Source organism: Streptomyces sp. TLI_053 (genome assembly GCF_900105395.1).
Classification (GTDB): domain Bacteria; phylum Actinomycetota; class Actinomycetes; order Streptomycetales; family Streptomycetaceae; genus Kitasatospora.
Genome location: NZ_LT629775.1, coordinates 2,976,260 through 3,033,441, shown reverse-complemented (window position 1 = coordinate 3,033,441; position 57,182 = coordinate 2,976,260). Strand labels below are relative to the sequence as shown.

General features: G+C 72.3%; 47 protein-coding genes and 3 rRNA genes (2 of these 50 running past the window's edge). 33 read left to right on the top strand and 17 right to left on the bottom strand.

The annotated features are described in order from the left end of the window. Positions 1 to 8: the end of a GTP 3',8-cyclase MoaA gene (moaA, locus tag BLU95_RS11800; RefSeq protein WP_231978527.1), read on the top strand. It extends 982 nt beyond the left edge of the window; 8 of the gene's 990 nt are visible here — the last part of the coding sequence; the start codon falls outside the window, past its left edge; it ends in the stop codon at positions 6 to 8. A 67-nt stretch (positions 9 to 75) separates the two neighbouring features. Here moaA and BLU95_RS11795 read toward each other — a convergent pair whose 3' ends face one another. From BLU95_RS11795 to BLU95_RS11770, 6 genes are all read right to left on the bottom strand, one after another. Further along, positions 76 to 309, bottom strand: coding sequence for a hypothetical protein (locus tag BLU95_RS11795; protein ID WP_093859982.1), 234 nt, complete (start codon positions 307 to 309; stop codon positions 76 to 78). A gap of 316 nt (positions 310 to 625) precedes the next feature. Next, on the bottom strand, positions 626 to 1,015 hold the full coding sequence (locus BLU95_RS11790) for a DUF3099 domain-containing protein (protein ID WP_093859981.1): 390 nt from the start codon (positions 1,013 to 1,015) through the stop codon (positions 626 to 628). Positions 1,016 to 1,117: 102 nt separating this feature from the next. After that, positions 1,118 to 1,666 (bottom strand): RNA 2'-phosphotransferase, encoded by a 549-nt coding sequence (locus BLU95_RS11785; protein ID WP_093859980.1) that lies wholly within the window; start codon positions 1,664 to 1,666, stop codon positions 1,118 to 1,120. Between the two features lie 30 nt (positions 1,667 to 1,696). Further along, entirely contained in the window at positions 1,697 to 3,100 is a 1,404-nt protein-coding gene (locus BLU95_RS11780) for a metallopeptidase TldD-related protein (RefSeq protein ID WP_093859979.1), read from the bottom strand. Next, positions 3,100 to 4,674, bottom strand: coding sequence for a TldD/PmbA family protein (locus BLU95_RS11775; RefSeq protein ID WP_093864810.1), 1,575 nt, complete (start codon positions 4,672 to 4,674; stop codon positions 3,100 to 3,102). The genes BLU95_RS11780 and BLU95_RS11775 overlap by 1 nt, the downstream gene beginning before the upstream one ends. A 279-nt stretch (positions 4,675 to 4,953) precedes the next feature. Further along, positions 4,954 to 6,099: an MBL fold metallo-hydrolase gene (locus BLU95_RS11770; RefSeq protein WP_093859978.1), complete on the bottom strand. Its 1,146-nt coding sequence runs from the start codon at positions 6,097 to 6,099 to the stop codon at positions 4,954 to 4,956. Between the two features lie 370 nt (positions 6,100 to 6,469). Here BLU95_RS11770 and fabG point away from each other — a divergent pair, with 370 nt between their 5' ends. Together fabG and fabI are read left to right on the top strand one after the other, a co-directional pair. Further along, a complete protein-coding gene (gene fabG, locus BLU95_RS11765) occupies positions 6,470 to 7,192 on the top strand; it encodes a 3-oxoacyl-[acyl-carrier-protein] reductase (protein WP_093859977.1) in 723 nt (240 codons plus the stop codon). 3 nt (positions 7,193 to 7,195) lie between these two features. Next, positions 7,196 to 7,963: an enoyl-ACP reductase FabI gene (fabI, locus tag BLU95_RS11760; protein ID WP_093859976.1), complete on the top strand. Its 768-nt coding sequence runs from the start codon at positions 7,196 to 7,198 to the stop codon at positions 7,961 to 7,963. 77 nt (positions 7,964 to 8,040) lie between these two features. On the opposite strand, the gene BLU95_RS11755 is transcribed toward fabI, so the two are convergent. From BLU95_RS11755 to BLU95_RS11740, 4 genes are all read right to left on the bottom strand, one after another. Then, positions 8,041 to 9,105, bottom strand: coding sequence for a hypothetical protein (locus BLU95_RS11755; protein WP_159424864.1), 1,065 nt, complete (start codon positions 9,103 to 9,105; stop codon positions 8,041 to 8,043). Then, entirely contained in the window at positions 9,102 to 11,270 is a 2,169-nt protein-coding gene (locus tag BLU95_RS11750) for a DUF6571 family protein (protein WP_093859974.1), read from the bottom strand. The genes BLU95_RS11755 and BLU95_RS11750 overlap by 4 nt, the downstream gene beginning before the upstream one ends. After that, a complete protein-coding gene (locus BLU95_RS11745; protein ID WP_051743051.1) occupies positions 11,267 to 11,635 on the bottom strand; it encodes a WXG100 family type VII secretion target in 369 nt (122 codons plus the stop codon). The genes BLU95_RS11750 and BLU95_RS11745 overlap by 4 nt, the downstream gene beginning before the upstream one ends. 155 nt (positions 11,636 to 11,790) lie before the next feature. Then, positions 11,791 to 12,462: a FadR/GntR family transcriptional regulator gene (locus BLU95_RS11740; protein ID WP_093859973.1), complete on the bottom strand. Its 672-nt coding sequence runs from the start codon at positions 12,460 to 12,462 to the stop codon at positions 11,791 to 11,793. Positions 12,463 to 12,547: 85 nt separating this feature from the next. Here BLU95_RS11740 and BLU95_RS11735 point away from each other — a divergent pair, with 85 nt between their 5' ends. The 3 genes from BLU95_RS11735 (at position 12,548) to BLU95_RS11730 (ending at position 14,689) form a co-directional block, all read left to right on the top strand. Further along, a complete protein-coding gene (locus BLU95_RS11735; RefSeq protein ID WP_173862038.1) occupies positions 12,548 to 13,879 on the top strand; it encodes a CynX/NimT family MFS transporter in 1,332 nt (443 codons plus the stop codon). A 47-nt stretch (positions 13,880 to 13,926) separates the two neighbouring features. Continuing rightward, positions 13,927 to 14,049, top strand: a complete 123-nt coding sequence (locus BLU95_RS45065) for an SGM_5486 family transporter-associated protein (RefSeq protein WP_266274030.1) — start codon at positions 13,927 to 13,929, stop codon at positions 14,047 to 14,049. Between the two features lie 112 nt (positions 14,050 to 14,161). Further along, positions 14,162 to 14,689: a SixA phosphatase family protein gene (locus BLU95_RS11730; protein ID WP_093859972.1), complete on the top strand. Its 528-nt coding sequence runs from the start codon at positions 14,162 to 14,164 to the stop codon at positions 14,687 to 14,689. 169 nt (positions 14,690 to 14,858) lie between these two features. On the opposite strand, the gene serB is transcribed toward BLU95_RS11730, so the two are convergent. Beyond that, a complete protein-coding gene (serB, locus tag BLU95_RS11725; RefSeq protein ID WP_093859971.1) occupies positions 14,859 to 16,133 on the bottom strand; it encodes a phosphoserine phosphatase SerB in 1,275 nt (424 codons plus the stop codon). Positions 16,134 to 16,407: 274 nt separating this feature from the next. Between serB and BLU95_RS11720 the strand changes: the two genes are divergently transcribed. The 3 genes from BLU95_RS11720 (at position 16,408) to BLU95_RS11710 (ending at position 21,086) form a co-directional block, all read left to right on the top strand. Continuing rightward, complete coding sequence (locus BLU95_RS11720; RefSeq protein WP_231978526.1) at positions 16,408 to 18,954, top strand: FHA domain-containing protein; 2,547 nt, start codon at positions 16,408 to 16,410, stop codon at positions 18,952 to 18,954. Between the two features lie 346 nt (positions 18,955 to 19,300). Continuing rightward, a complete protein-coding gene (locus BLU95_RS11715) occupies positions 19,301 to 20,443 on the top strand; it encodes a GAF domain-containing sensor histidine kinase (RefSeq protein ID WP_231978740.1) in 1,143 nt (380 codons plus the stop codon). Next, positions 20,436 to 21,086, top strand: a complete 651-nt coding sequence (locus BLU95_RS11710; protein WP_173862035.1) for a response regulator — start codon at positions 20,436 to 20,438, stop codon at positions 21,084 to 21,086. Before BLU95_RS11715 ends, BLU95_RS11710 begins: the two co-directional genes overlap by 8 nt. Before the next feature lie 44 nt (positions 21,087 to 21,130). Here the strand turns inward: BLU95_RS11710 and BLU95_RS11705 are convergent, their stop codons facing one another. Then, complete coding sequence (locus BLU95_RS11705; RefSeq protein WP_093859969.1) at positions 21,131 to 21,931, bottom strand: Rv1486c family protein; 801 nt, start codon at positions 21,929 to 21,931, stop codon at positions 21,131 to 21,133. Positions 21,932 to 22,078: 147 nt separating this feature from the next. Here BLU95_RS11705 and BLU95_RS11700 point away from each other — a divergent pair, with 147 nt between their 5' ends. From BLU95_RS11700 to BLU95_RS11670, 7 genes are all read left to right on the top strand, one after another. Next, the gene (locus BLU95_RS11700) at positions 22,079 to 22,870 is read left to right on the top strand and encodes an ABC transporter ATP-binding protein (RefSeq protein WP_093859968.1); all 792 of its coding nucleotides are present in this window, start codon (positions 22,079 to 22,081) and stop codon (positions 22,868 to 22,870) included. 216 nt (positions 22,871 to 23,086) lie between these two features. Beyond that, entirely contained in the window at positions 23,087 to 23,509 is a 423-nt protein-coding gene (locus BLU95_RS11695) for an NfeD family protein (RefSeq protein ID WP_030398242.1), read from the top strand. Between the two features lie 10 nt (positions 23,510 to 23,519). Beyond that, positions 23,520 to 24,572, top strand: a complete 1,053-nt coding sequence (locus BLU95_RS11690) for an SPFH domain-containing protein (RefSeq protein WP_093859967.1) — start codon at positions 23,520 to 23,522, stop codon at positions 24,570 to 24,572. 186 nt (positions 24,573 to 24,758) lie between these two features. Continuing rightward, positions 24,759 to 25,517, top strand: coding sequence for a sulfite exporter TauE/SafE family protein (locus BLU95_RS11685; protein WP_093859966.1), 759 nt, complete (start codon positions 24,759 to 24,761; stop codon positions 25,515 to 25,517). Positions 25,518 to 25,534: 17 nt separating this feature from the next. Next, positions 25,535 to 25,711: a DUF1272 domain-containing protein gene (locus BLU95_RS11680; RefSeq protein ID WP_030398239.1), complete on the top strand. Its 177-nt coding sequence runs from the start codon at positions 25,535 to 25,537 to the stop codon at positions 25,709 to 25,711. 37 nt (positions 25,712 to 25,748) lie between these two features. Next, positions 25,749 to 26,051 carry a 4a-hydroxytetrahydrobiopterin dehydratase gene (locus tag BLU95_RS11675; protein ID WP_093859965.1) on the top strand — a complete coding sequence of 101 codons (303 nt, stop codon included), beginning with the start codon at positions 25,749 to 25,751 and terminating at the stop codon, positions 26,049 to 26,051. 127 nt (positions 26,052 to 26,178) lie between these two features. Then, on the top strand, positions 26,179 to 28,095 hold the full coding sequence (locus BLU95_RS11670; protein WP_093859964.1) for an outer membrane protein assembly factor BamB family protein: 1,917 nt from the start codon (positions 26,179 to 26,181) through the stop codon (positions 28,093 to 28,095). A gap of 122 nt (positions 28,096 to 28,217) precedes the next feature. On the opposite strand, the gene BLU95_RS11665 is transcribed toward BLU95_RS11670, so the two are convergent. Continuing rightward, positions 28,218 to 28,754, bottom strand: coding sequence for an HNH endonuclease (locus BLU95_RS11665; RefSeq protein WP_045940078.1), 537 nt, complete (start codon positions 28,752 to 28,754; stop codon positions 28,218 to 28,220). A 344-nt stretch (positions 28,755 to 29,098) separates the two neighbouring features. Here BLU95_RS11665 and tyrS point away from each other — a divergent pair, with 344 nt between their 5' ends. The 5 genes from tyrS (at position 29,099) to BLU95_RS11635 (ending at position 38,739) form a co-directional block, all read left to right on the top strand. Further along, positions 29,099 to 30,361 (top strand): tyrosine--tRNA ligase, encoded by a 1,263-nt coding sequence (gene tyrS / locus BLU95_RS11660; RefSeq protein WP_093864806.1) that lies wholly within the window; start codon positions 29,099 to 29,101, stop codon positions 30,359 to 30,361. Between the two features lie 529 nt (positions 30,362 to 30,890). Continuing rightward, positions 30,891 to 32,414, top strand: a 16S ribosomal RNA gene (locus BLU95_RS11655). A 278-nt stretch (positions 32,415 to 32,692) separates the two neighbouring features. Next, positions 32,693 to 35,814: ribosomal RNA gene (locus tag BLU95_RS11650) — 23S ribosomal RNA — on the top strand. Positions 35,815 to 35,949: 135 nt separating this feature from the next. Beyond that, positions 35,950 to 36,066: ribosomal RNA gene (rrf, locus tag BLU95_RS11645) — 5S ribosomal RNA — on the top strand. Together the 16S, 23S and 5S rRNA genes form the textbook arrangement of a ribosomal RNA operon. Before the next feature lie 1,800 nt (positions 36,067 to 37,866). After that, entirely contained in the window at positions 37,867 to 38,739 is an 873-nt protein-coding gene (locus BLU95_RS11635) for a tetratricopeptide repeat protein (protein ID WP_197698802.1), read from the top strand. A gap of 120 nt (positions 38,740 to 38,859) precedes the next feature. Here BLU95_RS11635 and BLU95_RS11630 read toward each other — a convergent pair whose 3' ends face one another. Continuing rightward, the gene (locus tag BLU95_RS11630) at positions 38,860 to 40,230 is read right to left on the bottom strand and encodes a DUF1015 family protein (RefSeq protein ID WP_093859962.1); all 1,371 of its coding nucleotides are present in this window, start codon (positions 40,228 to 40,230) and stop codon (positions 38,860 to 38,862) included. A 93-nt stretch (positions 40,231 to 40,323) separates the two neighbouring features. Between BLU95_RS11630 and BLU95_RS11625 the strand changes: the two genes are divergently transcribed. Together BLU95_RS11625 and BLU95_RS11620 are read left to right on the top strand one after the other, a co-directional pair. Then, a complete protein-coding gene (locus BLU95_RS11625; RefSeq protein WP_231978525.1) occupies positions 40,324 to 40,944 on the top strand; it encodes a tetratricopeptide repeat protein in 621 nt (206 codons plus the stop codon). A 92-nt stretch (positions 40,945 to 41,036) separates the two neighbouring features. Next, a complete protein-coding gene (locus tag BLU95_RS11620) occupies positions 41,037 to 42,080 on the top strand; it encodes an HAD-IIA family hydrolase (RefSeq protein ID WP_093859961.1) in 1,044 nt (347 codons plus the stop codon). Positions 42,081 to 42,191: 111 nt separating this feature from the next. Here BLU95_RS11620 and BLU95_RS11615 read toward each other — a convergent pair whose 3' ends face one another. Then, complete coding sequence (locus BLU95_RS11615; protein ID WP_093859960.1) at positions 42,192 to 42,539, bottom strand: SCP2 sterol-binding domain-containing protein; 348 nt, start codon at positions 42,537 to 42,539, stop codon at positions 42,192 to 42,194. Positions 42,540 to 42,724: 185 nt separating this feature from the next. On the opposite strand from BLU95_RS11615, the gene BLU95_RS42235 reads away from it, so the two are divergent. The 4 genes from BLU95_RS42235 (at position 42,725) to BLU95_RS11595 (ending at position 45,604) form a co-directional block, all read left to right on the top strand. After that, positions 42,725 to 43,537, top strand: coding sequence for a hypothetical protein (locus tag BLU95_RS42235; RefSeq protein WP_159424862.1), 813 nt, complete (start codon positions 42,725 to 42,727; stop codon positions 43,535 to 43,537). Next, positions 43,530 to 43,757 carry a hypothetical protein gene (locus BLU95_RS11605; RefSeq protein WP_093859958.1) on the top strand — a complete coding sequence of 76 codons (228 nt, stop codon included), beginning with the start codon at positions 43,530 to 43,532 and terminating at the stop codon, positions 43,755 to 43,757. Before BLU95_RS42235 ends, BLU95_RS11605 begins: the two co-directional genes overlap by 8 nt. A gap of 45 nt (positions 43,758 to 43,802) precedes the next feature. Further along, the gene (locus BLU95_RS11600; RefSeq protein ID WP_093859957.1) at positions 43,803 to 44,609 is read left to right on the top strand and encodes a TlyA family RNA methyltransferase; all 807 of its coding nucleotides are present in this window, start codon (positions 43,803 to 43,805) and stop codon (positions 44,607 to 44,609) included. 92 nt (positions 44,610 to 44,701) lie between these two features. Beyond that, positions 44,702 to 45,604, top strand: a complete 903-nt coding sequence (locus tag BLU95_RS11595) for an NAD kinase (RefSeq protein ID WP_093859956.1) — start codon at positions 44,702 to 44,704, stop codon at positions 45,602 to 45,604. 57 nt (positions 45,605 to 45,661) lie between these two features. Here the strand turns inward: BLU95_RS11595 and yczR are convergent, their stop codons facing one another. Further along, positions 45,662 to 47,185 carry a MocR-like transcription factor YczR gene (gene yczR / locus BLU95_RS11590; RefSeq protein ID WP_093859955.1) on the bottom strand — a complete coding sequence of 508 codons (1,524 nt, stop codon included), beginning with the start codon at positions 47,183 to 47,185 and terminating at the stop codon, positions 45,662 to 45,664. Positions 47,186 to 47,476: 291 nt separating this feature from the next. Here yczR and yczE point away from each other — a divergent pair, with 291 nt between their 5' ends. From yczE to BLU95_RS11575, 3 genes are all read left to right on the top strand, one after another. Further along, on the top strand, positions 47,477 to 48,139 hold the full coding sequence (yczE, locus tag BLU95_RS11585; RefSeq protein WP_231978739.1) for a membrane protein YczE: 663 nt from the start codon (positions 47,477 to 47,479) through the stop codon (positions 48,137 to 48,139). A gap of 206 nt (positions 48,140 to 48,345) precedes the next feature. Further along, a complete protein-coding gene (gene recN / locus BLU95_RS11580; RefSeq protein ID WP_093864803.1) occupies positions 48,346 to 50,079 on the top strand; it encodes a DNA repair protein RecN in 1,734 nt (577 codons plus the stop codon). Positions 50,080 to 50,245: 166 nt separating this feature from the next. Further along, complete coding sequence (locus BLU95_RS11575) at positions 50,246 to 51,427, top strand: glycosyltransferase family 4 protein (protein WP_173862033.1); 1,182 nt, start codon at positions 50,246 to 50,248, stop codon at positions 51,425 to 51,427. Between the two features lie 19 nt (positions 51,428 to 51,446). Here BLU95_RS11575 and BLU95_RS11570 read toward each other — a convergent pair whose 3' ends face one another. Beyond that, complete coding sequence (locus BLU95_RS11570; RefSeq protein ID WP_093859953.1) at positions 51,447 to 53,462, bottom strand: glycoside hydrolase family 15 protein; 2,016 nt, start codon at positions 53,460 to 53,462, stop codon at positions 51,447 to 51,449. 776 nt (positions 53,463 to 54,238) lie between these two features. Between BLU95_RS11570 and pyrG the strand changes: the two genes are divergently transcribed. The 3 genes from pyrG to BLU95_RS11555 form a co-directional block, all read left to right on the top strand. After that, the gene (gene pyrG / locus BLU95_RS11565; RefSeq protein ID WP_234371494.1) at positions 54,239 to 55,924 is read left to right on the top strand and encodes a CTP synthase; all 1,686 of its coding nucleotides are present in this window, start codon (positions 54,239 to 54,241) and stop codon (positions 55,922 to 55,924) included. A gap of 96 nt (positions 55,925 to 56,020) precedes the next feature. Further along, positions 56,021 to 56,665 (top strand): NUDIX domain-containing protein, encoded by a 645-nt coding sequence (locus tag BLU95_RS11560; protein WP_093859952.1) that lies wholly within the window; start codon positions 56,021 to 56,023, stop codon positions 56,663 to 56,665. 384 nt (positions 56,666 to 57,049) lie between these two features. Continuing rightward, a protein-coding gene (locus BLU95_RS11555) for a tetratricopeptide repeat protein (protein ID WP_159424861.1) crosses the window boundary here: on the top strand, positions 57,050 to 57,182 show its beginning. 1,904 nt of this gene lie beyond the right edge of the window; 133 of the gene's 2,037 nt are visible here — the first part of the coding sequence; its start codon is at positions 57,050 to 57,052; the stop codon falls past the right edge of the window.

Genomic DNA, 57,182 nt, shown 5'->3' with positions numbered 1-57,182 from the left:
GCGGCTGAAGCCCGTTCCGAAGGGCCGGGTCAAGCTCTGGCGCGGGGTCCCCGGAGGCTCGGCCCGCGTCGGGGCTCAGCCCGCGTCGGGGGTCCACCCGGCGAAGGGGAGGACCTCCTTGAGGAAACCGCGGACGCCCAGGAACTGGGAGAGGTGCTCGCGGTGCTCGTCGCAGGCGAGCCAGGTCTTGCGGCGGTCCGGGGTGTGCAGCTTGGGGTTGTTCCAGACCAGGACCCAGACGGCGTCCGCGCGGCAGCCCTTGGCGGAGCAGATCGGGCTCTGCGGCTGAGGGGCGTCGGGGAGCAGCATCGGAGTCGTCCTCGGGGCGGTCGGCGGCGGATCGGCACGTGATCGGCGGGGGATGGTCACCGCCAGTCTGTCACGCTCCGGAGCCGTTCCTCCCGGGAGGAGGGCGGGGGAGCCGGACCGGGAGAACACATGGCGACGCCGGGCAGCCACGGGGGGAGCCGCCCGGCGTCGGTCCGTCGCTCCGACGGGGGATGCGGAGCGCGTACGCAGTATGTCACGGTAGGGACCGGGTATGGGGAGGTCTTGCATGATTAATCTGAGGTTCTTTTGAGCTTTCCGCTCAGGCAAACGAGGGAAAGCCGGGCAAAGCGGGCGCTCAGCTCTGATTCTGTGAAGGATCGGTGGGCACACGGCCCGCCCCGTCGGCACCGTGAGTCACATTCGCCCCTCGTCCACCGGTGCCCCCGGGGCCCAGCATCAGCGGCGTCTCCGGCGGTACGTCGAAGGTGGACGGCAGGCCCGGCGCGCGCTCCCGGCCGGCGTTGGCGAGCAGCACCGCGAAGTACGGCAGCAGCACCCCGCCCGCCAGTGCCGCGAGCGCCAGCCACCGCTGCACGTCCCACAGCACCACGGCGAGCAGGACGCAGACCGTCCGCAGCAGCATCGACGCCACGTAGCGGCGCTGGCGGCCCCGGACGTCCTCGGTGAGGCTGCTGCGGGCCCCCGTGATCCGGTGGACCTGTCCGGCCCCGGTGCTCTTGCCCATGTCCCTACCGCCCTCGTCCACGCACCCGCGCGCCTCGCCGCACGGCCACCTCACGGTACGCCCGGAGGGGCCGGGCGACGAGACCGGGTCGGCGGACACGCCTCAAAGAGGCCGGGAGAGGTACTCCGGCGGCACCGCGTCCGTCAGCCAGACCCCGTTGTCGCTCACCCGGAACTCGTGGCCCGCGGCGGCCATCGCGGCCGCGTCCACCACCAGCACCACCGGGCGGCCGTGCCGGGAGCCCACCCGGGTCGCGGTCGCGGAGTCCGCGGACAGGTGGACGTCCTGCCGGGCCATCGGACGCAGGCCCTCCCGGAGGATCACCCCCAGGCTCCGGGTCGCCGTGCCGTGGAACAGCACCGGCGGGGGTACGGCGGCGGCCAGACCGAGGTCGACCGCCACCGTGTGCCCCTGGCTGGCCCGGATCGAGAGGCCGTCCGGCGAGTAGGCGAAGCGGCGCTTGTTGTTCGTCGCCACCACGTGGTCCAGCTCCGCCCTGCTCAGCCGGGTGCCCCCGGCCGCCAGCGCGGCGAGCAGGACGTCCACCCGCACCCAGCCGGCCGGGTCCAGGGTGATCCCGGCCCGCTCCGGCTCGTGCCGCAGGATCCGCGACAGCATCTTGCTCGTCCTGACCGTGCGCTTCTCGTCCATCACCGTCGTCCCCCCTTCCAGGCCGCCCGGCTACGAGGCCTGGCTGACCGAACTCATGTTGAATCCCGTGACCCGGACCGGCGGCATCGCCGTCCGGGTGAACCAGTCGCTCCACTCGCGCGGCAGGCAGCGCTCGGTCCGGCCCACCTCGGTGATCCGGCCGAGCAGGTCCACCGGCGACTCGTTGAAGCGGAAGTTGTTGACCGCCCCGACCACCTCGCCGTTCTCCACCAGGTAGACGCCGTCCCGGGTCAGCCCGGTCAGCAGCAGCGTCGCCGGGTCCACCTCGCGGATATACCAGAGGCAGGTGAGCAGCAGGCCGCGCTCGGTGCGGGCGATCATCTCCTCCAGGGTCGGCGCGGACTCCTGGCCGGCCGCCTCCAGGACGAGGTTGTCGACCGCGGGGCGCGCCGGCAGGCCGCCCAGCACGGCCGAGCGGCGGCTGGTGACCAGCGAGGCCAGCTCGCCGTCCCGGATCCAGTCGGTGGCGCTCAGCGGCAGGCCGTTGTCGAACACCGAGGTCTCGTCCTCGCTGGCGTGCGCCAGCACGAACGGCGGGCACTCCAGGCCCGGTTCGGCCGGGTCGGAGCGCAGGGTCAGCGGCAGTGCGGTCAGCTTGTCGCCGATCCGGGTGCCGCCGCCGGGCCGGGAGAACACCGTCCGGCCCTCGACGGCGTCCCGGCCGCCGGAGGACCAGTACAGGTGGACCATGAGGTCGGCGACGGCCGACGGCGGCAGCAGCGTCTCGTACCGGCCGGCCGGCAGGTCGATCCGCCGGGCGCCCCAGCCGAGCCGCCGGGTCGCCTCGGAGTGCAGGGCCGCGACGTCCACGTCGGAGAAGTCCCGGGTGGCGGCGCCGACCCAGGCCGAGCCGGACAGGTCGGCGGTCTTGGCGTTCAGCTCGACCATGCCGGTCGGCTGGTCGTGCCGCAGCCGCAGACCGGTGGAGGTGCCCAGGTAGCTGGTGACCGTCTCGTGCCGGGCGAAGCCGTACAGCAGCTCGCCCCGTTCGGCCGCGGCGGCGAAGGCCCGGCCGAGGGCGGGCGCGAACCGGGCGAACACCTCGATCGAGGTCTCCGCCGGCGGAGCGGTGAAGTCCGGCGAGGGCGTCTGCTCGGCGGCGGTGACCAGCGGCCGGGCGTCCTCGGCGGGCCCGGCCGCGCGGGCGGCCTCCTCGGCGGCCAGGACCAGCGCGGCCACCTCCTCCGGGACGACGGCCTCGCGGGAGACCGCGCCGGAGGCGGTGCCCTCGGCGCCGTCCACGGTGGCGATCACGGTGAGCCGCCGGCCCCGGGTGACGCCGTTGGTGGTGAGGGCGTTGCCGGCCCAGCGCAGGTTGGCGGTCGACTCCTCGTCGGCGATCACCACGCAGCCGTCGGCGCGGGAGAGGCCGAGCGCGAGCTCGACGAGTTCGTGGGGCTGCGTCGCGGCCATCAGTGACCCGCCTCCTGCTGGGTGTTGAGCACATTGACGTTGCGGAACAGCGCCGACGGGCAGCCGTGGCTGACCGCGGCGACCTGGCCGGGCTGCGCCTTGCCGCAGTTGAAGGCGCCGCCCAGGACGTAGGTCTGCGGGCCGCCGACCGCCGTCATCGAGCCCCAGAAGTCGGTGGTGGTCGCCTGGTAGGCGAAGTCCTTCACCTGGCCCGCGAGTTCGCCGTTGCGGATGGCGTAGGCGCGCTGCCCGGTGAACTGGAAGTTGTACCTCTGCATGTCGATCGACCACGAACGGTCGCCGACGATGTACAGGCCGTTCTCGACGTCCGCGAACAGGCCCTCGGTGGACGGGCCGTCGGCGGCCGGCTGCAGCGAGACGTTCGCCATCCGCTGCACCGGGACGTGCGCGGGGGAGTCGGCGAACGCGCAGCCGTTGGACCGGCCGAGGCCCTTGAGCCCGGCCATCGCCCGGTCGAGCTGGTAGCCGACCAGCACCCCGTCCTTCACCAGGTCCCAGGACTGCGCGGCCACCCCCTCGTCGTCGTAGCCGATGGTGGACAGGCCGTGCTCGGCGGTGCGGTCACCGGTGACGTGCATCAGCTCGGAGCCGTAGCGCAGCGAGCCGAGCTTGTCGTAGGTGGCGAAGGAGGTGCCGGCGTAGGCGGCCTCGTAGCCGAGCGCGCGGTCCAGCTCGGTGGCGTGGCCGATCGACTCGTGGATGGTCAGCCACAGGTTGGACGGGTCGATCACCAGGTCGTAGCGGCCCGCCTCGACGCTCGGCGCCCGCATCTTCTCGGCCAGCAGGACGGGCAGTTCGGAGAGTTCGGCGTCCCAGTCCCAGGCGGTGCCGGTGCCCGTGCCGGTGAGGTACTCGAAGCCGCGGCCCACCGGCGGGGCGAGGGTGCGCATCGACTCGAAGGCGCCGGTGCGACCGTCCACCGAGGTGGCCTCCAGCTCCGGGTGCAGCCGGATCCGCTGCTGGGTGGTGACGGTGCCGGCGGTGTCCGCGTAGAACTTGTTCTCCTGCACGGTCAGCAGGGTCGCCTGGACGTGGGAGACGCCCTCGGCGGCCAGCAGCCGGGAGCTCCACCCGGCGAGCAGCGCCGTCTTCTCGGCGTCCGGCACCTCGAAGGGGTTCACGTCGTACGCGGACACCCAGGTGACGTCACGGTGCACCGGCTCCGCGGCCAGTTCGACCCGCTCCTCCGACCCCGCGGCCCGGCTGATCCCGCCGGAGAGCCGGGCCACCGCGACGGCCTGCTCGGCCACCCGGGCCGCCGCGTCCGGGGTGAGGTCCACCCCGGCGGCGAACCCCCAGGCGCCGTCCAGCAGCACCCGGACGGCGAAGCCGAGCTGGACGCTGTCAGAGGTGCCGGCCGGGCGGGCGTCGCGCAGCCGCCAGGAGGCGCTGCGCACCCGCTCCAGGCGGAAGTCGGCGTGGTCGGCGCCGAGTTCACGCGCCCGGGTGAGAGCGGCGTCGGCCAGCGCGCGCAGCGGCAGGCCGAGGAAGAGCGGGTCGACGGTACGCCGGGCGGCGCCGCCGGGGGCCGGGGGCGTGCTGGTCGGGGGCAGCGGAGGCAATCGGGCTCCCTGGTCGGGGGGACGGTGGTGCAGGACCCCCGGGTGAACGGGGGTACCCGCACGGCATCATGACCCGTCGCAGGGGTTTCGGCCAGCGCATTCCTTCCGGCGCGGCTCCCTCGGCGCGGCCCCCGCCCGGAATCGCCCTGACCCGCCCTGACCTGCTCGGCTCCCTCGGCGCGGCCCCCGCCCTGACCCGCCCTGACCTGCCCGGCTCCCTCGGCGCGGCCCCCGCCCTGACCCGCCCTGACCCGCCCTGATCCGCCCGGCTCAGGCGACGCCCTCCCACCAGCCGTCCGGCTCCGGCGGGTTGTCGACGTCGACCCGCTCGCCCGGACGCGGCACCGCCAGCGGCACGCCCTGGTCCTTGGCCGCCACCAGCAGGCGCTCGATCGGCTCGGCCCACGGGTGCAGGCCCAGGTTGAAGGTGCACCAGTGCACCGGGACCAGCAGCCCGGCGTCCAGCTCGCGGTGGGCGAGCACGGCGTCCTCCGGCGTCATGTGGATGTCGGCCCACGCCGGGTCGTACGCGCCGACCTGCACCAGTGCGGCGTCGAACGGGCCGTGCTGGGCGCCGATCCGCGCGTAGCCCTCGAAGTAGCCGGAGTCGCCGGTGTAGTAGACCCGGCGGTTGGGGCCGGCGATCACCCAGGAGCCCCACAGCGTGGTGTTGCGGGTCAGGCCCCGGCCGGAGAAGTGGTGGGCGGAGGTCAGGGTGACCGTGAGCTCGCCCAGCGTGCAGGTCTCGTTCCAGTCCAGCTCGATGATCCGGTGCTCGGGCACGCCCCAGCGGCGCAGGTGGGCGCCGATGCCGAGCGGCACCGCGAACGGCGCGGACTGGCTGCGCACCAGCCGCCGGACGGTCGCCATGTCCAGGTGGTCGTAGTGGTCGTGCGAGATCAGCACCGCGTCCACCTGCGGCAGCTCCTCCAGCTCCACCGGCACCGGGTGCAGCCGGCGCGGGCCGACCTGCGCGGAGGGGGAGCACCGCTCGCTCCAGATCGGGTCGAGCAGCACCCGCGTGCCCTCGATCTCGACCAGCGCCGAAGCGTGCCCGTACCAGGTGACCGCCACGCCCTCGGCGGCCGGCCCGGCGCCCTCGGCCGGGCGGACGGTGGGCACCGGGTGGCTGGGGGTGCGGCCGTCGCGCTGGAACAGCGCCCGGCGCACCGTCTCCACGTCGATGCCCGCCTGCGCGGCCGGCCGGGCCAGCTCGGAGGGCGCGTTGTGGAAGACGCCGTCCCGGTACTGGGGGGAGTTGCGCAGCCGCTCCTCCCGCTCGCCGTCCGGCCGCCGGCCGAACGCCGCCGGCAGGTCGCGCAGCGCCCAGGCGACCGCCCCCGCGCCGACCGCCAGTGCGGCCAGGGCCGCCAGTCGTCCGCGCCGGTGGGTCGTCCCGGCCTGTGCCTCGCTCATTCCGCGCTCCGCATCGTCGTCGCCGGGGCCCGTGTCCGGCCGTGGGCCCGGGTCGGCCCCGGTGCGGCGGCCCCGGCTCGTGCCGCACCAGGGGGCACAACGGGCGTGCCCCGCTGCCGGGTTCCCGGACGTGCGGCTCAGTGGACACGACAATACGGCCCCGCCACGTGGGGCGATGGCGGGAAATCCGCCCCGGGCCGGATTGTCGGATACCGACAGTTCCGCCGGTGCTGCGCTGTGGGAGCCCGATTCGTCGCCGCGCCGGGCCGACCGATAGCGTCGCACCGCGTACATCGTTTCGACGTGCGCGGACATCACGGAGTGGTACGCGGACACACGGCGTGCGCACACAACGGAGAGAGGTGGATCGTTGAGCCGCTCGGTTCTCGTCACCGGAGGCAACCGGGGCATCGGCCTCGCGATCGCCCTGGCCTTCGCCGAGGCGGGCGACAGGGTCGCCATCACCAGCCGCTCGGGTGAGGTCCCCGAGGTGCTGGCCAAGTACGACGTGCTCGCGGTTCGCTGCGACATCACCGACAGCGCCCAGGTGGACGCCGCGCTGACCGAGATCGAGGCCGCGCACGGCGGTGCGGTCGAGGTGCTGGTCGCCAACGCCGGCATCACCAACGACACCCTGCTGCTGCGGATGTCCGAGGAGGCCTTCACCTCCGTCCTGGACACCAACCTCACCGGCACCTTCCGCGTGGTGAAGCGCGCGTCCAAGCTGATGATGCGCGCCCGCAAGGGCCGGATCGTGCTGATCTCCTCGGTCGTCGGCCTCTCCGGCTCCCCGGGCCAGGCCAACTACGCCGCGTCCAAGGCCGGCCTGGTCGGCTTCGCCCGTTCGCTGGCGCGCGAGCTGGGCCCGCGCAACATCACCGTCAACGTGGTCGCCCCCGGCTTCGTGGACACCGACATGACCGCGGTGCTCACCGACGAGCGCCGCGCGGAGATCGTCGCCGGCGTGCCGCTCGGCCGTTACGCGGCGCCCGCCGAGGTCGCTTCCACCGTGCGGTTCCTCGGTTCGGACGAGGCCGCGTACATCACCGGAGCCGTCATTCCCGTGGACGGCGGATTGGGCATGGGTCACTGAGTCATGAGCGGAATTCTTGAGGGCAAGCGCATCCTGATCACGGGTGTGCTGATGGAGTCCTCCATCGCCTTCCACACCGCCAAGCTGGCCCAGGAGCAGGGCGCCGAGGTCATCCTCACCGCCTTCCCGCGGCCGAGCCTGACCGAGCGCATCGCCAAGAAGCTGCCGAACCCGGTCAAGGTGCTGGAGCTGGACGTGTCCAGCGAGGAGCAGCTGGCCGGCATCGCCGACCAGGTGCGCGAGCACCTGCCGACCCTGGACGGCATCGTCCACTCGATCGGCTTCGCCCCGCAGGACGCCCTGGGCGGCAACTTCCTGAACACGCCGTGGGAGTCCGTGGCCACCGCCATGCACGTCTCGGCGTACTCGCTGAAGTCGCTCACCACGGCGCTGCTGCCGCTGATGCAGGACGGCGGCGCGGTCGTCGGCCTCACCTTCGACGCCCAGTACGCCTGGCCGCAGTACGACTGGATGGGCCCGGCGAAGGCCGCCCTGGAGTCGACCAACCGCTACCTGGCGCGTTACCTGGGCGAGCGGAACATCCGCTGCAACCTGGTCTCGGCCGGTCCGATCGGCTCGATGGCCGCCAAGTCCATCCCGGGCTTCCCGGACCTCGCCGCCACCTGGGACAACCGCTCCCCGCTGAAGTGGGACCTGAGCGACCCGGAGCCGGCCGGCCGCGGCGTCGTCGCCCTGCTGTCGGACTGGTTCCCGAAGACCACCGGCGAGATCGTCCACGTCGACGGCGGCCTGCACGCCATCGGCGCCTGACGCCTCCGGTACGCACGAACGCCGCTGCCCGGCACCCCTCTCGTAGGAGGGCTGCCGGGCAGCGGCGTTTTTCGGTGCTACTTCGGGGCGACCGGCTCGCAGCCGTACTTGGCGGCCATGGCGTTGGCCCAGGCCCGGAAGGCCGAGGTTTCGAGGGCCGAGACCCCACGGTCCTCGGCCGCCGATCGAAAGGCTTCGAGGGTGAGGCTGCCGGTACCGCATGGTGCGACCACAAGGTTGTCCTTGCCGCTTCCCCGCCAGCCGGTCGGCAACGGACCCAGGGGGCTGTTGCCGACACTGAGCAGGGCGAACTTCGGGTAGCGCGTGTCGAGGGTGGCGGTGAACCGGTAGACCGGGGTCGACCGGTTGTCGTCGTGGATCCAGCAGGACTGGACGGGATCCGAGGGGCTGCTGATGTCCTGGCGAAGACCGGCCTGGAGTTTTCCGGTGGCACTGGCCCCGGGAACGCCGCAGAGCTGCCCGTCGACGACGACCTGTCCGATCTGCCCACCGGTGGTCAGACGGAGGTCGGGCGCCTCGGTGGATCCGCAGCCGGAGCGCCGGGCGACGGCGGTCGCGAAGCCGGAGGCCAACCGGGCCAGATCCGCCCGAGCGGCGGGCGAAGCGGCCGCGTCGGCACGGGCGGACCGGTAGGGATCGGGCTGGTTGTCGCGCGTGACGTCCACCGCGACCGCGTCGGCGTCCCGGTCCGGGTAGGTCTCGGCATCCTTGGAAGCGAGCCTGCAGCCCGGTGCCATCAGCAACCAGCCGCGGGCGTTGCCGAACGCGCCCACCGGCCCCCGGTCGGGCTGGGACATCGCCGGATCGGCCCGAAGAGCAGGTTCGAACAGCGCGGCCTTCCTGGTGCGCAGGTGGATCTCGGCGACGTACTTGCCGCCGCGCTTCAGACTGATCGCGCAGTACGCGTCCGGGTCGTTGCGGTCGCTCGACGCGCGGCTGCTGGCGACCACGATTTTGCCCGTGCCGAGGACCCGTTCGGCGTCCTCGGCAGCGACGGAGTCCTCGCAGAGCCGGTCCGGGAGGAACAGGTTGGGGAACTGCCAGGAGACGAGGCCGCCCGCGCCGAGGACGAGGAGCACGACTCCGCAGAGGACCGCCAGGGTGCGTCGGGATAGCCTCACTGTTGACCGTTCCGTCCCAGGGCGATCGACGCATTCCTGTGGCCGTTGGTGTGACCGGTCCCCAGAGACTGGGAGATCACCTCGGTCTGGTCCTCGTTGAGGTGGTTCCGACGGCCCCACTCGCCGGCCATCACCTGGCTCTGGGTCAGCGCCGCGAAGTGCTCGTCGGAGTTCTTGGTATTGCCTGCGTCCTGAGCTTCCTTCTTCACGTCGTCCACCCAGCCGCTGATGCCCGCGTCGATGAAGGCACCGGCGACGTCCCCGACTTCGGGGATGAAGCCCGTCACGGTGCCGTTCACCGAGGAGGCGAACTCGCCGGTCTTGTCGGCCCACTCCATCCGGTCGTCCTTCTCGTCCAGGATGATGTCCGAGCGGATTGCGTCGTAGGCGCCGAGGACGGTGCCGATGTTCTGAGCCCGCCCCTCGCGGAGCTCGGGGCCGAGTTGCGGATCGCCCGGGATGGCGGCGAGGACCTCGGCGGCCTTGGCCCGTTCGGCGTTGTAGAGCATGGCGTAGGCCTCCGGTTCGTCGGAGGCTCCGCGCATGACCCGGATGAGATGGTCGGCGGTGCCGCCGAGATGCCCCTCTCCGTTCGCCTCCCAGGCGCCGCTGTGGTCCGCGTTGGTGTGGTGCTGACTGAGGATCAGGTGCGTGTCGTCCACGTAGTCCGACAACGCGTTGGCCAGCGGCATCTTCAGGTCGTCGTGGATCTCGCTGCCCTTGCCGTCCCCGTCCAGCGCGTCGATCGCCCCCTGCATCACCCGGGCCTGGGCCGGGGTGTGGGGGCCGCCGGTGTGGGTGCCGTCGCCGGGGACGTCGCCGGTGGCGGCGGCCTCCAGGGCGGCGGCGAGGCCCGCCTGGTGGGTGTCCTTGTCGGTGATCGGCGCGCCGTACAGGGTGTTGGTGTACGTGGTGGGCCACTCGCGGTCGCGCAGCAGGTACTTGAGGCGGTCCTCGGCGCCGGGCGACTTCGGGTCCAGGAACATGGTGGCGGCGTCCGGGTTCTGGCCCATCAGCTTGAGCACGCCGTCCACGGGGTCGTACACCAGGTCCGGCCGCGGGCCGTTGAACTGGTGGGCGGACCAGCGGTTCTTGTCCTTGCGCTCGGCGTCGACGATGTCGGTGCCGAGGTCGTTCAGGAACTCCTTGCCGTACCCGGCGTTGCCGTGCTGGAGCAGCGTGGTGAGGGTCTGGTAGCCGTAGATCGGTTCGCTCTTGCCACCGAAGTGGCGGGCGTTGACGTTCTTGACGCCGGCTTCCTGGAGGCCCCTGCGGAAGTCCTGGTAGAACTTCGTGTTCGGGTCCCTGGTGGCGCCGGCGATGGTGTTGGCGAGGTTGGTCTGCAGCTCGCCGTACTCGCCCTTGAGCTTGCCGCCGCGGTCGTTGAGCCGGACCTCGAGCTCGTCGGCGAGCAGCAGGGTGCCCTCGGGGCCGAGCGCGTTCAGCAGGGTCTGGCCGTAGACGGGGCTGCCGGAGTTCGCCTTCATCAGGTTGTTGAGCTCGGCGAGCTCCTCGGGGCTGAGGGTCTTGCCGTCCTTGAGCCGGGCGGCGAGTTCGGCGGCGCGCCGGCCGTCGGCCTCGTCGCCGCCGCCGACCGCCTGGCCGTTGAACTGGTCCAGCGGGTCGCCGACCTTGGCGGCGCGGCGCAGCTGGAGGGCGGCCCGCTGGTCGGCGGCGGTCGCCTCCTCCAGGAAGACGGTGATCTTCCTGGACCACTGGCCGGCGGCCTCGTGCCGGGACTGCTGGTAGTCCGGGTCGTGGTGGTAGTAGTCGCGCTCCTCCTTGGAGAGGGCGCCGACGTCGAACAGGACGTTCCCGGTGCCGGTCACCTTCATGCCGTCGGCCTGGGCGTCGGTGACGGTCTGCTTGAGCTTCTTCTGCGCCGACTCGAAGTCGCCCTGGGCGTCCTTGATGATCGAGGCGACGGCCTTGGCCTCGGTCTGCGCGTCGACGCTCTGCTGCCGGGTCGTGCTGATGTGCAGGTTGGCCGCGGAGGCGGTGGAGCCGAACCACAGGTTCTGGCCGCCGGTGACCGGGAGCACCTCGGTCTCCAGCCGCTGCTGGACGCCCTGGTACTTGCGGGCCATCTCGGTCCAGTCGGCGACGGCCCTGGCCATCGCGGACGGGTCCGCCTTCATGACGTCCTCGAAACCGAGCAGGCTCATCCGCCCGCACCGTTCCCGGCGAACGGCGTGCCGTTCCCGCCGAACGACGAGGCGATGCCGTGCTCGACGTTCAGGTAGTTGGTGTGGGTCTGCCGCATCATGCCGGCTTCCTGGTTCAGCCGGCCGTTGAGCTGCGACACCTGCTCGTGCCACTCCTTGACCGCGCCGCGCAGGGCGGCGGCGGTGTCCCAGCCGCTCAGCTTGCCGGCGGCGGCCTCGGTCGACTCGTCGGCGGTCTTCCCGGCCGCGGTGCTGTCGGTCGCGATGCCGTCGAGCGCGGTGGCCGCCTTGTCCAGCGCGCCGGTCGACACCTTGGTGGGCCCCCCGCCCGGTCCCTGGCCCAGCTTCAGGTCCGGATCCGCCATCACTTCTCCCCGTTGTGGTCCACATCCGGCCGGAGACCGGCCGTTCGCGAATTTTCACGGGACGTTAGCACGCCAAAAGCGGGCTCCCGCAAGGCGCGTGCCCGCGCCGGAGCGCCCGCGGGCGCTCCGGCGCGGGCACGCGGACCGGCCTCCGGTCAGCCCTCCTGGTCGCAGGCGCCGATGGCGCGCCCGGCTTCGTGCGAGGCGCGCTGGGCGTCGCGGGCGCGGATGGCGTCGATGATGTCGTCGTGGCCGAGGTAGCGCTCGGGGACGATCTCGGGGCCGACGTCGTGGCGCAGCAGGGCCCGGGTGACCTCGCCGAGGTCGGCGTAGAGGGCGGAGAGCACGTCGTTGTGGGCGGCGGCGACCACGGTCTGGTGGAAGGCGGCGTCGGCCTGGACGAAGTCCTCGGCGTTGCCGGAGTGCCAGGCGTCCTCGCGGCGGGCGAGGGCGGAGTCCATGAGGTCGAGGTCGCGGTCGGTGCGGCGGGCGGCGGCGAGGCCGGCGGCGGCGGTCTCCAGGGTGGTGCGCAGCTCGGCGACCTGGGCCCGGTCGGCGTCGGCGAAGCGGCGGTGCATCACTCCGGCGAGTTCGCTGGCGGCGAGGACGTAGGTGCCGGAGCCCTGGCGGATGTCGAGCAGTCCGTTGTGGGCGAGGGCGCGGACGGCCTCGCGGACCGTGTTCCTGGCCACACCGAGCTGTTCGACCAGGGCCGCCTCGGTGGGGATGCGCGAGCCGACGGGCCACTCCCCGGAGGTGATCTGCGCACGCAGCTGGGCGATCACCTGGTCGGACAGCGGGGTGCGCCTCGGCGAGGACAGCGCCACGGGGGACTCCTTGGGTCGGGTGGGTCGGGCCATCATGCCAATTCGAGGATGCGCTAATTCATCCCATCATTCTATGATGGCCCGCATGTCGTCCGCAGCAGACACCGCAGCTCCCCTCACCGCCTCCTCCCGGGTCGACCCCCGGGGCGCCGAACGGGCGCAGACCGACCGGCCGCAGACCGAGCGGCCCGGCCCGCCCAGAAGTCGCCACCTCGGCTGGCTGTTCGCCCTCGCGATCGCCGCCGCCGCGTTCAACCTCCGCCCGGTGGTCACCAGCCTCGGGCCGCTGCTGGACCAGGTCCGCGCCGACCTCGGGATGAGCCCGACCGTCGCCGGTCTGCTCACCGCCGTCCCCTCGCTCTGCTTCGCCCTGTTCGGCTTCGCGGCGCCCGGGCTGGCCCGGCGGCTCGGCCCGGTCGCGGTGGTCACCGCGGGCATGGGCGCGATCACCGCGGGCGTGCTGGCCCGCTCCTTCGCCGGCGGCACGGCGGTCTTCCTGCTGCTCACCGCGCTCGCGCTGGCCGGTGTGGCGGTCTCCAACGTGCTGATCCCGGTGGTGATCAAGCGCTACTTCCCGGAGCGGGTCGGGCCGATGATCGGTCTCTACTCGATGGCGCTCTCGGCCGGTACCGCGCTGGCCGCCGCCGTCACCGTCCCGCTGACCAAGGGGCTCGGCGGCGACTGGCGGCTCGGCCTCGGGGTCTGGGCCGGGCTCGGCGCGGTCGCCCTGCTGCTCTGGATCCCGGTACTGCTGGGCCGGCGGCGGGAGGCCGCCGGGCCGGCGGCCGGTGCGGCGGACACCGTGCGGCTGCCGATCACCCGCAGCCGCACCGCCTGGGCGCTGGCGATCTTCTTCGGCTTCCAGGCCACCGGCGCGTACGTGGTGATGGGCTGGCTGCCGACGATCTTCCAGGACGCCGGGGTCTCCTCGGGCACCTCGGGCGTGCTGCTGGCGCTGACCATGGTGATCGGCGTGCCGGTGTCCTTCGTCCTGCCCAACCTGGCCGCCCGGCGCGGTGACCAGCGGCTCTTCGTGGTGGTCCTGGCGGCCTTCGGCATCGCCGGCTACACCGGGCTGGCGCTGGCCCCGGCCGGTGCGCCGTGGCTGTGGGCGGTCCTGGTGGGCCTGTCCAACTGCGCCTTCCCGCTGGTGCTGACCATGATCGGCCTGCGGGCCAGGACGGCGGGCGGGGTGGCCCAGCTGTCGGCCTTCGCCCAGGGCGTCGGCTACCTGATCTCGATCCCCGGCCCGATCCTGATCGGCCGGCTCTACCAGGCCACCGGCGAGTGGTACCTGCCGCTCGGCTTCCTGGCGGTGCTGCTGGTGCCGCAGATGCTGTTCGGCCTGCGGGCGGCCCGGGCCCGGCACATCGAGGACGAGGCGGTGGCCACCGCCTCCGGGGCCGTCGCGGCCTGACGGGTCCCGGTGGGGGACGGGCGTGTCCGGGGTGGGAGAATCCGGGCATGCCCGTTCTCGAACCGAACCCCACCGACGGCCACAAGAAGCTCGGCCAGCTCGCCGCGATCATCGGCGGCATCGTCGTCCTGCTGGTCATCGTCGCGATCGTCGCCCGGAACATCGGCTGACCCCGGGGGGACGCCCGGGTGAACCCCGCATGATGGCACTCCCCGACGCCGGCGGTGGCGCCATCGGGCAGCACCGCGCCCGCGGGCGGCTTTTCTGCCAAGCTTGCTGGGTATGAGCGCCGACACGCCCCGCAGGATCATCGTTCTCCGCCATGCCAAGGCCGACTGGCCGGACGGCGTCGACGACCACGAGCGGCCGCTGGCCGACCGGGGCCGCCACCAGGCCCCGGAGTCCGGCCGCTGGCTCGCCGATTCCGGTATCAACCCCGACTACGTGCTCTGCTCCACCGCCCTGCGCACCCGGGAGACCTGGAAGCTCGCCGCGCACGAGCTGCCGAAGCGGGTGCGGCGGACCGTCTACGAGGAGCGGATCTACGAGGCCAGCCCCGGCGAGATCATCACCGTCCTCCAGGAGACCCCGGAGGAGTACGCCGACCTGGTCCTGGTGGGCCACAACCCGGGGGTGCTGGGCCTGACCCAGGTATTGGCCGGTGACGAGGGCGACCGGGACGCGCTGGAGCGGCTGCGGCTGGGCGGCTTCCCGACCGCGGCCGTCGCGGTGCTCAGCTTCTCCGGCTCGTGGAAGAACGTCGAGCCGGGTGTCGCGCAGCTGGTCTCGTACTTCACGCCGCAGGACTGAGCGGCGGCGGACCCGGAGCGACGACGAAGCCGGGCCCGAGCGACGACGAGGCCGGGCCCGAGCGACGACGAAGCGGGACCCGACCGACGACGAGGGGCGCGCGGACCATGTCCGCGCGCCCCTCGATGCGTCCGGTCGGCGTTGCGCGCGCCGTGCGCGGCGGGCGCGGTCAGTCCCGCGCGCCGGCCTCCGGGTGGTCCAGGACGTCCACCACGTCGGCCGCCTCGACCTCCTCGCGGGTGATCCCGAGCAGGTACAGCACGGTGTCCAGGAACGGCACGTTCACCGCGGTGTCCGCCGCCTCCCGCACCACCGGCTTGGCGTTGAACGCCACGCCCAGCCCGGCCGCGTTCAGCATGTCCAGGTCGTTGGCGCCGTCGCCGATCGCCACCGTCTGCTCCAGCGGCACCTTGGCCTGCTCGGCGAACCGCTCCAGCCAGCGCGCCTTGCCCGCCCGGTCGACGATCTCGCCGACCACCCGGCCGGTGAACTTCCCGTCCACCACCTCCAGGGTGTTCGCCGCCGCGAAGTCCAGGCCCAGGTGCTCCACCAGGTGGTCGGTGACCTGGGTGAAGCCGCCGGACACCACCGCGACCTGGAAGCCCAGCCGCTGCAGGGTGCGGATCAGGGTGCGGGCGCCCGGCGTGAACCGGACCTCCGCGCGCACCTTCTCGGTGACCGACGCGTCCAGCCCGGCCAGCAGCGCCACCCGGGCGCGCAGCGACTCCGCGAAGTCCAGCTCGCCGCGCATCGCCGCGGCCGTCACCTCGGCGACCTCCTGCTCGCAGCCCGCGTGGGCCGCGAACAGCTCGATCACCTCGTCCTGGATCAGCGTCGAATCGACGTCCATGACGATCAGCCGCTTGGCCCGCCGCTCCAGCCCGGCCGCCACCACCGCGACGTCCACCCGCTGGTTGGCCGCCTCCTGGGCCAGCTCGGCCCGCAGCCGGTCGGTGGCCACACCCGAGACGGCCAGCTCGACGGCGGTCACCGGGTACTTCGCGAGCCGGAAGACCCGGTCGATGTTGCCGTCCGCGGCCGTGATCCGCGCGGTGAGCGCGGCGACGGCGGAGGCGGTCAGCGGGTGGCCCAGCACCGTGACGTGGGAACGGCCCTCGCGGCGCGGCCGGTTGTCGCCGATGCCGGAGATGATCTCGGCCTGGAGCTTCTGCTCCTCGGCCCAGCGGTGCACCACGGCCCGCAGGTCGCCCTCGGCGCCCCGTACGGCGGGGGCGGAGACCAGGGCGCACAGCGTTATCCGGCCACGGGTGACCACCTGCTCGATGTCGACGACCTCGACGCCGAACCCGGCCAGGGTGGCGAAGAGCCCGGCGGTGATGCCGGGGCGGTCCTTGCCGAACACCTTGACGAGCAGGGTGCGCCCGTCCTCGGTCCGGGGCTGCGGGGCGGGGAACGGCTCGGCGGCCAAGGGCGATGCGTTCATGGTGCGTCCCACGCTACCCGGAGCCGGAGGCCGCGACGGCACCCGTCCGGTTCGTGGACGAGCCCGCCGCCGTCCGGACGACGAGCCCGCCGTCGGGCCGCGGAGGGTCGTACAAGGGCGGTCCGTGAATCGTTGCCGCCTGGTCACAGTCCGCGGGGGCGGCTTTCACCCCCGGCCGACGGGCTGGAATGATTCCCCCGTCAGATTCAGGATCATTTCGCCCCACCTGGCCGGGGCGCACCATCGGGGGACCGAGAGAGCGGGGCAGGCGAGAGTGCCGCAACTCGTCATCGAGATCAACGGACAGCAGCGGGTCATGGAACCCGGGCGGTCCTACACCATCGGTCGCAATCCGCAGTCGGACTTCCAGTTCGACGACGCGCGGGTGTCCTGGCAGCACGCCACCATCTCCTTCAACGGGGCGGGTTGGCAGCTGGACGACCACGGCAGCACCAACGGCACCTACACGGGTGGTGCCCGCACCATGCAGGCCCAGCTGTTCCCGGGGGCCGTGGTCAACCTCGGCAACGCCGAGAACGGCCCCAGGCTCGCGTTCTCCGCGCCGGCCGCCCAGCAGGCCGCCCAGCCGGCCTGGCACGAGGCCGCCACCAGCCGGAGCGCCGCCCCGCAGCAGCAGTGGCAGCCCCCGGCGGCGCAGCAGCCCTACCCGCCGCAGCAGCAGTGGCAGCAGCCGGAGCCGCCGGCCCAGCAGCAGCCGTTCCCGCAGCAGCAGGGCTTCCCGGGGCAGCACGCCCCGCAGGGGTTCCCGCAGCAGGCGCCCGCCGCGCACGACGGCGGCCCGCAGCCGACGGTCATCCGCAACCTGACCGCCGGCATGAACACCATGCGGATCGGTCGCGCGCTGGACAACGACATCGTCGTGTCCGACCTCCAGGTCTCCCGCCACCACGCCGAGCTGCGCCAGCTGCCCGACGGCCGGTACGAGATCGTCGACCTCGGCAGCCACAACGGCATCTTCCTCAACGGCCAGCGGGTCGAGCGCCAGCTGATCGGCCCGCAGGACCGGCTGACGGTCGGCCACTCCAGCTTCGTGCTGGTCGGCGACCAGCTGCAGGAGTTCGTCGACACCGGCGCCGTCTCCTTCTCCGCCCGCCACCTGACCGTCGAGGTCGACTTCAAGGGCGGCAAGAAGGTCCTGCTCAACGACGTCAGCTTCGGCGTCCCGGAGAAGTCCCTGGTCGCCGTCATCGGCCCGTCCGGCTCCGGCAAGTCGACCCTGCTGCGCGCCCTCACCGGCTACCGCCCGGCCGACCGCGGCGACGTCCTCTACGACGGCCGCAACCTCTACAAGCAGTTCGCCGAACTGCGCTCGCGCATCGGTCTGGTGCCGCAGTCGGAGATCCTGCACAAGGAACTGACCGTCCGCACCGGCCTCAAGTACGCGGCCCGGCTGCGCTTCCCCGGCGACACCGAGCCGCGCGAGCGCGAGGCGCGGATCGACGAGGTGCTCTACGAGCTGCGGCTCGACAAGCGCGCGGACAACCGGATCACCGCGCTCTCCGGCGGCCAGCAGAAGCGTGTCTCGGTCGCCCTGGAGCTGCTCACCAAGCCCTCGCTGATCTTCCTGGACGAGCCCACCTCGGGCCTCGACCCGGGCATGGACCGCGAGGTCATGCAGATGCTGCGCGGCCTCGCCGACGACGGCCGCACGATCCTGGTCGTCACCCACTCGGTGGCCGAACTCGCGCTCTGCGACCGGCTGCTGGTGATGGCGCCGGGCGGTTCGGTGGCCTACTTCGGCCCGCCGGACGAGGCGCTGCACTTCTTCGGGTACGAGACCTGGGCCGATGTCTTCCAGGCCTTCGAGAACTACCCGGACCACGACTGGGCCGGCCGCTACCGCAGCTCGGTGCACCACCAGCAGTACTCGGCGGACGTGGAGTCCGGCGCGGTGCAGTCCGCCCAGATCGTCCAGGAGGCGGTCCGCCCGCCGAAGCCGCAGAGCTGGGGCTCGCAGCTGTGGACGCTGATCCGCCGCTACGCCTCGGTGCTCGCCTCCGACCGGGGGTTCCTCGCGCTGTCGGTGCTGCTGCCGGCGGTGCTCGGCGCGGTCAGTGTGCTGATCCCCAACGAACCGGGGCTGGCGCCGAACCCCAAGTCGCAGCTCGGCCTGAACAGCGGCGCCGCGACGATCATGCTGATCCTGGCGATCGGCGCCTGTTTCTCCGGCGCGGCGAACTCGGTCCGCGAGCTGATCAAGGAACGGGCGATCTACGAACGGGAACGGGCCACCGGCCTGTCCCGGTCGGCGTACATGATGTCCAAGATCATCGTGCTGGGCTTCTTCAGCGTGATCCAGGGCGCGATCATCTCCGCCGTCGGCTTCCTGCCGCGCAAGCTGCCCGCGCACGGCCTGGTGATCAAGGACCTGCCGATCCTGGAGATGAGTTTCGGCCTGATCCTGCTGAGCTTCGCCTCGATGATGTTCGGCCTGGCGATCTCGGCGCTGGTGAAGACCGCCGAGAAGACCATGCCGCTGCTGGTGATGTTCGCGATCATCCAGGTCGTCTTCACCGGCTGCCTGTTCCAGATCTTCTCCAAGCCCGGCCTGGAGCAGTTCGCCTGGCTGATGCCGGCCCGCTGGGGCACCGGCATGGTCGCCACCACGCTCGACCTCTCGCACCTGCTCGGCCCCTGGAACAAGGACTTCCAGAACCCCGAGTACGACGCGCTCTGGGGCCACAACTCGGGCCAGTTCTGGCTCGACGCCGGCGTGCTGATCCTGATGTCCGTCGTCATCGGCGTCATCGTCACCCGCCTCCAGCGCCGCCACGAGCCCGAGGTCATGCAGAAGGGCTGACGCCCGGCACCGCCACCAGCACGGGGGCGGCCCGTCCCGACCGGGACGGGCCGCCCCCGCGGCGTTTCCGGCCCGTTCCCGGTCCGTGCGCGGGGCCCGTCCGGCGCTCCGGCACGGCGGGCACGACCTAGGTCGCTGGACCTGCGCCCCACCCGGCCGGGGACCGACGCGCGGGCCCCGTGCACGGCGGTAGGTTGGCGTCATGCCCACCGTGCCAAGCGACCACCGGCACGCCGGACTGCTGCCCGCCGACCGGATCCCGGTCGGCCCGCCGCCGGACGGCACCCTGCCCGCCTGCGAACCCTGCCTGGCCGGCATCGAGGCCGTCAGCCAGGCCCTGCTCGGGATGAGCCGCCACCTGGAGGTCCGCGAGGTCCTGCGCCGGATCACCGCCTCCGCCCGCCGGCTGCTCGGTGCCGAGTACGCCGCCCTCGGGGTCCCCGACGACCACGGCGGCTTCGCCCAGTTCGTCGTCGACGGCGTCACCGACGAGCAGTGGCGCGCGATCGGCCCGCTGCCCCGGCAGCACGGCGTGCTCGCCGCGATGCTCCACGAGACCGGCCCGATCCGGCTCGACGACGTCCGCCGCGCCCCCGCCTTCGGCGGCTGGCCCGAGGCCCACCCCGGACTCGGCGCCTTCCTCGGCATGCCCATCGTCGACGCCGACCACGACGCCGAGAACGACGCCGAGAACGACGACGAGGACGCCGGCGAGGACGAGGACGGACCCGAGGTGCTCGGCGTCATCTACCTCGCGAACAAGAGCGGCGGCGGCGGATTCACCGACCACGACGAGGAACTGCTGCGGATACTGGCCGCGCACGCCGCGCTGGCCCTGACCAACGCCCGCCTCTACGAGCGCAGCCGCGAACTCACCCTGGCCGGCGAGCGCGCCCGGATCGCCCACGACCTGCACGACGCCGTCTCGCAGAAGCTCTTCTCGCTGCGCCTCACCGCCAAGGCCGCCGCCAAGCTCGTCGACCGCGACCCGGCCCGCGCCCGCGCCGAACTCGCCGAGGTCGCCCGGCTCGCCGCCGAGGCCGCCGACGAACTGCGCGCCGTCGTCGTCGAACTGCGCCCCGCCGCACTGGAGGAGGACGGTCTGAGCGCCACCCTGGCCTCCCAGGTGCAGGTCCTCGACCGCGCCCACAACGCCGACATCGCCTTCGCCGCCGACCGCGTCCGCGCCCTCCCGCAGACCCAGGAGGCCGCCCTGCTGCGGGTCGCCCAGGAGGCCCTGCACAACGCGCTGCGCCACTCCGGTGCCGGCCGCGTCACCGTCACCCTGGCCGGAACGCCCGAGCGCGGCGCCGTGCTGCGGGTCAGCGACAACGGCCGGGGCTTCGACCCCGGTGCCGTCCGGCGGGCCGGCCGGCACCTCGGCCTGGCCTCGATGCGCGACCGGGCCGCCGCCGTCGGCGGCCGGCTCACCCTGGACTCGTCCCCCGGAGCGGGCACGGTCGTCGAGATGGAGGTCCCCGGTGCCTGACACCCTGTCCGCGATCCGCGTCCTGCTGGTCGACGACCACCAGGTGGTCCGCCGCGGCCTGCGCACCTTCCTGGAGGTGCAGGACGACATCGAGGTGGTCGGCGAGGCCGCCGACGGCGCCGAAGGCGTCGAGCGGGCCCGCGCGCTCGACCCCGACGTGGTCCTGATGGACCTCAAGATGCCCGGCGTCGACGGCATCGAGGCGCTGCGCACGCTCAAGGAGGAGGGCAGCCGGGCCCGGATCCTCATCGTCACCAGCTTCACCGAGCACCGCACCATGGTCCCCGCGCTGCGGGCCGGCGCCGCCGGGTACGTGTACAAGGACGTCGACCCGGAGGCGCTGGCCGGCGCGATCCGCTCGGTCCACGCCGGCCACGTGCTGCTCCAGCCGGAGCTGGCGGAGGCCCTGCTCGCCGACGACGGCCCGCGCCCCCCGCAGGGCCGCGGCGGCACCCTCACCGAGCGCGAGCGCGAGGTGCTCGGACACATCTCCGACGGCCGCTCCAACCGGGAGATCGCGCGCAGCCTGCACCTGTCCGAGAAGACGGTGAAGACCCACGTCTCCAACATCCTGATGAAGCTGGACCTCGCCGACCGGACCCAGGCCGCGCTCTGGGCCGTCCGGCACGGCGAGACGCGTTAGGGCTCGTCCGACCCCTGGGCCCCGGCCCCTGGACCCCTGGGCCCCTAGGACTCCCGCTCGTCCACCAGCGCGTTGTACGCCGCCACCTGGGCCCGGCGGGCCGTGCGCCACAGCGGCGCCAGCGCCTCCTGCCGGGCCGCCATCTCGGAGGCGCTCACCGCCGCGCCGTGACCGCCGGAGGCGATCGACAGCAGCGCCGCCACCTGCCGGGCCGACTCCAGCACCCGCACCGAGCGCGGCGGGTACCCGGGAGCGAGCAGCTCGGCGTGCCCGCGCCGCCGGTACGCCTCCAGTGCCCGCAGCGCCTCCGGTCCGGCCCCGGCCACGTCCAGCCCGGTCAGCAGCACGGTGGCCCGGCGCAGCCCGTCGGCCAGCTCGAACTCGGCCTCGTGCAGCGAGGGCACGTCGGCCGGCGGCGCGTCGTTCACCTCGGAGCAGCGCCACAGCACGGTCGCCGACCGGTCCCCGGGCGGGCCGAACACCTCCACCTCGGGTACCAGCCCGAGCGGCACCCCGACCGCCAGCACGGCCTCCCCGGCCGCCAGCGCGCGGGCGTTGAACGGCGCCGGGCCGGTCAGGCCCAGCGGGTGCCCGGCCGACGGCAGGGCCAGCCGCAGACCCTTCACCCCGAGCACCCGCAGCCGTCCCAGCGCCCAGGTGAGCCCGTGCCGCTCGTCCGGGCCGTCCCCGGGCAGACCGGTCACCCGGTGGCTCTCGTCGGCCCCCTGGACCGCCGCCGCGGCGTTGTCGGGCGGCACCAGTCCGGCCAGCAGGGCGTTGCCCCAGGCGGCCAGCCGCCCCGAACGGGGCTCTTCGTACGGATTGTCGGCAGGTGTGGCGAGCATCCGGCCAGCCTACGGAATCGGCGGACACCCGGGTGGCGTAGGTTTGCCCATGCGCCTGCGGCGCACCCGTTCCGTGCCCACCGGCCGCCGGGACGGGACGCCGCTCGCACCGACGGCCGTATATCTGTTTTTGGGGAAGGCATAGGCATGAGCGACGTGCTGGAGCTGGTGGACGTTTCCGTGGTCCGGGAGGGGCGCGCGCTGGTCGACCAGGTCTCGTGGTCCATCTCCGAGGGCGAGCGCTGGGTCATCCTCGGCCCGAACGGTGCCGGCAAGACCACCCTGCTGCAGATCGCCTCCTCCTACCTGTTCCCGACCTCCGGCAAGGTCAGCGTCCTCGGCGAGAAGCTCGGCGAGATCGACGTCTTCGAGCTCCGCTCGCGGATCGGTCTGGCCGGCGCGGCCATGTTCGACAAGCTGCCCGCCGAGCAGACCGTGCTGCAGACGGTGCTCACCGCCGCGTACGGCATGACCGTCACCTGGCAGGAGTCCTACGAGGAGTCCGACGAGTCGCGCGCGCTCGCCCTGCTCGACCGTCTCGGCATGGCCGGGATGACGGACCGCCGCTTCGGCACCCTCTCCGAGGGCGAGCGCAAGCGCACCCTGATCGCCCGCGCCCTGATGACCGACCCCGAGCTGCTGCTGCTCGACGAGCCCGCCGCCGGCCTCGACCTCGGCGGACGCGAGGACCTCGTCCGCCGTCTCGGCGCCCTGGCCCAGGACGAGTTCGCGCCGGCCATGGCGATGGTCACCCACCACGTCGAGGAGATCGCCCCCGGCTTCACCCACGTCCTGATGATCCGCCAGGGCAAGGTGCTCACCGCCGGACCGATCGACACCGAGCTCACCGCCCGCAACCTCTCCAGGTGCTTCGGCCTCCCGCTGACCCTGGAGCGCCACGGCGACCGCTGGTCCGCCCAGGGCCTGCCGCTCGGCTGAACCGGCCCGGCCGGCGCCGGTCCGTCGGCGCCGGTCCGCGCAGGTCCGCACCGGCCGGGGCCGTTCCTTCCGCGGTCCGTCCGGGCCCCGGCGGGACGCCGGTGAACTCCGCCGAACCCGGCCGAACCGGAACCGGTCGCACGTGCGACCGGTTTCCGCCCCTCCACCTGCGGGAACTGACCGCGTCATAGGCCCTTCCCTCCCTAGGATGGACACGTGGACAGCTGGATCTGGTGGCTCCTGGTCGCCGTCGGCCTCGGCATACCGTTGGTGATCACCACGATGCCGGAGCTCGCGATGTTCGCCGTCGGCGCGCTCTTCGCGGCCGGCGTCGCCGGTCTGGGCGCCGACGTGGTGTGGCAGGTGCTGACCTTCGTCGCGGTCTCGGTCGCGCAACTGGTCGTCGTCCGCCCGATCGCCTACCGGGCACTGCGGAAGGGCCCGCAGATCAGAATGGGCATCGAGGCGCTCAAGGGCGCCACCGCGGTCGTCGCGGAGAAGGTCGACGGGGAGGGCGGCCGGATCAAGCTCAACGGTGAGATCTGGTCGGCCCGCGCGCTCCACCCCGAGCAGGTGTACCAGCCGGGTGAGCAGGTCGACGTCGTCGAAATCCAGGGCGCGACCGCCCTGGTCGTCTAGGGGAGAGTCAGTGGAACCCGTCCTTATCGTCCTGGTCGTCCTGGTCGTGGTGGCCTTCATCGCGCTGATCAAGACGATTCAGGTCATCCCGCAGGCCAGCGCCGCGATCGTGGAGCGCTTCGGCCGCTACACCCGGACGCTCAACGCCGGCCTGAACATCGTGGTCCCGTTCATCGACCGGGTCCGCAACCGGATCGACCTGCGCGAGCAGGTCGTGCCGTTCCCGCCGCAGCCGGTGATCACCCAGGACAACCTGGTGGTCAACATCGACACGGTGATCTACTACCAGGTCACCGACGCGCGAGCGGCCACCTACGAGGTCGCCAGCTACATCCAGGCGATCGAGCAGCTCACCGTCACCACGCTGCGCAACATCATCGGCTCGATGGACCTCGAATCCACCCTGACCTCGCGCGAGGTCATCAACGCCGGCCTGCGCGGCGTCCTCGACGAGGCCACCGGCAAGTGGGGCATCCGGGTCAACCGGGTCGAGCTGAAGGCCATCGAGCCGCCGACCTCGATCCAGGACTCGATGGAGAAGCAGATGCGCGCCGAGCGGGACAAGCGCGCCGCGATCCTCACCGCCGAGGGCAACCGGCAGTCCCAGATCCTGCGCGCCGAGGGCGAGAAGCAGGCCGAGGTGCTCAAGGCCGAGGGTGAGGCCCAGGCCGCCGTGCTCCGCGCCGACGGTGAGGCCGCCGCCATCCGGACCGTCTTCGAGGCGATCCACGAGGGCGACGCGGACCAGAAGCTGCTGGCCTACCAGTACCTGCAGACCCTGCCCGAGCTGGCCAAGGGCGACTCCAACAAGCTCTGGATCATCCCGAGCGAGGTCGGCGACGCGCTCAAGGGCCTGGGCGGCGCCTTCACCGGTCTGACCGGCGGCGCCAACGGCAGCGCGATGGCCGCCCCCACCGCGGCCCCGGCCGCCCCGCCCGCCGCCACCCAGGTGCCGATCGACCCGGCCGCCGGCCCGCGCCCGCTGGACACCGACACCAAGGGTGCCGCCCGGCCCCGGATCGACCCGCTCCGCGAGTACCGCAAGAACGACCCCGAGCAGTAGGCCGCGCGGCCTGCCCGCCGCCCACAGCGGTCCCCACCGAGGGCCCGCCCCCGTACCGCACGGGGGCGGGCCCTCGGGTCCGTTCGCCCCCGGTGTGTCCTACGTCCCGAATCCTGGGCGAGGGTGGTACCGGCACCCGTCCGTCCGGCATGATCACGGCGGCAGGACCCCAACGGGAGGTGGCTCATGACGGTCTGGGAGGCGATCGCCGTCCTGGTGGCGGGCGTCGGCGCGGGGATGATCAACGTGATCGTCGGCTCCGGCACCCTCATCACGTTCCCGGTACTGCTCGCCGTCGGACTCCCGCCGGTCACCGCCAACGTCTCCAACGCCTTCGGCCTGGTCCCCGGCTCGGCCAGCGGCGTGCTCGGCTACCGGCGCGAGCTGCAGGGCCAGGGCGCCCGGCTCGCCCGCTTCGGCACCGCCTCCCTGCTCGGCGGCGTCCTCGGCGCCTACCTGCTGATCGAACTGCCCAGCGCCGCCTTCGACGCGATCGTCCCGGTGCTGATCCTGCTCGCCCTGGTCCTCGTGGTGCTGCAACCACGGGTGGCCAAGGCCGTCGCCGCCCGCCGCCGCCCCGACGGCGATCCGCACGGCGGTCCGCTGCTGCTCGTCGGCATCTTCCTCACCGGCGTCTACGGCGGCTACTTCGGCGCGGCGCAGGGCGTCCTGCTGCTGGCGCTGATGGGCATGATGCTGCAGGAGGACCTGCAGCGGATCAACGGGGTGAAGAACGCCCTCGCGATGATCGTCAACGGTGTCGCGGCGCTGTTCTTCCTCTTCACCTCGACCGTGAACTGGGCCGCCGCCGGACTGATCGCGGTCGGCTCGCTGGTCGGCGGCATGGCCGGTGCCAAGGTCGGCCGCCGCCTCCCGCCGCAGGCGCTGCGCGCCGTCATCGTCGTCGTCGGCCTGGCGGCCGTCGTCAAGCTGCTCGCCACCTGAACCGTAGGGAGCCCGGCATGGCCCTGGAAATGCGCCCGATCTGCGAGCGCTGCGAGGTGTCGCTGACCCCGGACGGCCCGGCCTCTATATGTTCCTACGAGTGCACGTTCTGCGGGCCGTGCACCGAGGAGATGGCCGGAGCCTGCCCGAACTGCGGCGGCGAGCTGGTCGCCCGTCCCCGACGGACGGGCTGACGACCGACCGGCCGCCGGTGACAGGACAGGAGAGCCGATGAGCCGCGAACGGCTGACCGAGGACGGGATCACCGCCGGGATGGCGGGCCTGCCGCACTGGACGCGCGAGGGCGACAGCATCGTCCGGACCGCCGACGCCCCCGACTTCCCGGCCGGGATCCGGGTCGTGGTGGCCGTGGCGGAGGCCGCGGAGGCGATGGACCACCACCCGGACATCGACATCCGCTGGCGCACCCTGCGCTTCGTGCTCTCCACCCACAGCGCCGGGGGTCTCACCGCCCTCGACCTCGGCCTCGCGGCCCGGATCGACGCCGCCCTGGCCGCCGAGTCCGCGCGGTAGCGCGGATTCACCGGTGGACCGGTGCGGTCGGGGCCCGTCCGACCGCACCGGAACCGTCCGCTCCGCCCCGCTCCGGGGGCGTGAGATGCTGACTGCCGCATCGCAGGCGGTCGGGAGGACGGAACGGATGGCTCAGGATCCCCTCGGCGACGGCCACCCGCAGCAGTGGTACCCGCGGCAGGCGCCCCAGGAGTGGCCCGCCGGCCACCCCGGGCACCCGGAGTTCCCGCCGGGAGACGCCGAGTACCCCGCGTACCCCGACGGGACGGGGCAGGCCCACGCCGGGTACGCGGCGCAGCAGGCGTGGCCGGGGAAGCACGGACAGCAGGGGTACCCGGAGCAGGGGTACGGGCAGCAGGGGTACACCGAGCAGGACTACGCCCACTACGACCCGTACACCCCGCAGGCCGGGTACGGTCACCTCCCGCAGCAGCCCTGGGCGCACGGAGCCGTCGACGGGCCGGACCAGCAGCACCGGCGGTACGCGCCCTACGTCGTCGTCCCGCAGCAGCCGACCGGCGGGGAGCTGTACGCCCCCGCCGGGGCCGAGTTCTCCGACGACGGCTATGTGCGGCTGGAGCCGGAAGCGGAGCCGGAGCCCGCCGCCGAGCCCGCGCCGGAACCCGAGGCCGAGCCGGAACCTTCGGCGCCCTCGTCGCGGCGGGCGGACCGCACCGCGGGCCGGACCGGCATCGCGGACAGGGCCAGGGCCGCGGCGGACGCCGTCGTCGCCGCCGAGCACACCCCCGGCCGCCGGGCCCTGCTGGTGCGCACCGGGGCGGGGGTCGCCGCGCTCGGTGTCCTGGTCGCGGCCGGCCTCGTGGTCGGGCAGGAGGGCGGCGGCTCCGCCCGCAACGCCACCGGCGGCGAGCCGGGTTTCACCGTCGCGCACACCCGCACCTGGGCCGCCGGTGCCGCCGCCCAGCCCGGCGGTGACGACACCCTGGTCGGCAGCTGGCTGCTGGCGGGCGCCGTGGTCCGGGCCGACGCCACCGGCGTCCGTGCCTACGACCTCACGGACGGCCGTCCGACCTGGTCGATGGAGCCGCCCGCCGCCGGCGCCGTGCCCTGCGGCCTCTCGCCGACCGTCAATCTGACCGGCCTCGGCGCCGTGCTCTTCCGGCCCCGGGCCGACCCCAAGAGCCCCTGCTCCCTGGTCGCGGCCGTCGACAGCGGCACCGGCCGGACGGCCTGGACCAAGTCGCTCTCCGACGCCAAGGGCGCCTACGGCGCGAGCGTCGGGGTCACCGACGACAAGGTGATAGCGGTCGGCGACAGCCACGCCGTCGCCTGGGAGGCCACCGGCGGCAACGACCTCTGGCAGTACACCGGGCAGGGGAAGTTCTGCACCCTCTCCGGCGGGGCGTCCGGCGGTACCGTTCTGGTCGCCAGCTCCTGCGCCGACTCCACCCCCGTGGACCAGGCCGTCGCGCTGAACGCCGTCGACGGCAAGGTCACCTGGTCGCGCGCCCTGAACAACCAGCCGAGGACCGCGACGGTGCTCTCGGTCGAGCCACCGGTCGTCCTCACCACCGGCGAGAAGCCCGAGGACGACCGGGTCCTGGCCTGGGGCGCCAACGGCGACCCCGCCACCGAGATCCCGGTCGCGGGCTCGGGGGGCCGGCTCGACGTCGCCCACGGAATGTTCTCGGCCACTCCCGGGGCCTTCTTCCAGGACCGCACCATGATCACCACGGTCGCCCCCGCGAGCGGCGCCGGCGGCTCCGTCGCGGTGGTGGGCTACGACCTCGACAGCGGCAAGCAGCGCTGGCGCACCACCGCCCGGGAGAAGGGCACGGCCCGGGCGGTCGCGGTGGACGGCGGCGCGCTGGTGCTCGCGGTCGACGAGCGCCTCGACCAGCCGGCCCACCTCAGCCGCTTCGCCCTGGCCGACGGACGCCAGACGGTCGGCGGCAACTTCCCGCCCGGCACCGGTTCGCTGCTGGTCTCCGGGCGGGTGCTGATCGGCGGCGGCCGGGTCGTCGCCGTCCCCGAGCACTCGACCAACTTCGGCACCGCGACCGGCTACCGGGCGCAGGAGTAGCCCCCGCCCCCGCCCCTGCGCCGCTCCCGAGCTGTCGCGCCCCTGCCCGGCCGCGCACCGACTTCCCCCCGTCGACGCGCGGCCGAGCTTCCCCCCGGTCCCCCCTTGGTCCGGGTGCCGCCTCAGGCGGCGGACGGCGCCGCCGACGCGACCACCTGGGCCGGCAGCCAGGCCGCCAGCTCACGGACGTCCGCGCCGCGCAGGCCCAGCGCCATCATCAGGGTGGCCTGCGGCGTCGGCACGAACGGCCGGCGCAGCAGCTTCATCCCCGCCTGCTCCGGTGTCCGGTCGGCCTTGCGCTGGTTGTCCTCGGAACAGGCGGCCACCGTGTTCATCCAGGTGTCCGTACCCCCGCGCGACCTGGGCTGCAGGTGGTCCACCGTGGTGGCCCGCCGCCCGCAGTAGGCGCACAGGTGCTGGTCCCGGACGAGCACCCCGCGGCGAGACCACGGAGCCTGTTGTCGGAACGGCACCCGGACGTACCGCTGGAGTCTGATCACCCGCGGCACCGGTACGGTCACCCCCGTCCCGCGCACGGTGCGCAGTGGGTGGGCCTGCTCGACCACGGCCTTGTCCTGGAGCACCAGGACCACGGCACGCTGGAGCGACACCGTCGTCAGCGGCTCGTAGCTTGCGTTCAGAACCAGCGTGCTGCGCACCTCGGCCACCCTTCCGCGGGCGTGCCACGGCGGCACGACCGTCTCCACACACGTCACTGCCGCCGCGCGGCGGTGGGACCACTCTGAAGGGGCACGGGGCCGTCGAACAACGGAATTTCCGGTGTCACCGAGGGGCACGGCCACGACGGCACGCACGGGAACCGGATCCGGCCGGAACCGGGCCTTCCCGGAATCCGAGCCGCCCGGCGCGTCCGTGCCGGTGCGGAGAAAACTCGTTGGCCGGGACCGCGTAGGCTCTACAAAGCTGGAGCCGCCCCGCACCCGGGGCCCGGACGGACCGGGCCGGCACCGGGCGGGCGCCCGATCGAAGGAGAAGCGTGACCGTGACGGACATCGTCGACGAGCTGCAGTGGCGTGGGCTGATCGCCCTGTCCACCGACGAGGACGCACTGCGCAAGGCGTTCGCGGACGGCCCGGTCACGTTCTATTGCGGCTTCGACCCGACGGCGCCCAGCCTGCACCTCGGCAACCTGGTCCAGATCCTCACCATGCGCCGCATCCAGCAGGCGGGGAACCTCCCGCTCGGCCTGGTCGGCGGCGCCACCGGTCTGATCGGTGACCCGAAGCCCACGGCCGAGCGCGTGCTCAACGACCCCGAGACGGTGTCCGCCTGGGTCGAGCGCCTGCGTGGCCAGATCTCGCGGTTCCTCGACTTCGACGGCCCGTACGCGGCGCGCATGGTGAACAACCTGGACTGGACCTCCGGGATGTCCGCGATCAGCCTGCTGCGCGACGTGGGCAAGTACTTCCGCGTCAACAACATGATCGCCAAGGAGGCCGTCGCCCGACGGCTCAACTCCGACGCGGGCATCAGCTACACCGAGTTCAGCTACCAGATCCTCCAGGGCATGGACTACCTGGAGCTGAACCGCCGCTACGGCTGCGCGCTGCAGACCGGCGGCAGCGACCAGTGGGGCAACCTCACGGCCGGCACGGACCTGATCCGCAAGGCCGACGGCAAGTCCGTGCACGCGCTGGCCACGCCGCTGATCGTCAAGGCCGACGGCACCAAGTTCGGCAAGACGGAGTCCGGCACGGTCTGGCTCGACCCCGAGCTGACCACCCCGTACGCCTTCTACCAGTTCTGGCTGAACGCGGACGACCGGGACGTCCCCAACTTCCTGCGGATCTTCAGCTTCCGCTCGAAGGAGGAGGTCGAGGAGCTGGAGCGCGAGACCACCGAGCGCCCGGCCGCCCGCCTCGCCCAGCGCGCGCTGGCCGAGGAGCTGACCACCCTGGTGCACGGCGCCGAGCAGTACGAGCGCGCGGTCGCCGCGTCCAAGGCACTGTTCGGCCAGGGCGACCTCGCCGACCTGGAGGCCCCGACCCTGGCGGCGGCGCTGGCCGAGGTCCCCAAGGCCGAGGTCACCGAGCTCCAGCCGATCGTCGACCTGCTGGTCGCCGTCGGTCTCTCCCCGAGTCGTTCGGCCGCGCGCCGGACGATCAAGGAGGGCGGTGCCTACCTCAACAACGTCAAGGTGACGGACGAGGAGGCGGTGCCGGCCGAGGCCGATCTGCTGCACGGCCGCTGGCTGGTCCTGCGCCGCGGCAAGCGGAACCTGGCCGCCGCCGAGCTGATCAAGTGACCGAAACCCGATGCCGCTGACCTGCGGCTTCGACCATCAGGGGCGGGATCAAGCCGGATCCCGCCCCTGATGTTTGACGGTGTCCTCCAGGTGGACTAGTGTTGAACGAGTCGCTGAAACGGCCATCCCATCGAGTGCGTGTCGCTCGGAGCATGAATTTCGAGTAACTCTCGGAATGCGCTAATGTGGAGGACGTCGCAAGAAAGCGGCCCCGTCCAGTTCGGGAAATCCGATGAATGAAACTCCGGAAAACGGAGCGGAAAACATCTGATAAGCTGGGAACACGAAAGAACGAAGCGCCCGGAGGGCCGGTGTGAAAGCCGCCCGAAGGAAGTGTCCGCTCCTTGAGAACTCAACAGCGTGCCAAAAGTCAACGCCAGATATGTTGACATCCCCGGCCTCGGACTTGTTCCGGGGTTGGAGATTCCTTTTGAAGTAAACACTAGCGAGGACGCAGTGCGCGGGGCCGCCCTATTCCGGTGGTTGCCGTGCCGCTCGACGCGAGTGCTGACCCGATTACGGGTAATCATTCACGGAGAGTTTGATCCTGGCTCAGGACGAACGCTGGCGGCGTGCTTAACACATGCAAGTCGAACGGTGAAGCCCTTCGGGGTGGATCAGTGGCGAACGGGTGAGTAACACGTGGGCAATCTGCCCTGCACTCTGGGACAAGCCCTGGAAACGGGGTCTAATACCGGATATGACCCGGGACCGCATGGTCCTGGGTGTAAAGCTCCGGCGGTGCAGGATGAGCCCGCGGCCTATCAGCTTGTTGGTGGGGTAATGGCCTACCAAGGCGACGACGGGTAGCCGGCCTGAGAGGGCGACCGGCCACACTGGGACTGAGACACGGCCCAGACTCCTACGGGAGGCAGCAGTGGGGAATATTGCACAATGGGCGAAAGCCTGATGCAGCGACGCCGCGTGAGGGACGACGGCCTTCGGGTTGTAAACCTCTTTCAGCAGGGAAGAAGCGCAAGTGACGGTACCTGCAGAAGAAGCACCGGCTAACTACGTGCCAGCAGCCGCGGTAATACGTAGGGTGCGAGCGTTGTCCGGAATTATTGGGCGTAAAGAGCTCGTAGGCGGCCTGTCGCGTCGGATGTGAAAGCCCGGGGCTCAACCCCGGGTCTGCATTCGATACGGGCAGGCTGGAGTGTGGTAGGGGAGATCGGAATTCCTGGTGTAGCGGTGAAATGCGCAGATATCAGGAGGAACACCGGTGGCGAAGGCGGATCTCTGGGCCATTACTGACGCTGAGGAGCGAAAGCGTGGGGAGCGAACAGGATTAGATACCCTGGTAGTCCACGCCGTAAACGTTGGGAACTAGGTGTTGGCGACATTCCACGTCGTCGGTGCCGCAGCTAACGCATTAAGTTCCCCGCCTGGGGAGTACGGCCGCAAGGCTAAAACTCAAAGGAATTGACGGGGGCCCGCACAAGCAGCGGAGCATGTGGCTTAATTCGACGCAACGCGAAGAACCTTACCAAGGCTTGACATATGCCGGAAACGTCCAGAGATGGGCGCCCCCTTGTGGTCGGTATACAGGTGGTGCATGGTTGTCGTCAGCTCGTGTCGTGAGATGTTGGGTTAAGTCCCGCAACGAGCGCAACCCTTGTTCTGTGTTGCCAGCATGCCTTTCGGGGTGATGGGGACTCACAGGAGACTGCCGGGGTCAACTCGGAGGAAGGTGGGGACGACGTCAAATCATCATGCCCCTTATGTCTTGGGCTGCACACGTGCTACAATGGTCGGTACAAAGGGCTGCGATGCCGCGAGGCGGAGCGAATCCCAAAAAGCCGGCCTCAGTTCGGATTGGGGTCTGCAACTCGACCCCATGAAGTTGGAGTTGCTAGTAATCGCAGATCAGCATGCTGCGGTGAATACGTTCCCGGGCCTTGTACACACCGCCCGTCACGTCACGAAAGTCGGTAACACCCGAAGCCGGTGGCCTAACCCGTAAGGGGAGGAGCCGTCGAAGGTGGGACCAGCGATTGGGACGAAGTCGTAACAAGGTAGCCGTACCGGAAGGTGCGGCTGGATCACCTCCTTTCTAAGGAGCAATGTGCCGCTTGCAGGCGAATGTTCTGCACGGTCGCTCATGGGTGGAACGTTGACTATTCGGCACACTGGATCGGCTTCTGCAAGTACTGCTTCGGCGTGGAACGCGGTTGATCGATTCTGGGTGTCGGGCACGTTGTTGGGTCCTGAGGGAACGGCCGGAAGGCTGTTGCTTCAGTGATGCCGGTCCCATGCGAGGCAGCCTGCGGGTTGTCGGGTGTGGGTGTCTGGTCGTTGTTTGAGAACTGCACAGTGGACGCGAGCATCTGTGGCCAAGTTTTTAAGGGCGCACGGTGGATGCCTTGGCACCAGGAACCGATGAAGGACGTGGGAGGCCACGATAGTCCCCGGGGAGCCGTCAACCAGGCTTTGATCCGGGGGTTTCCGAATGGGGAAACCCGGCAGTCGTCATGGGCTGTCACCCATACCTGAACACATAGGGTATGTGGAGGGAACGCGGGGAAGTGAAACATCTCAGTACCCGCAGGAAGAGAAAACAACCGTGATTCCGGGAGTAGTGGCGAGCGAAACCGGATGAGGCTAAACCGTGATGGTGTGAGACCCGGCAGGGGTTGCCATCACGGGGTCGTGGGATTTTTCTTGACCGGTCTGCCGGCCGGTCGGCGAGTCAGAAACCGTATGGATAGTCGAAGGACATGCGAAAGGTCCGGCGTAGAGGGTAAGACCCCCGTAGGCGAAATCTGTACGGCTCGTTTGAGAAACTCCCAAGTAGCACGGGGCCCGAGAAATCCCGTGTGAATCTGGCGGGACCACCCGCTAAGCCTAAATATTCCCTGGTGACCGATAGCGGATAGTACCGTGAGGGAATGGTGAAAAGTACCGCGGGAGCGGAGTGAAATAGTACCTGAAACCGTGTGCCTACAAGCCGTGGGAGCGTCGGACGTGCAGCTTGCTGTGTGTCTTGTGACTGCGTGCCTTTTGAAGAATGAGCCTGCGAGTTTGCGGTGTGTAGCGAGGTTAACCCGTGTGGGGTAGCCGTAGCGAAAGCGAGTCCGAACAGGGCGTCTGAGTTGCATGCCCAAGACCCGAAGCGGAGTGATCTAGCCATGGGCAGGTTGAAGCGGAGGTAAGACTTCGTGGAGGACCGAACCCACCAGGGTTGAAAACCTGGGGGATGACCTGTGGTTAGGGGTGAAAGGCCAATCAAACTCCGTGATAGCTGGTTCTCCCCGAAATGCATTTAGGTGCAGCGTCACGTGTTTCTTGCCGGAGGTAGAGCACTGGATAGGCGATGGGCCTCACCGGGTTACTGACCTTAGCCAAACTCCGAATGCCGGTAAGTGAGAGCGTGGCAGTGAGACTGTGGGGGATAAGCTCCATGGTCGAGAGGGAAACAGCCCAGAACACCGACTAAGGTCCCTAAGCGTGTGCTAAGTGGGAAAGGATGTGGAGTCGCAGAGACAACCAGGAGGTTGGCTTAGAAGCAGCCACCCTTGAAAGAGTGCGTAATAGCTCACTGGTCAAGTGATTCCGCGCCGACAATGTAGCGGGGCTCAAGCACATCACCGAAGTCGTGTCATTGCAGCATATAGGGCCAACGCCTGCTGTGATGGGTAGGGGAGCGTCGTGTGCCGGGTGAAGCGGCGGTGGAAACCAGTCGTGGACGGTATACGAGTGAGAATGCAGGCATGAGTAGCGATACAAGAGTGGGAAACTCTTGCGCCGATTGACCAAGGGTTCCTGGGTCAAGCTGATCTGCCCAGGGTAAGTCGGGACCTAAGGCGAGGCCGACAGGCGTAGTCGATGGACAACGGGTTGATATTCCCGTACCCGCTTTGAAGCGCCAACGCTGAACCAGGTGATGCTAAAGCCGTGAAGCCGGCCCGGAGTCTTCGGACAATGGGACGTGGTGGAGCCGCTGAACCAAGTCTGTACTAGGTGAGCGATGGGGTGACGCAGGAAGGTAGTCCAGCCCGGGCGGTGGTTGTCCCGGGGTAAGGGTGTAGGGCGTTGTGTAGGCAAATCCGCACAACAATAGCCTGAGACCTGATGCCGAGCCGATTGTGGTGAAGTGGATGATCCTATGCTGTCGAGAAAAGCCTCTAGCGAGTTTCATGGCGGCCCGTACCCCAAACCGACTCAGGTGGTCAGGTAGAGAATACCGAGGCGTTCGGGTGAACTATGGTTAAGGAACTCGGCAAAATGCCCCCGTAACTTCGGGAGAAGGGGGGCCATTCCTGGTGACGGCACTTGCTGCCAGAGCTGGGGGTGGCCGCAGAGACCAGCGAGAAGCGACTGTTTACTAAAAACACAGGTCCGTGCGAAGCCGTAAGGCGATGTATACGGACTGACGCCTGCCCGGTGCTGGAACGTTAAGGGGACCGGTTAGCTCTGATTCGTCGGGGCGAAGCTGAGAACTTAAGCGCCAGTAAACGGCGGTGGTAACTATAACCATCCTAAGGTAGCGAAATTCCTTGTCGGGTAAGTTCCGACCTGCACGAATGGCGTAACGACTTCTCGACTGTCTCAACCATAGGCCCGGTGAAATTGCATTACGAGTAAAGATGCTCGTTTCGCGCAGCAGGACGGAAAGACCCCGGGACCTTTACTATAGCTTGATATTGGTGTTCGGTTCGGCTTGTGTAGGATAGGTGGGAGACTTTGAAGCCGTGACGCCAGTCATGGTGGAGTCGTCGTTGAAATACCACTCTGGTCGTGCTGGATGTCTAACCTGGGTCCGTGATCCGGATCAGGGACAGTGTCTGGTGGGTAGTTTAACTGGGGCGGTTGCCTCCTAAAGAGTAACGGAGGCGCCCAAAGGTTCCCTCAGCCTGGTTGGCAATCAGGTGTTGAGTGTAAGTGCACAAGGGAGCTTGACTGTGAGACTGACGGGTCGAGCAGGGACGAAAGTCGGGACTAGTGATCCGGCGGTGGCTTGTGGAAGCGCCGTCGCTCAACGGATAAAAGGTACCCCGGGGATAACAGGCTGATCTTCCCCAAGAGTCCATATCGACGGGATGGTTTGGCACCTCGATGTCGGCTCGTCGCATCCTGGGGCTGGAGTAGGTCCCAAGGGTTGGGCTGTTCGCCCATTAAAGCGGTACGCGAGCTGGGTTTAGAACGTCGTGAGACAGTTCGGTCCCTATCCGCTGTGCGCGTAGGAGTGTTGAGAAGGGCTGTCCCTAGTACGAGAGGACCGGGACGGACGAACCTCTGGTGTGCCAGTTGTCCTGCCAAGGGCATGGCTGGTTGGCTACGTTCGGGAGGGATAACCGCTGAAAGCATCTAAGCGGGAAGCCTGCTTCGAGATGAGCACTCCCACCTCCTTGAGAGGGTAAGGCTCCCAGTAGACGACTGGGTTGATAGGCCGGATATGGAAGCCCTGTGAGGGGTGGAGTTGACCGGTACTAATAGGCCGAGGGCTTGTCCTCAGACGCTCGCGTTCACTGTGTGGTTCCCGGGTAGCGAACAGCTATCGCCGGCGAAGTGCCCATCATTTGGCCTCGCCAAAGGGCAAGAACCACTTATCAACTGAAAAGTGTGTTTCGCTGAATACCCGATAGGGTTTCGGTGGTCATAGCGTGAGGGAAACGCCCGGTTACATTCCGAACCCGGAAGCTAAGCCTCACAGCGCCGATGGTACTGCAGGGGGGACCCTGTGGGAGAGTAGGACGCCGCCGAACAATCATTCAAAGCCGCGGCCCCCAGCGATTCGCTGGGGGCCGCGGCTTTTTTGCGTTGCGCGCATGTGTGTACGACGGCAGACCAGGGACTTCCGCCCGGACGCGGGGTGTCCCTGGATGTCGGACAATGGAGAAGGTGCACGGCCAGGAGGCCGGCGCCGAACCGCGAGAGGGCAGTGGTGCTGCCCGATGCGCGGTGGAGATGAAGAAGCAGAAGGAGTCACCACGATGGCGAACCAGCCCCAGGACCGTCCCGAGCGTCGATCGGACGACGGCCGCGGCTACGAGCCCCGGTCTCGCGGGGGTTGGTCCAACGACCGTGCTCCGCGCCGCGACGACCGCGGCGGCGACCGTGGCGGCCGTCCCGCCGGCGGCGGCTACGGCGGTGGCCGTGACGACCGTGGCGGCGACCGTGGCGGGTTCCGTCGCGACGACCGCGGTGGTGACCGCCCCTACGGCGGCGGCGACCGCGGTGGCTTCCGCCGTGACGACCGTGGCGGGGACCGCCCGACCGGTGGTGGTGGCTTCCGTCGTGACGACCGCGGCGACCGCCCGTCCGGTGGTGGCTTCGGCGGTGGTCGTGACGACCGTGGCGGGGACCGTGGTGGTTTCCGTCGCGACGACCGCGGTGGTGACCGTCCGTACAGCGGTGGCGGCGACCGTGGCGGCTTCCGTCGTGACGACCGTGGTGACCGTCCCTCGGGCGGCGGCGGTTTCCGTCGTGACGACCGTCCGGGCGGCTTCCGTCGTGACGACCGTGGTGACCGTCCCTCGGGCGGTGGCTTCGGCGGTGGTCGTGACGACCGTGGCGGGGACCGTGGTGGTTTCCGTCGTGACGACCGCGGTGGTGACCGTCCGTACAGCGGTGGCGGCGACCGTGGCGGCTTCCGTCGTGACGACCGTGGTGACCGTCCCTCGGGCGGCGGCGGTTTCCGTCGTGACGACCGTCCGGGCGGATTCCGCCGCGACGACCGTGGTGACCGCCCGTCCGGTGGTGGTGGCTTCCGTCGTGACGACCGTGGTGACCGTCCCTCGGGTGGTGGCTTCGGTGGCGGTCGTGACGACCGTGGCGGGGACCGTGGTGGTTTCCGTCGTGACGACCGCGGTGGTGACCGCCCCTACGGCGGCGGCGACCGTGGCGGCTTCCGCCGTGACGACCGCGGCGACCGTCCCTCGGGCGGCGGCTTCGGTGGCGGCCGTGACGATCGCGGTGGCGACCGCGGCGGCTTCCGCCGTGACGACCGTGGTGACCGTCCGACCGGTGGTGGCTTCCGCCGCGACGACCGCCCGGGTGGCTTCGGTGGCGGTCGTGACGACCGTGGCGGGGACCGTGGCGGCTTCCGCCGCGACGACCGCGGTGGTGACCGTCCGTCGGGTGGTGGCTTCCGTCGTGACGACCGCGGCGACCGTCCCGCCGGTGGCGGCTTCCGTCGTGACGACCGTGGTGACCGTCCGTCGGGCGGCGGCGGTTTCCGTCGTGACGACCGTCCGGGTGGGTTCCGCCGCGACGACCGCGGCGACCGCCCGTCCGGTGGTGGCTTCGGCGGTGGTCGTGACGACCGTGGCGGCGACCGTGGTGGTTTCCGTCGTGACGACCGCGGTGGTGACCGCCCCTACGGCGGCGGCGACCGTGGCGGCTTCCGTCGCGACGACCGCGGCGACCGCGGCGACCGTCCCTCGGGCGGCGGCTACGGCCGTGGCCGGGACGACCGCGGCGGCTACCGCGGTGGCCGCGACGAGCGCGGCGGCGGCCGGGACTACCAGGACGACCGCCGGGGCAACTACGAGCCGGTCAAGCGCCTGCCGATCCCCGAGGACGTCACCGGCTTCGAGATCGACGCGGATGTGCGCCAGGAGCTCAAGAGCCTGCCCAAGACGCTCGCGGACGATGTCGCCCGCAACCTGGTGATGGTCGCCCGCCTGCTCGACGACGAGCCGGAGGAGGCCTACCAGTACTCGCGCGTCGCGCTCCGGCTGGCCTCCCGCGTCGCCGCCGTCCGTGAGGCGGCCGGTTTCGCCTCGTACGTGACCCAGCGCTACTCGGAGGCGCTGACCGAGTTCCGCGCCGCCCGCCGGATGACCGGTCGCGCGGACCTGTGGCCGGTGATGGCCGACTGCGAGCGTGGCCTGGGCCGCCCGGAGAAGGCGCTGGCGATGGCCGGCGAGCCCGAGGTGAAGCAGCTGGACAAGGCCGGCCAGGTCGAGATGCGTCTCGTGGCGGCCGGTGCGCGCGGTGACATGGAGCAGTTCGAGGCTGCCGTCGTCACCCTGCAGAGCTCCGAGCTGGCCTCGTCCGCGGTGCACCCGTGGACCGCGCGCCTGCGTTACGCCTACGCCGAGGCGCTGATCGCGGCCGGCCGTGGCGACGAGGCCCGTGACTGGTTCGCCAAGGCCGTCGAGGCCGACACCGACGGCACCACCAACGCCGCCGAGCGTCTCGCCGAGATCGACGGTGTGGAGTTCATCGACGCCCTCGACCCGGAGCTCGCCGAGGAGGAGGCCGAGCAGGCCGCCGAGCCGGCCGCCCGCAAGGGTGGCGAGGCCTCGGACGAGCGGGTCATCTTCGAGGACGAGGAGGACGTCGAGGAGTTCTACGACGAGGACGACCTCGAGATCGACGAGGAGTTCGACGGCGTGGTGCCGGAGCGTCCCGCCGCCCGCGACGACAAGTAGTCGACGGTCGCGACCGCCGGCGCTCGCCGGCGGTCGGGGCGCGTCACGAGTGAGGCCCTGCCGCACCCCGGGAGATCCGGGGTGCGGCAGGGCCTCACTGCGTCGGGCGTCGCTACGGCGTCAGCCCAGTTCCAGGTTTCGCAGCACCAGACCGGTGGCCGGCTTCGGGCCGAAGGAGGTGGACTTGCGCGGCATGGTGACGCCCTGTTCGGCGAGCCGGCGGACCACGCTCTCGCGGACCGGGTGCAGCAGGACGGCCGTGCCGCCGCTGCGGGCGGCTTCGCGCTCGGCGGAGGCCGCGGTGTGCAGGTAGCCGATGTCGTCGGGGCCGTCGGGGACCCGCCAGGTGTGGTCGAGCAGGGTGGCGTGCAGGACGGTGGCGTCCAGGTGGCGCCACTCCTCGGGCTTGTCCTGCGGCACGGTGGCGTCGAGCAGCGCCTCGTCGGGGTCGGTGACGAGGTGGTAGACGCCGTCCCCGCCGGTGAGCAGGAAGCCGCTGCCGCCGTGCCGCTTCTGCTCGGCGAGTGCCTGCAGCGCGGCGTCCAGCGGACCGGGGACCTCCTTGACCTGCCACTGGCCGCCGAGCCGGGCCAGGGCCTCCTCGACCGGCAGCCGGTAGAGCACCCGGTGGATGGCCCGCACCCGGAGCGGATAGCGGGCGGTGTCGACCAGCAGGACCAGGCCGCGGTCCCAGGGGCTGCGGGGCAGGTGCCGGTGCTCGCGCTGGAGGCGCAGGTACATCTCCCAGCGGTGGTGACCGTCGGCGATCAGGGCGCGGCAGGTGGCCAGGTCGCGGCCGATCTCGGCGATCTCGGCCGGGTCGGTGACCGCCCACAGCCGGTGGTGGGTGCCGTCGGTGGTGGTCGTGGTGAGCAGCGGCTCCGTGCGGACGGCGCGCTCGATCACGGCGGACGCCCCGCCGCTGCCCCGGTAGGTGAGCAGCAGCGGTTCGAGGTTGGCCCGGGTGGTGCGCATCAGGCCGACCCGGTCGGCGACCGGTCTGGGCATCACGTCCTCGTGGGGGAGGACCACGCCGGCCTCGCTGCCGCTGACGGCGAGGGCGCCGATGAGTCCGCGCTGGAGGACCTCCGCGCCGCCGTCGGCGGCGGGGACGCGCTGCTCGTACACGTAGAGGGCCGGCTCGGGGTCGGCGGCCAGGACGCCCTCGCGCTGCCACTCGCGCAGCAGCCTGGCGGCGTGCCGGTAGCGGGTGTCGCGGTCGGGGCGGTCGCCGGTGTCCTCGGGTTCGGGGCGCGGCAGGATCAGCCGGACCACGTTGTGCGGGTCGGCGGTCTCCAGGTCGAGCCGTCGGCCGGGGTCGACGACGTCGTACGGCGGTGAGGTGACGGCGGCCAGCGCGCCGACCCGGTCGGGGTCGTAGCGGAGGCCGCGGAAGGGGGACAGGGACAGGCCTGCGGTGGCGACGTGGCCGGGATTGCCGGGGCCGCCCTGCGGAGACTCCACTCCGCTTTCTGCACTGGGTGTGCTCATTCTGGGCATCGTAATCGGGTACGCGTTGTTCAGAGATCGGAACACCCGTGCCGGTCCGGTGGCCGGGTGTCGTGACCGAGGGCGAGGTTCGGGGTGGAGGAGCGCGACGAGCGGGTGGACGACGGCGCTGGTGGGGGTGGGGACCCGGGCGGCGGCGGGACGGCTCCGTCCGGGCAGCAGCAGCGGTCCGGTGAGCCGGAGGGCGACGTCTACGAGTGGTTCCGCCGGGGTGCTCGGCTGCTCGCGCAGGGGAACCCGGCGGCGGCGGAGCAACTGCTGGCCCGGGCGGCCGCGGCCGAGCCGGACTCGCGCAGCATCCGGGAGGCGCTGGCCCGGGCGCAGTTCGACGCGGGGTCGTACGCGGCGGCGCTGGAGAACTTCCGGACCGTGGCGCTGGCCGATCCGTCGGACGACTACGCTCAGTTCGGGTGGGGTGTGGCGGCGGCCCGGCTGGGTGATTTCGAGACCTCCGCCGAGCATCTGGCGCTGGCCGTGGCGATGCGGCCGGAGAACGACCACTACCGGGCCGCACTGCGGCAGACCCGCGCGACGCTGGCGGCCCGGGCCGGGGCGTTCGGTCCGCTGCTGCCGGGGGCGCCGGGTTACCTGGAGCCGCCGGCCGGGGCGGAGGGGCCGGCTCCGGGAAGCACGGCGGGCCCGGGAACCACGGCGGGGCCGGAGCCGACCGGTGATCGGGACCGGCGGGACGGCTGAGCCGGTGCGCCGCCCGCCGGCCGCGGTCCCGGCCACCGCCGGGACTCCCGACGGACGAGTACGACTGACGCGATGAGTGAGGTAGAGCAGGCATGACCGAAACGGCCACCACCGTGCGACGGACCGCCCCGGGCGGCAGCGAGCAGCCGCTGACCGAGGCGTACGACACGGCACTGCTGGACCTCGACGGCGTGGTGTACGCCGGTCCGGACGCGATCGAGTACGCCGTGGAGTCGCTCGACGCGGCCCGCGCCGCCGGGATGCGGCTGGCGTACGTGACCAACAACGCCTCCCGGCCGCCCCGGGTGGTCGCCGGGCACCTGACCGAGCTGGGGGTGCCGGCCGAGGCGGCGGACGTGATCAACTCCGCCCAGGCCGCCGCCCGGGTGCTCGCCGAGAAGCTGCCGGCCGGTGCGAAGGTGCTGGTGGTCGGCGGGCTCGGCCTGGAGGAGGCGCTGGCCGAGCGCGGTCTGGTGGCCGTCCGGACGCTGGCCGAGGAGCCGCTGGCGGTGGTCCAGGGCTTCGACGCCTCGGTGGGGTGGACGCACCTGGCGGAGGCGTCCTACGCGGTGCAGTCCGGGCTGCCGTGGGTGGCGTCCAACACCGATGTGACGGTGCCGACCGCGCGCGGGATCGCGCCCGGCAACGGGATGCTGGTGGCGGCGGTGCGGGCGGCGACCGGGGTGGAGCCGGAGGTGGCGGGCAAGCCGCTGCCGCCGATGCACCGCGAGACGGTGCTGCGGACCGGCGCGAAGCGGCCGCTGGTGGTGGGTGACCGGCTGGACACCGACATCGAGGGCGCGTTCAACGGCGGGGTGGACAGCCTGCTGGTGTTCACCGGGGTGACGACGGCGGCGCAGCTGCTGGCGGCACCGGCCGAGCACCGGCCGACGTACCTGTCGGCGGACCTGCGGGGGCTGCTGACCGCGCACGCGCCGGTCACGGCGGCGGAGGACGGCGGGTTCGGCTGCGGCGGCTTCGTCGCGGTGGCGCGGGACGGCGTGCTGCGGCTGGAGGGTGTCGGGGCGGACCGCTGGGACGGTCTGCGGGCGCTGTGCGCGGCGGCCTGGACGGCGCTGGACGCGGACGGCGAGCCGGTGGACGGCCGGAAGGCGCTGGCCGAGCTGGGGTTCTGAGCCCGGGGCCGGTGCCGACGGCCGCCCGGTGGTCGGTGCCGGCCGGTGGGTGAGCGGTCGGTGGTCGGCACCGGCCGGTCGGGGGCGGCTCGGGGCGGCTCGGGGGCCGGGTCAGAGCAGGGTGCGCAGCCGCAGCAGGTCGCGGAAGCCCGCCTCCAGCTTGACCCGGCCGCCGACCCAGGCCGAGGCGAAGTTGAGCCGGCCGCCGACCAGAGCGAGCAGGTCGTCGCTGCTCATGGTGAGCCGGATGTCCGCCTTGCCGGTCGGGCTGCCGGGGTGCTGCTCGACGTCGTGGATGCTCCCGGAGCGCAGCTGCCCGGTGAAGGTCAGGTCGAGGTCGGTGATCCGGCAGCTGAGCGAGCGGTCGAGGCCGGCCGCCGTGCGGACGTCGCCGGTGGCCTTGGCGAGGTTGTGGCTGAGCTGCTCCAGCGCCTCGCGGCACTCCTCGGCGTTGGCCATGGCGGTGGGTTCCCTCCTCGGACCGGCCGCCCCGCCCCGGCGGGTCGCGGGGTCCGGTGACGGCCGACTGCCGGGCCACGGTACCGCAGGAGGGTTTTGGCGGTAGCGTCGTCGGTGGGATGCCCGGATCCGTCCGGGCCCCGTGGCGACGGAGCGATGCGCGCAGGCGAATGGGAGGCACCCGGATGCTGCCGAGGACGGTACGAGGAGCGGTGGCGGCCGCGGCCGTACTGGTGGAGGAGGTCGGCAAGCGGGTCGTCGGAACGGCGGCCGGTCTGCTGGAGAAGGGCGGCATCGACGTCACGGAGGTGGAGCGCCGTTTCGGCGGGCAGTTCCCTCCGTCGGCGCAGTCGTTGCAGACCCTCGCCGAGGAGGCGGTGACCGCCGGGCGGGCCGGGGTGGACCTGGCCGTCGGGGTGGCGCGCGGTGAGGTCGAGAAGGTCTTCGAGAAGGTCGGGGACCAGGTGACCAAGGTGGGTGTGGTGCTGGCCTACCTGGAGAGCAAGCTGCGCGAGGTCGAGGACGAGGAGGAGGGGGCGCGGCCGGAGCAGGCCGGGCCGCCGCCCGCGCCCCGGGCCGGCGGCCTGTTCGAGGACGGCTGGGAGCAGGAGACGCGGGGTTCGGCGGAGGCCGAGCGGATAGTGGTGGACGAGCCGGTGGAGGTCGACCCGCCGGTGCCGCCGACCGGGGCGGCGGGTGCGGCGGAGGCCGCCGCGAAGAAGGCCGCGGCGAAGGCTCCCGCGAAGAAGGCGGCGGTGCGGAAGCCCGCCGCCGCGAAGCAGGCCGCACCGGCCGCGAAGGACGCGGCGGCCAAGAAGACGGCGGTGAAGAAGACCGCCGTCAAGAAGACCGCCGTCAAGAAGACCTCGACCGCGAAGAGGAGCACGGCCGCGAAGAAGCCGGCCGAGGCCGGGGCGGAGCAGCCGCCCGCCAAGCGCACCGCCACCCGGAAGACCACCGTCCGCCGGACCGCCACCACGAAGAAGCCCGATGCCTGAACCGGAGAGCCGGAGCACCCCCGTCCCCGTCCCCGTCCCCGCCCCCGGCGAACCGCTGCCGCTCGGTGTCGAGCTCACACCGACCGGTCATCCGGCGGTGGACGCCGGGCTGGCCCGGCTGGCGGCGCTGGACGGGGTGCCGACCGACGCACACGTCGCGGTGTACGAAGATGTCCATCAGCGGCTCGCCGACACGCTGGCCGCGCTCGACCGGGACTGACCCGGGCGGGCGGGAACCACCGTAGGAGCTGAAACACCAGTGGCAGTGGCACGACGCCGACTCGACGCGGAGCTGGTCCGCCGCAAGCTGGCCCGGTCGCGGGAGCACGCCTCGGAGCTGATCGCGGCCGGCCGGGTGACCGTCGGCGGGGCCACCGCGACCAAACCGGCCACCCAGGTGGAGACCTCGGCGGCGGTCGTGGTGGCCAAGGACGACAACGATCCCGACTACGTGTCGCGCGGCGGCCACAAGCTCGCCGGGGCGTTCGCGGCGTTCGTGCCGCAGGGCCTGGTCGTCGAGGGCCGCCGGGCGCTGGACGCGGGCGCGTCCACCGGAGGGTTCACCGATGTGCTGCTGCGGGCGGGCGCCGCCCGGGTGCTGGCGGTCGACGTCGGCTACGGGCAGCTGGCCTGGTCGCTGCAGAGCGACGACCGGGTGACCGTGATGGACCGCACCAACGTCCGGGAGCTGACCCCGGAGATGATCGGCGGCACCCCGGTCGACCTGGTGGTGGGGGACCTCTCCTTCATCTCGCTGGGCCTGGTGCTGCCCGCGCTGGCCGGCTGCGCCGCCCCGGACGCCGACCTGGTGCTGATGGTCAAGCCGCAGTTCGAGATCGGCAAGGAGCGCCTCGGCAGCGGCGGTGTGGTGCGCAGCCCGCAGCTGCGCGCCGAGATGGTGCGCCAGGTGGCCGGGCAGGCGTGGGAGCTCGGGCTGGGCGTGCGGGCGGTCACCGCGAGCCCGCTGCCGGGTCCGTCGGGCAATGTCGAGTACTTCCTCTGGATGCGCCGGGACGCACCGCGGCTGGACCCCGCGGAGGCGGACCGGGCCGTCGCCGAGGGCCCCCGATAGGGTGCTCTGCGGACGTCCGGTCAGTCATGCTGGGTGGCGCGGCCGTACCGGGCCGACGACGACCCGGCCGGCGTAGGGAGAGGGCAGCGGGCATGAGTGATGAACGTACGGTCTTCCTGATCGCGCACACGGGCCGCGAGGCGGCGCTGCGCAGTGTCGAGGGACTGGTGCACGGCCTGCTGAAGGCGGGGATCCGGATCAGACTGCTGGCTGCCGAGGCGGTCGACCTGGACCTGCCGGACGGGGTGGAGACGGTGGCCGGGGGACCGGGCGCGGCCGACGGCTGCGAGCTGATCCTGGTCGCCGGCGGGGACGGGACCCTGCTGCGCGGGGCGGAGCTGGCGCGTGAGCACGGGCTGCCGATGCTCGGCATCAACCTGGGCCGGGTCGGTTTCCTGGCCGAGGCGGAGCGGGACGACCTGGCGGTGGTGGTCGAGCGGGTGGTCGACGCCGACTACGAGGTCGAGGAGCGGATGACCCTCGATGTGATCGTCCGGACCAACGGCGACGAGGTGCACCACGACTGGGCGCTGAACGAGGCCTCGATCGAGAAGGCGGCCCGGGAGCGGATGCTCGAGGTGGTGACCGAGGTGGACGGCCGTCCGGTCTCCAACTTCGGTTGCGACGGCGTGGTGTGCGCCACGCCGACCGGCTCGACGGCGTACGCGTTCTCCGGCGGCGGGCCGGTGGTCTGGCCCGAGGTGGAGGCCCTGCTGATGGTGCCGATCAGCGCGCACGCGCTGTTCGCCCGGCCGCTGGTGGCCTCGCCGGACTCGGTGCTGGCGGTGGAGGTGCAGCCGAAGACCCCGCACGGGGTGCTGTGGTGCGACGGCCGGCGTTCGGTCGAACTGCCCGCCGGGGCGCGGGTGGAGGTGCGCCGGGGGCAGACGCCGGTGCGGCTGGCCAGACTGCACCGGGCGCCGTTCACCGACCGGCTGGTGGCCAAGTTCGCGCTTCCGGTGACCGGTTGGCGCGGCCGGGCGGACACCGCCTGAGGTTCGTGCTGCGGCGGCGCCGCCCGGGTGCGGGTGCCGGTCGGCGCCGCCGCACCGTCAGACCGCGAGCGGCTGGTTGTCGTCGGTGCCCCGCCACCCGCCGTCGTCCTCGGCGCGGGCGGCGGTCGCCGCCAGCCGGCGGACCGCGGCCGGCACGGCCGGGGCGGGCACGGTGAGCGGGATCCGGACGTGGTGCTCGAACGCGCCGTCGGAGCCGAACCGGTTGCCGGCCGCGAGCCGGACCCCGGAGCGCTCGCCCGCCCGGGCCAGCGCCGTGCCCGAGACCCCGCCGGTGGCGACCCAGAACGACAGGCCGCCCGGCGGCACGGTGAAGCGCCAGTGCGGCAGCTGTTCGCGCAGGGCGGTGCCGAACGCCTCGGCGGTGTCCCGCAGCCGGGTCAGCTGGTGCGCGCGGACCGCGGGCAGGTCCTCGGCCAGCAGTTCGGCGGCGATCAGCTGGTCCAGCACGGGGGCGCCGACGTCGCTGTAGACCCGGGTGGTGGCCAGCCGGCGGACCAGCGCGGGGGCGGCGCGCACCCAGCCGATCCGCAGACCGCCCCAGAGCAGCTTGCCGGCCGAGCCGACCGTGACCACCTGGGCGGCGCGGTCCAGCGCGGCGGTCGGGCGGGGGAGCGCCGCGCCCTCGGGCAGGCCCCAGCCGAGTTCGGCGGTGGTCTCGTCGACCAGGACCACGGCGCCGGCGGACCGGGCGGCGGCGAGCAGTTCGCGCCGCTGCTCCTCGTCGATCAGCGCGCCGGTGGGGTTGTGGAAGTCGGGGATCACGTAGGCGGCCTTCGGCGCGGCCCCGCCCAGTACCCGCCGCCACTCGGAGAGGTCCCAGCGCGGGCCCTCGCCGCGGTCCGGCCCCGGGCGCGCGTCGAGGAGGGGCACGGGGACCGGCCGGGCCTCGCTGAGCCGCAGCGCCTGGAGGGTGTGGGCGTAGCTGGGGGCCTCGACGGCGACCCGGTCGCCCCGGCCGAGCAGGGCCTGCCGGACCAGGTGCAGGGCGCCCATCGCGCCGATGGTGATCAGGATCTGCTCCGGGGTGGTCGGCAGGCCGCGTTCGGTGAAGCGGCGGGCCACGGCCTCGCGCAGCACCGGGACCCCGGTCGGGTAGTGGCCGTGCCCGGCGGCGTAGGCGGGCAGTTGTTCGACGGCGCGGGCGGCGGCCGCGGAGAGGAAGGGCTGGGGGGCGGGCAGCGCGGCGACGCCGAGGTCCAGGATGTCGCCCTGCTCGTCCGGCGGGACGGGGTGCAGGGCGTCGCTGGGCGGGGCGGAGCCCTCGGGCAGGGCGGTCCAGCTGCCGGCGCCGCGTCGGCTGCGCAGGTACCCCTCGTCCCGCAGGGCCTCGTAGGCGGTGGCGACGGTGGTGCGGCTGAGTCCCAGGGCCAGGGCGAGTTCGCGTTCGGCGGGCAGTCGGGCGCCGACCGGCAGCCGGCCCTCGGAGACCAGTAGCCGGATCCGGGCGGCTAGGGCGCGGTAGGCCGGGCGGCGGGCGGCGCCGGGCGGTTCGGGCAGCCGCGCGGTGGCGAGCAGCCGGGCGAGCGCCGGGGGAGCGACGGTGGTCTGCCAGTCGGCCAAGGTGATCAGTCCACTTACTCGTGATTGGCCCTGTCGTGGGCCGTATTGGCTTGGCCATCATGGCAGGGCGGCCGTCGAGTCCGCCACCGTCGGGCCGGTCCGCCGGCGGTGCAGCACCACCTGTCCGGAGATTCCATGGCCACCACGAGCGCCCTCCCGTCCCCCTCCCCCTCCCCGTCGCCGTCCGAGCGCCCGTCCGAGCGCCCGTCCGGGCCTGCGTCGCCGTCCCCCGCCGCCGGTGCCCCTGGTACCGCCGGTGCGGTCGCCCGTCCCGGCCCGCTGCTGCGGGTGATGGGCGACACCCACGCGCTGGGCCGCCGCCTGCCGCAGCTGGTGGTCGGCCTCGCCCTCTACGGCGGCAGCATGGGCCTGATGCTCCGCTCCGGCCTCGGTCTCGACCCCTGGGACGTGTTCCACCAGGGCCTCCAGGGCAGCTTCGGCCTCTCGGTGGGAGCCTGGGTCACGATCTGCGGCGCCCTGGTGCTGCTGCTGTGGATCCCGCTGCGCCAGCTGCCCGGGGTCGGCACGGTCGCCAATGTGCTGCTGATCGGCGCCGCGATGGACCTCACTCTCCGCTTCGTCGGCACACCCGGGGCGCTCCCGGTCCGGATCACGCTGATGGTCGCCGCGATCGTGCTCAACGGTCTGGCCACCGGGCTCTACATCGGCGCCCGGCTGGGCCCGGGGCCGCGGGACGGGCTGATGACCGGACTGCACCGCCGTACCGGGGGCTCGCTGCGGCTGATCCGTACCGGGATCGAGCTGGTCGTGCTGGCGGTGGGCGTCCTGCTCGGCGGGACGGCCGGGATCGGCACCGTCGCGTACGCGCTGGCGATCGGCCCGCTCGCGCAGTTCTTCCTGCCCTGGTTCACCGTGCCCACCGCCGAGCAGGCCGGGCGGGTCGGCCGGGTCGGCCGGGTCGGCCGTTCCGACAGGGCCGGAGCGGCCGGGTAGTGGCCTTTCCGGGCACCCGGTCGTCCGGATCTCCCCGGGCGGGTCCGTCGGTGGGCCGGGCACGGAGGAACGCCCCGGCACCCGGCGGGGCGGGTCCGGAAACGCCCGGAACGGATGAACTCGGGGGCACGGAGTTGCCGCGCGTCGTTGCCGCTCGTCGCGCGGCGGGTGCGGAACCTCGTAAGGTCGTCTCCGTGTTGGACGAGATGCGGATACGGGATCTCGGGGTCATCGACGACGCGGTCGTCGAACTGGCCCCCGGCTTCACAGCGGTGACCGGGGAGACCGGAGCCGGCAAGACCATGGTGGTGACCAGCCTCGGCCTGCTGCTCGGCGGCCGGGCCGACCCGGGCCTGGTGCGCAACGGCAGCGAGCGCGCGGTCGTCGAGGGGCGCCTGCAACTGCCGCCCGGCTCGCCGGTGGCCGCCCGCGCCGCCGAGGCCGGCGCCGAGCTCGACGACGGCGCGCTGCTGATCAGCCGGACCGTCTCCGCCGAGGGCCGCTCCCGCGCCCACGTCGGCGGCCGGTCCGTCCCGGTCGGCCTGCTCACCGAGCTCGGCGAGGACCTCGTCGCCGTGCACGGCCAGACCGACCAGCAGCGGCTGCTGCGCCCGGCCCGCCAGCGCGGCGCGCTGGACCGGTACGCGGGCGAGTCGGTGGCCGAGCCGCTGGCCCGCTACCGCGAGGTGTACCGCCGGCTGCGCGAGGTCTCCTCGACGCTGGAGGAGCTGACCACCCGGGCCCGTGAGCGGGCCCAGGAGGCCGACCTGCTGCGGTTCGGCCTCGACGAGGTCGCCGCCGCCGAACCGGTGGCCGGCGAGGACGAGGGGCTGTCCGCAGAGGCCGAGCGGCTCGGCCACGCCGACGCGCTCTCCTCCGCCGCGACCCTCGCCCACGCCGCCCTGGCCGGCGACCCGGCCGACCCGGAGGCACTGGACGCCGGCACCCTGCTCGCCCAGTCCCGCCGCGCGCTGGACGCCGTCCGCCACCACGACGAGCGGCTCGCCGCCCTCGCCGACCGGCTCAACGAGGTCGGCTACCTGCTCGCCGACGTGGCCGGCGACCTGGCCGGCTACGCCGACGACCTGGACGCCGACCCGGTCCGCCTGGCCGCCGTCGAGGACCGCCGGGCCGTGCTGTCCCAGCTGCTGCGCAAGTACGGCGGCCCGGAGAACTCGCTGGCCGAGGTGATCGCCTGGGCCGAGGAGGGCTCCGCCCGGCTCGCCGAGCTCGACGGCGACGACGAGCGGATCGACGAGCTCGGCGCCCGGGAGACCGCCCTCCGCGGCGAGCTGGCCGAACTCGCGGCCGAGGTGTCGGCCGCCCGGCAGGCCGCCGCCGGGCGCTTCGCGGCCGCCGTCTCCGCCGAACTCGCCGAACTGGCGATGCCGCACGCCCGGGTCACCTTCGCGATCAGCCAGGTCGACGACCTGTCCGGGATCGAGATCGAGGGCCGGACCGTCGCCTACGGGCCGCACGGCGTGGACGAGGTCGAGGTGCTGCTGGCGCCGCACCCCGGCGCCCAGCCCCGGCCGATCGCCAAGGGCGCCTCGGGCGGCGAGCTGTCCCGGGTGATGCTCGCCGTCGAGGTGGTCTTCGCCGGCGCCGACCCCGTCCCCACCTACCTGTTCGACGAGGTGGACGCGGGCGTCGGCGGCAAGGCGGCGGTCGAGATCGGCCGCCGGCTCGCCAAGCTCGCCGAGAGCGCCCAGGTCGTCGTGGTCACCCACCTGCCGCAGGTGGCGGCCTTCGCCGACCGCCACCTCGTGGTCGAGAAGACCAACGACGGCACCGTGACCCGCAGCGGCGTCAAGGTGCTGAGTGACGAGGAGCGGGTCCGCGAGCTCTCCCGGATGCTGGCCGGCCTGGAGGACTCCGAGCTCGGCCGGGCGCACGCGGAGGAGTTGCTCGCCGCGGCCCGCGCCCCCCGCCACCGCTGAACCCGGGCGGCCCTCGCGGACCGGCCACGACGCGCCCCGCCGGGGGCGCCGACTGTCCAAGAGGGCCGCCGACCTGGCATGGTGGCGGCTGGACACTGGCCCTTCCTGTCCCGAGCGCCGCCGGCGGGCAACCCCCGCCCGGGGCGCGCGTAGCTGATCGAGTCGGATGCGAGACGACGTGGACCATTCCGCCGCCCGGGCAGCCGCGGCCACCCCCGAACCGGGGCAGCTGCACGTGGTGCTCGTCCTGGCCGCCAGTAGCGGCGGCATCGGTGCGCACGTGCGCTCCTTGGCGCAGGGCCTGGTCGCACACGGAGTGACCGTCACGGTGTGCGCCCCCGCCGGCGCGGACGCGCTGTTCGGTTTCTCGCGCACCGGTGCGCGGTTCCACCTGGTCGACATCACCCCCACCGCGGGCGCCCGCAGCGACGCCACCGCGATCGGCGAGCTGCGCCGGGCCTTCACCGGCGCCGACGTGGTGCACGCCCACGGCCTGCGCGCGGGGCTGCTGTCCGACCTGGCGCTGCGCACCGCCGGCCGCTTCCCGGGCCTGCGCCCGGAGACGCCGCTGGTGGTCACCTCGCACCACGCGCTGGACGCCACCGGCATGGAGCGCCGCCTCCAGCGGCTGATGGAGCGCCGGGTGGCCCGCGCCGCCGACCTCGTCCTCGGCGCCTCCTCCGACCTGGTGGCCCGCGCCCGCGAACTCGGCGCCACCGACGCCCGGCTGGGCCCGGTCGCGGCCCCGCCGATGCCCGAGGCGCGGCTGCCCCGGGACGGCGCCAGGGCGGCGCTGCTGGACGGCGGCGCGGACCGCCCGCTGGTCCTCGCGGTGGGCCGGCTCGTCCCGCAGAAGGCCTTCGGACTGCTGCTGGATGCGGCCCGCGACCTGGCCGCGCTGACGCCCGAACCACTGCTGCTGCTGGCCGGGGACGGCCCGGAGGCCGCCGGGCTGCGGGAGCGGGTGGCCGCCGAGAAGCTGCCGGTGCGGCTGCTCGGTTACCGCACCGACGTGTCCGACCTGCTGGCCGCCGCCGACCTGCTGGTGCTCTCCAGCCGCTGGGAGGCCCGCTCGCTGGTGGTGCAGGAGGCGATGCGGGCCGGTGTGCCGGTGGTCGCCACCGCCGTCGGCGGCATCCCCGAGCTGGTCGGTGACGCCGCCGTACTGGTGCCGCCCGGCGACGCGGCGGCGCTCGGCCGGGCGGTGCGGGAGCTGCTGGCCGACCCGGAGCGCCGCCGGCGCCTGGTGGCGGCCGGCCGGCAGCAGGCGGAGACCTGGCCGGACGAGGCCGCCACCGTCGCCCAGGTGCTCAGCACCTACGACGAGCTGGTGCAGCGCGACGCGTGAGCGCGACGGTGGCGGCGGGTCAGACGGTGGCCTGCTCGCCGGCCCGGTCGGCGGCCGGGCCGTCCGGCTGGGCCGACAGGTAGGCGCCGCCGCAGGCGGTGAGCCGCAGCGCGGTGTCGATCAGCGGGACGTGGCTGAAGGCCTGCGGGAAGTTGCCCACCTGGCGCTTGAGCCGCGGGTCCCACTCCTCGGCGAGCAGCCCGAGGTCGTTGCGCAGCGACAGCAGCCGGTCGAACAGCTCCCGCGCCTCCTGCACCCGGCCGATCATGGCGAGGTCGTCGGCCAGCCAGAACGAGCAGGCCAGGAAGGCGCCCTCGTGGCCGGAGAGGCCGTCGACGTTGTTGCCGGACTCGTCGTGGGTCGGGTAGCGGAGCACGAAGCCGTCCTCGGTGGACAGTTCGCGCTGGATCGCCTCGATGGTGCCGATCACCCGCTTGTCGTCCGGCGGCAGGAAGCCGACCTGCGGGATGAGCAGCAGCGAGGCGTCCAGCTCCTTGCCGCCGTAGTACTGGGTGAAGGTGTTGCGGCCGGGGTCGTAGCCCCGCTCGCAGACGTCCCGGTGGATGGTGTCGCGCAGCTCCCGCCAGCGCTCCAGCTGGCCGCCGGCCGGGGCGTCCTCGGGGGTCTGCTCCAGCAGCTTGATGGTGCGGTCCACCGCCACCCAGGCCATCACCTTGGAGTGGACGAAGTGCCGGCGCGGTCCGCGCACCTCCCAGATGCCCTCGTCCGGCTCGGTCCAGTGGTCCTCCAGGTACTCGATCAGCCGCAGCTGGAGGTGGTGCGCGTGGTCGTTGCGGACCAGGCCGGTCATGTGGGCCAGGTGCAGCGCCTCGACGACCTCGCCGTAGACGTCCAGCTGGAGCTGGCCGGCCGCGCCGTTGCCGACCCGCACCGGCTGCGAGCCCTCGTAGCCGGGCAGCCAGTCCAGCGAGGACTCGGTGAGCTCGCGCTCGCCGGCGATGCCGTACATGATCTGGAGGTTCTCCGGGTCCCCCGCGACGGCGCGCAGCAGCCACTCGCGCCAGGCCTTGGCCTCGTCGCGGTAGCCGGTGCGGAGCAGCGAGGAGAGGGTGATCGCGGCGTCCCTGAGCCAGGTGTAGCGGTAGTCCCAGTTGCGCTCGCCGCCGATGTCCTCGGGCAGCGACGTGGTGGGGGCGGCCACGATCCCGCCGGTGGGGGCGTAGGTGAGGCCCTTGAGGGTGATCAGCGAGCGGACCACGGCCTCCCGGTAGGGCCCCTGGTAGGTGCACTGGCCGACCCACTCGTGCCAGAAGTCGGCGGTGGCCTCGAGCAGTGCCTCGGCGTCCGGCGGGGTCGGCTGCTCGAGGTGGGAGGCCTGCCAGGTGAGCGCGAAGGCGATCCGCTCGCCGGCCCGGACGGTGAAGTCGGCGTAGGTGGTGAGGTTGCGCCCGTAGGTGTCGGCCTCGCCGTCCAGCCAGACCGAGTCCGGCCCGGCCACGGCGACGGTGCGGTGGCCGCCGTCGGGCTGCTCCACCCGGTGCACCCAGGGCACGACCCGGCCGTAGCTGAAGCGCATCCGCAGTGCGGAGCGCATCCGCACGGTGCCGGCCACGCCCTCGACGATCCGGATCACCTGCGGCACGGCGTCCTTCCCGGCCAGCGGGCGGGGCGGCATGAAGTCGATGACCCGGACGGTGCCGCCCTGGGCGTCCCACTCCTGTTCCAGGATCAGCGAGTCGCCCCGGTAGCGGCGGCGGTCGGCGGGCACGGCGGGGGCGGCCGCGGTGGGCGGCGGGACCCTCAGGTCGCCGGTGTCGGCGATCCGCGGCCGGGCGGCCGGTGGGACGGCCGGTTCGGCGGCGGGCGCGGTGGCCGGGTGCGGCAGTGCGGTGGCCACCGCCTCGGCGGGGCCGATCCGCCAGAAGCCGTGTTCGTCGGTGCCGAGCAGGCCGGCGAACACCGCCGGTGAGTCGAACCGGGGCAGGCAGAGCCAGTCCACCGCTCCGTCCCTGCTGACGAGGGCGGCGGTCTGCATGTCCCCGATGAGTGCGTAGTCCTCGATACGGCCGGCCACGTGATCTCCAGTTCGCAATGTGGTCACGACGCATCGGCGATCCGAGGGAGAGCCAGCGGGACCGCGGGACCGGGGCCACCCCGGGACGTCCGGCCCTCCGTGGGGTGGTGGCGGGCCTTGCCGGAGCATCCGCGAGGGCTCGGTCGAGCCTCTGGGTGGGTGGGAGGAGCGGCACTACGGGGAGGTCCGGTCGCGCATCGGGGACCGAGAGGTTCCTGACCCTCCCACGCCCTCCGCGTGCTCATGTTGTCGGCGATGCGTCCGAGCAGCTTACGACGGACGAAAGGGGCGAAGCACGCGGGCGCAGCGCGATGTGGCGCCGCATTTCGGCGGAAATACCGCGCATTGCGAGAGCGGCCGTCAGGATGGCTCGGAAGGATCAGCTCCGGATGGCACGAAGTGGGGATCCGGTGATGGCCCGGCCGAGGGCTCCGGGCCGCCTCCGGGTGGCCCGGACGGGCGGGTGGTGCGACGGATGTGACGGTAGCGCCGGATGGTGCGCCGGTGGTGCGCCTGGCGTGCGCCCCGGGAGCGCCCCCGCGGCCGCCCGACCGGAAACCGGGGCCCGGAGGCCCGCCGGCGGCGGGCCGGAACGCGTCCGGGCCGGGTCACTGATACCCTGGTATCCCGTGGACCGGTGGGATCAAACGCCCCGGACCGGCCGAACCGACGACCCTCAGGGCCCCGTGCGCAGCACCGCCCTCCCCCCGTCGCGACGGCGAGCCGCGAGCCTCCCACCACGTCACCTTCGACACGCGACCCACGGGAGCCCCCTCTTGGCACAGCCCCATTCCGGCAAGGCATCGAACGGCCGCGCCGTGACGACCAAGCACCTCTTCGTCACCGGGGGTGTCGCCTCGTCGCTCGGCAAGGGCCTCACCGCCTCCAGCCTCGGTGCCCTGCTCAAGGCCCGCGGCCTGCGCGTGACGATGCAGAAGCTCGACCCGTACCTGAACGTGGACCCGGGCACCATGAACCCGTTCCAGCACGGTGAGGTCTTCGTCACCGACGACGGCGCCGAGACCGACCTCGACATCGGCCACTACGAGCGGTTCCTCGACACCAACCTGCACGGCTCGGCGAACGTCACCACCGGCCAGGTGTACTCGACCGTCATCGCCAAGGAGCGCCGCGGCGAGTACCTGGGCGACACCGTCCAGGTCATCCCGCACATCACCAACGAGATCAAGTCCCGGATCCGCCGGATGGCGACCGAGGACGTGGACGTGGTGATCACCGAGGTCGGCGGCACCGTCGGCGACATCGAGTCGCTGCCGTTCCTGGAGGCCGTCCGCCAGGTCCGCCACGAGGTCGGCCGGGACAACGTGTTCTTCGTGCACGTCTCCCTGCTCCCCTACATCGGCCCCTCGGGCGAGCTGAAGACCAAGCCCACCCAGCACTCCGTCGCCGCGCTGCGCAACATCGGCATCCAGCCCGACGCCATCGTGCTGCGCGCCGACCGCGAGGTCCCGCAGGCCATCAAGCGCAAGATCTCGCTGATGTGCGACGTGGACGAGGAGGCCGTGGTCGCGGCCATCGACGCCAAGTCGATCTACGACATCCCCAAGGTGCTGCACGGCGAGGGCCTGGACGCCTACGTCGTCCGCCGCCTGGACCTGCCGTTCCGCGACGTGGACTGGACCACCTGGGACGACCTGCTGCGCCGCGTCCACGAGCCGCAGCACATCGTCAAGGTCGCCCTGGTCGGCAAGTACATCGACCTGCCGGACGCCTACCTGTCGGTGACCGAGGCGCTGCGCGCCGGCGGTTTCGCCAACAACGCCCGGGTCGAGATCAAGTGGGTCACCTCGGACGACTGCGAGACCCCCGAGGGCGCCCGCGAGCAGCTCGGCGACGTGGACGCGATCTGCATCCCCGGCGGCTTCGGCGACCGCGGCGTCAACGGCAAGGTCGGTGCGATCACCTTCGCCCGCGAGAACAAGGTGCCGCTGCTCGGCCTCTGCCTGGGCCTGCAGTGCGTCGTCATCGAGGCCGCCCGCAACCTGGCCGGCCTGCCCGAGGCCAACTCGACCGAGTTCGACGCCGCCGCCAAGCACCCGGTCGTCTCCACCATGGCCGAGCAGCTGGCCATCGTCGACGGCAAGGGCGACCTGGGCGGCACCATGCGTCTGGGCCTCTACCCGGCCAAGCTCGCCGAGGGCTCGATCGTCCGCGAGGTCTACGCCGGCGAGCAGTACGTCGAGGAGCGCCACCGCCACCGCTACGAGGTCAACAACGCCTACCGCGCGGACCTGGAGAAGACCGGCCTGCAGTTCTCCGGCCTCTCCCCGAAGGGCGACCTGGTCGAGTACGTCGAGTACCCGCGCGAGGTGCACCCCTACCTGGTGGCCACCCAGGCCCACCCGGAGCTGAAGTCCCGGCCGACCCGCCCGCACCCGCTGTTCGCGGGTCTGGTCAAGGCCGCGATCGAGATCAAGACGGCCCCGGCCGACGCCCAGTAGTCCCGGTCCGTTTCCCCGGACGGCGGTCCCGCGATGTCCCGCGGGGCCGCCGTTCGGCGTTAGATTGTGTCGTACTGACGAAAAGGGGAGAGCGTGATGGACGACCGCAGCACCGCCGGAGTCGCCGACGTGGCGGAGGAGTGGGAGATCCGGGGGAGCACCACCCCGTTCCAGGGCCGGGTCACCGGGGTGCGCACCGAGGAGGTCCTGATGCCCGACGGCAGCTGGGCCCGCCGGGACTACCAGACCCACCCCGGATCGGTCTCCGTGCTCGCCCTGGACGACCGGCAGCGGGTGCTGATCCTGCGCCAGTACCGGCACCCCGTCCGCCAGCGCCTCTGGGAGCTGCCCGCCGGACTGCTCGACGTTCCCGGCGAGAACCCGCTGCACGCCGCCCAGCGCGAGCTGTACGAGGAGGCGCACTGCAAGGCCGGCGAGTGGCGGGTGCTGGTCGACTTCTACACCTCGCCCGGCGGCACCGACGAGGCACTGCGGCTCTTCCTCGCCACCGACCTCTCCGAGGCGGAGGGGGAGCGGTACGAGGCGCACGGGGAGGAACTGGAGCTGGAATCCGCCCGGGTGCCGGTCGAGGAGCTGGTGCGGCTGATCCACGCCGGCGAGCTGCACAACCCGACCCTGATCACCGGGACGCTGGCGCTGTACGCGGCCCTGCACGGGCCCGGCGGGCTGGACGCGCTGCGGCCGGCGGACTCGCCGTGGCCCGCGAGGCCGTTTATCTAGGCTCGGCTCACCTCCGGGGCGCTTTGGTCCGGCGCCGACGGTCGTTGCTCCCTCGCTCCTTCGTCGCTCCCTCGCGCCTCCCTTTCGGCACCGGCGCGCCCCTTCGGCTCGCTCGCGGTCCGTGCAGGGCGGGGGTCACGGCGGGTGGGTGGGGGCCGGGGGCTCGACGTTGCCTCATGTCGTGCCGGGCTGGGGCCGGGGAGCCGTTCGGGACCGGTGTGGGTTGCTCGCGGTGGGGCGGAATGCGGCCGGGGGGGTGATTTACCGGTTCGTACGACCGGATGTCACCTCGGTCGGGGCTGACGGCCGAACTACGCTTCGCAGACGGGGCGTCCGTCGCGGGCGGCCGCCGGTCGGTGCTGGGTGACGTCGGGAGTGGCACGGGTGGCGAGGAAGACGGCGACCATGGAGGCCGGGACCGGCGCGCCCGCCGAGCGCGTTCCCGGGCTGGACCGGCTGCCCGCCGGCCCCGCCCTGTTCGTCGGCCGGCGCACCGAGCTGGCCGCGCTGCGGGCCG

Coding starts and splice junctions, on each gene's coding strand:
- BLU95_RS11795 (WP_093859982.1), bottom strand. CDS start 309: ATGCTGCTCCCCGACGCCCCTCAGCCGCAGAGCCCGATCTGCTCCGCC.
- BLU95_RS11790 (WP_093859981.1), bottom strand. CDS start 1,015: ATGGGCAAGAGCACCGGGGCCGGACAGGTCCACCGGATCACGGGGGCC.
- BLU95_RS11785 (WP_093859980.1), bottom strand. CDS start 1,666: ATGGACGAGAAGCGCACGGTCAGGACGAGCAAGATGCTGTCGCGGATC.
- BLU95_RS11780 (WP_093859979.1), bottom strand. CDS start 3,100: ATGGCCGCGACGCAGCCCCACGAACTCGTCGAGCTCGCGCTCGGCCTC.
- BLU95_RS11770 (WP_093859978.1), bottom strand. CDS start 6,099: ATGAGCGAGGCACAGGCCGGGACGACCCACCGGCGCGGACGACTGGCG.
- fabI (WP_093859976.1), top strand. CDS start 7,196: ATGAGCGGAATTCTTGAGGGCAAGCGCATCCTGATCACGGGTGTGCTG.
- BLU95_RS11750 (WP_093859974.1), bottom strand. CDS start 11,270: ATGAGCCTGCTCGGTTTCGAGGACGTCATGAAGGCGGACCCGTCCGCG.
- BLU95_RS11745 (WP_051743051.1), bottom strand. CDS start 11,635: ATGGCGGATCCGGACCTGAAGCTGGGCCAGGGACCGGGCGGGGGGCCC.
- BLU95_RS11735 (WP_173862038.1), top strand. CDS start 12,548: ATGTCGTCCGCAGCAGACACCGCAGCTCCCCTCACCGCCTCCTCCCGG.
- BLU95_RS45065 (WP_266274030.1), top strand. CDS start 13,927: ATGCCCGTTCTCGAACCGAACCCCACCGACGGCCACAAGAAGCTCGGC.
- BLU95_RS11730 (WP_093859972.1), top strand. CDS start 14,162: ATGAGCGCCGACACGCCCCGCAGGATCATCGTTCTCCGCCATGCCAAG.
- serB (WP_093859971.1), bottom strand. CDS start 16,133: ATGAACGCATCGCCCTTGGCCGCCGAGCCGTTCCCCGCCCCGCAGCCC.
- BLU95_RS11715 (WP_231978740.1), top strand. CDS start 19,301: ATGAGCCGCCACCTGGAGGTCCGCGAGGTCCTGCGCCGGATCACCGCC.
- BLU95_RS11705 (WP_093859969.1), bottom strand. CDS start 21,931: ATGCTCGCCACACCTGCCGACAATCCGTACGAAGAGCCCCGTTCGGGG.
- BLU95_RS11700 (WP_093859968.1), top strand. CDS start 22,079: ATGAGCGACGTGCTGGAGCTGGTGGACGTTTCCGTGGTCCGGGAGGGG.
- BLU95_RS11685 (WP_093859966.1), top strand. CDS start 24,759: ATGACGGTCTGGGAGGCGATCGCCGTCCTGGTGGCGGGCGTCGGCGCG.
- BLU95_RS11680 (WP_030398239.1), top strand. CDS start 25,535: ATGGCCCTGGAAATGCGCCCGATCTGCGAGCGCTGCGAGGTGTCGCTG.
- BLU95_RS11675 (WP_093859965.1), top strand. CDS start 25,749: ATGAGCCGCGAACGGCTGACCGAGGACGGGATCACCGCCGGGATGGCG.
- BLU95_RS11670 (WP_093859964.1), top strand. CDS start 26,179: ATGGCTCAGGATCCCCTCGGCGACGGCCACCCGCAGCAGTGGTACCCG.
- BLU95_RS11630 (WP_093859962.1), bottom strand. CDS start 40,230: ATGAGCACACCCAGTGCAGAAAGCGGAGTGGAGTCTCCGCAGGGCGGC.
- BLU95_RS11620 (WP_093859961.1), top strand. CDS start 41,037: ATGACCGAAACGGCCACCACCGTGCGACGGACCGCCCCGGGCGGCAGC.
- BLU95_RS11615 (WP_093859960.1), bottom strand. CDS start 42,539: ATGGCCAACGCCGAGGAGTGCCGCGAGGCGCTGGAGCAGCTCAGCCAC.
- BLU95_RS42235 (WP_159424862.1), top strand. CDS start 42,725: ATGCTGCCGAGGACGGTACGAGGAGCGGTGGCGGCCGCGGCCGTACTG.
- BLU95_RS11605 (WP_093859958.1), top strand. CDS start 43,530: ATGCCTGAACCGGAGAGCCGGAGCACCCCCGTCCCCGTCCCCGTCCCC.
- BLU95_RS11595 (WP_093859956.1), top strand. CDS start 44,702: ATGAGTGATGAACGTACGGTCTTCCTGATCGCGCACACGGGCCGCGAG.
- yczE (WP_231978739.1), top strand. CDS start 47,477: ATGGGCGACACCCACGCGCTGGGCCGCCGCCTGCCGCAGCTGGTGGTC.
- recN (WP_093864803.1), top strand. CDS start 48,346: ATGCGGATACGGGATCTCGGGGTCATCGACGACGCGGTCGTCGAACTG.
- BLU95_RS11575 (WP_173862033.1), top strand. CDS start 50,246: ATGCGAGACGACGTGGACCATTCCGCCGCCCGGGCAGCCGCGGCCACC.
- BLU95_RS11560 (WP_093859952.1), top strand. CDS start 56,021: ATGGACGACCGCAGCACCGCCGGAGTCGCCGACGTGGCGGAGGAGTGG.